Below are 57,671 nucleotides of genomic sequence, written 5' to 3'. Positions count from 1 at the left end.
CAGTTGTTCGGCTTGAGTCACCAGGCTGATAACATCGGTGATGTCGATTAACCCCAGCGGTTGACCAGCCGAGTTAGTCACGGGCAGTTCGCTAATCTTGAACTGAGCCAGCAAGTCGATGGCGACTGACAGTAGCGAACCACTGGTAACGGTACGGAAGCGCGTGGTCATGACTTCAGCGATTGGACGATCCAATTGCTGGTGGCGTCTCTGTTCCAATAGTCGAGCCAAATCGCTATCGGTGAAGATGCCCACCAAACGCTGATGATCATCGACCAACATGACCGCTCCGCTTCGACGACCGGGTTGGCTGACTGTAACGAGTACTTCGCATAAGTTAGTTTGGCAGTTGGCCACACGACAGGTTGGTAGTGGACGCATGACGTCATCAACTGGGGCCAGCTTGCGTCCCAAGCTACCCGCTGGATGATTGCGGGCGAACTGTTCGCGTGTGAAGCCCCGAGCTTGACTGACCGAGAGGGCCAGCGCGTCACCCAGAGCCAACATCGCCGCTGTGCTGGTGCTGGGCGCCAGTCCCAGGGGACATACTTCGCGCAGGGCCCCGAGTGGTAACACATAGTCTGCCGCTTGGGCCAAAGTACTGGAGCGCGAACTGGTGATGGCTACAAGTTTCGCAGCCAGCCCGCGCAGCGTGGGCAGTAGTCGATTGAGTTCATCGGTCTCGCCGCTATAGGAGAGCAGCAACAAGATATCGCTGGCGTCGACGCGTCCCAGGTCACCATGCACGGCTTCGGCTGGATGCAGAAAGATGCTGCGCGTGCCGGTTGAGGCAAAGGTGGCCGAGAGTTTCTGGCCGATCAAACCGGCTTTGCCCATGCCGCTGATAACGACTTGTCCGGGACAGTCGACGATCAGATCGACCACGCTGAGGAATTGATCGTCGAGTGCTTCGGAGACTTGCGCGATCGCGGTGGCCTCGCCTTGCATGATTTGCCGAGCGACTTCCAAACGCTGAGCTTGCTCGGGCGAATGCAGAGTCTGATCGAGTTTCGGAACTTCCATGATCCATCCCACCGGTGGCTCGACGCACTGCGTCGAGGGAGCTTCGGGCTGCGAAGCTGGACTTGAATATGCTAACGTGCGCATCGCTTGTGGATACGCGGTGGGATTCTAGACAGGAATGGCGTTTGGGGGCAATGGAAATGCGCTTCTGGATACCACTTTTGGGGAAGCGGCTTCTACGCCAAGCGTATTTGGCTGGGTATTTCACTCATTGCTGTCCTGGAAGTTGTCGAGGCGACTATAATAAAGGTAGCGGAAGGATTGCCTACTTTTCCTGGGTTCACATGCCAGAGGTGGTTAGTTTTGCTGACGAACCGAATATGACACAATAACGCCCGGTAGATTTTTCCAAGTTGCTTGGCGTGGAGTGAGATTTTGGTTGGTCAGCGTCCGCTAGAGAAGAGCCCTGCAATTCGTGGGGCGACCAGAATTACGCCCTGAACGCTCGTAGATTGCACTTGCGCTGTGGATGGCTGCGAGCTTGCTGGGGGAGCGATAGGCGACTATTGCGGAACCAAATGAGTAGGCTCGTTCAGAACGATCAAATTGAGCTTAACGACCGCCAAGGCGAGTTGGAAGCGCAGTGTGTTACCAACGGCTTGCGGCGAATATCGGCCCCGATGGCAGCTACATCGATCGAGAGCATTCAACACGAAGTTCACGTCTTTGCGCAGCTCGGATCCGGCGTGCCATGTGGTGAGCTGCGCCAAGCGTGGGAGAGCATTCGTGGGTTAGATAGTTGCTATCGATCGCCGTTCTTCAGTTACGACTTTATTGCGGCCGTCAGTCGAGTTGGTCCGAAAGTCGAAGTGGCCATCGCGCGACAAGGCTCGAAGATTCTGGCCATCTTGCCGTTTGTTCGCAAGCGACGCAACGAAGCGACGCCGGTGGGGGCGGGAGTTAATGATGCTCACGGTCTGTTGGCACTGCCGGAGTATCCGCTCAGCTTTCTGCAGTTCTTGAATCGTTGTGGTCTGCGAAGTTTCGCCTTTCACGCTGCCCCACCCCAGTCGCCGGACATCGAGCGCTACGAGATGGGCCGTGGTCCATCGTTCCTGGCTGACTTGACGGTCGACCCGTTGGGTTACGAGCATCACTTGCGGTCGACCAGTACCACCATTGATCGACAAGGACAGAAGAGTCGCAAGTTGGCCAGGCAGGTTGGGCCGCTGCGTTTGGAGTACGATTGCCGCGATCCGAAGTTGATTGAGTATTTGATTCAGTTGAAAGGTGCGCAGTATCATCGAACGCATACTTTCAACATCTTGGCCGTCGATTGGATTCGCCAGCTATTGCTGAACTTGCACAGCATGGAAGCTCCGCATATACGCGGGCTGTTGAGCGTGCTGTATGCCGGTGACGTGCCGGTAGCGTTGCACTATGGCTTGCTCGACCGTGACTGGTTGCATTACTGGTTTCCAGTTTATGACGAACAGTATGCGTATGGTTCACCCGGCACGCAGATGTTTCTGGACATTGCCCGCGAGGCGGCGGCTGGCGGGGTGCGGGCGATTGATATGGGCTACAGCGAGCAGGCTTACAAGTACAAGCTAACCAATGTCGTGACCGAAATGAGTTACGGGTTGGTAGATTCCAGTCGTTGGCGTCGTCATCTCTATCGTCGCCGCTTGCGCTTGCGCGAGCAGGTCAAAGGCTTGTGGTTCAAAGACCACATCAAACCACTGGTGCGTCGCCTGCTGCCCAATTGGGATGGCAACCGGTATCACCAGTAACCAGCCGCTTTGGCGAGCACCCTCCACTGACGTGAGGCTCAATCGTGTATTCTCAGTGTCTCAGCGTTTCAGCGTTTCAATGAAGGAATCTAACCGTCGGCGATCAAGGTAACGTAAGTTATTGGGCATCGCTGGCGATGGCAAAGTACACGCATAGCACATGCATGATCAAGCCGGGAACGATCAGGGCTGCGTAACCTAGTGGGACGAGCACGAACCAGAATAGAGCCCACAGTGCGTAGCCTTTATAGAGCTGACCCAAGCCAGGCACAAAGAGGCTCATCAATCCCGCCAGCAATCCACTGCGTTGTGGCGACTCTTGGACGTAAAAGTACTGCGGATGATGTGACATTGCTCCCATTCCTCTAAAGACGTCAACTGACATGACAACAGTGTTTCGCTGCCAGAGTGACAATCTTGGCAAGTCGATTCACGTTCGAGGATTAGAGGCAAATCATGTGCCTTAACCGTTCCAAGCGCCCAGGGCCAGGGTCACATTCTGGCCGCCGAAGCCGAACGAGTTGTTCAGCGCGACCGACACTTTGGCCTCGCGGGCTTGGTTGGGAATGTAATCCAGATCGCATAACGGGTCTGGATTCTCCAAGTTGATCGTGGGCGGCAAGACGCTATCGCGCATGGCCAGCAGGCAGACGATCATTTCGCTGGCACCGGCGGCGGCGATCAGGTGACCCATCATGCTCTTGGTGCTGGAGACCGGCACCTTGGGAGCTCGCTCACCAAAGACAGCTTTGCAAGCCACGGTCTCGACCTTGTCATTGACGGTAGTGCTCGTACCGTGAGCGTTGACGTAGCCGACTTGATCGGCGTTGACACCGGCATCGTCCAGCGACGCTTGCATGCAACCGATCGCGCCGCGGCCTTCAGGATGGATGTCGGTGATGCGATAGGCATCAGCAGTGCAACCGTAGCCGAGCACTTCGCCGTAGATCTTGGCACCGCGTTTCTTGGCGTGTTCGAGTTCTTCCAGGATCACGACCGATGAGCCTTCGCCCAGGACGAAGCCATCGCGAAGGCGATCGAAGGGCCGCGAGGCTTTAGTAGGATCGGTGTTATTGGTCGAGAGAGCGGTCAGCAGATTAAAACCAGTGAGTCCAAAGGGATGAATCATGCTGTGAGCCCCGCCGGCGATCATGGCATCGACATGGCCGCGACGAATCATCTCAGTCGCTTCACCCACGGCCTGGCTACTGGCTGCGCAGGCGGTGAGGCAATTGATGTTAGGACCTTGAACATCGAACATGGTGGCCAGGTGAGCTGCGGGCATGCTCGGTTCTTGTTCCAGTTCCAGTTCGGGATCGAGAATGGTGAGGCCTTTGCGAATGAAGGCGTCGAGGTTGAAATCGCCTTCTGCGTGAGCGGCGCAAAGCATTTGAGTGAAGTTGAAGAAGTCTTGATTGCCTTCACCGGCGCCGAAGTACACGCCGATACGCCCGCGATCGGTAATTGAGTCGAGGATACCCGAGTCCTGGATGGCTTGATGAGCGGCGCCGGCGGCGAACTTGGCATGGCGGCCGCGTTTGGTCCAGGCTTGCGGATCTTTGACGCAGCTGGACACATCCCAGTTGCGGATTTCGGCGGCAATTTTGGTGGGGTACTGCGAAGCGTCGAAAATGGTGATGAAATCGACACCGCTGCGACCGGCTAGCAGAGCTTCCCAGACGGTTTGGACGTCGTTGCCTAGTGGGTTGATCATTCCCAATCCGGTTACTACTACTCGCCGACGCGCTGTCATGCCTGTTGGTTCCTGTGAAATGTGGTTGTTTAAGCCACGACTTGGCTAATCGATCGGTGTCAGTGGCGAGAGGTTGTAGCTCTTCACCTCTTCGGCTTCGGCATCGAGCATGGCTCGAGGTTCAGGAATTTTATTGCCTTGCTGGTCGACGGCTACATCGAACAGTCGGAGGACGCGGAGCATGCGCATCAGGCCGACCGGTTCAAAGAAAGATGCATCACCATAGCTTTCGTCCAGGATTGCAAAGGTCAATTGCAGTTGGCCTTGCAGCTGGTCGCCGACGTAGGTTTCGCCTTCGACGATCGCCCCGTCGGGTTGGACACTTTCCAGGCGGGCGGTCAGACGCAGTTGGTCGCCTGGTTCGACGATTCGAAAGAACTCGGCGCGACTGACTTTGGCCAGTACGATACGAGCTTCGAAGTTGCTGAGTTGGGAGAGCAGCAAGCCGCCGGTTTGAGCCATGCCTTCAATGATGAGGCTATGTGGGTAGTGCGGCCTGCTGGGCAGATAATCGTCGAGCGGTTCTTCAGCGAACGTGACGTTCTTGATAGCGACCGCTTCGACGCCTGACACAAATCGCTCGAAGCGATCGATCCAAAACCATCTCATTGGTGAATCGGCCTTTGTGGGGCCTTTTGTTGGTTAGAGTTTACTTTCCACGTAACGACACAGGTCGTTGACGGTCAGTAGATTACCGAAGTCCTGGACGCGTGGATTCTGTTCGAATCGGCTCAGGTCTGCCCAAGGCAAACGTTTCTTCAGCTCAGCCAGACCGCCCGCGGTGACTTTGCCGTTCTCGACGTAGGTGGCATTGGTCAGGATGTCGTCCGGGAAGAGTTCTTCGCGAGGAATGCTGATGCCGAAGGCCTTTTCCAGTTTGAAGACGATATCCAGGAAGTCGATCGACTCGGCGCCCAGGTCACCGACCATGGTGGCCTCTGGAGTTACTTCATCGTCTTCAACACCCAAAGCGTCTACCAGGGCTGCCTGAACCTTGGAGAAAACTTCTTCGGAATTTGCCATCTGTGAATCTTTCTGCAAATGTAGTGAGCCAGTAAATCGTGTCCGGCAGATTGTTCAGCCCCGGGTCCGCGTTTGGCTCCAGGGGGGTTAACTAGCCTGGAACAACGGCGCTTTCGAGCTGAGTCTGCAATAGTTTGTCGGTTAATTCGCGCATAAAGTTGTTGGCATACAGGTCAGAGTGTGACTGCTGCTGGCTGCCGTTGATATAGCCGCGTCGCAAAACCAACCGCGCACTGACGGCGGTCGAATCTTGCTTTTTGCCGGAAGCCTTAAGCAGCGTTGTCTGAGAATCGTGTTTTATAATCTCTGCGACCACATTCAGGCTCTGGCCGGGCTGTACGAAGTCTGAAAACTTAACGTTTTTTGCCTCTTGAAGATAGACCAGCCCCATGTTGTACCCATCGGTAGCCCGAACGAGCAAGGCCGATGCCTGAAAGAGGCATTCGAGCATCATGACGCCGGGCATCACGGCAAAACGCGGAAAATGATCTCTGAGATAGTCTTCTCGACCCGACAAATGGCAGACAGCTTCGATTTTAGAACCGGGGTCGAGGACCGAAATATGGTGTATCTGGCGAAACCGCATCCAACTGTCCTCTGTGGCCCCCTACCCGGCAACGAAATTGATTGCACCCTTTGGCAAAACGAATTTCAAAGTCTAGTAGGACTAGGCAGCTTATGCAAGATGCACCGCTCCGTAGAGCGGCTGTCCCCAGCCGCTCGGCACCCTCTGAACATGCATCTTCAAACCTCAGCTCTGTCCGGTCTGTCCCCAAACCAGATCGCCCGCACCGGGGGACAGACCCCGGGCCGGTAGCACGTCTGTCCCCAGCCGCTGGGCAGGTTCCGTAGCTCAGAACCGCTAGCCAACTTGGCGTTACGTCAGTTGCCTACTCCTACTTGGAATCTTTTCGAGTACGAGTAGGAGTACGAGTACGAACAAAAGCCAGCATTAGACCTCATGCATTTTTAACCCATGGTCTGTCCGCTCTGTCCTCGGGCGCGACGGGGACAGACGTTGGGTGTGAGGCGACTTGATTAGAGGGTGCCGAGCGGCTGAGGACAGCCGCTCTACGATCGGGGACAGACCCAGGGCCGACAGCACGTCTGTCCCCAGCGGCTGAGCAGGATCGGTAGCTCAGAACCGCTAGCCAACTTGGCGTTACGTCAGTTGCCTACTCCTACTTGGAATCTTTTCGAGTACGAGTAGGAGTACGAGTACGAACAAAAGCCAGCATTAGACCTCATGCATTTTTAACCCATGGTCTGTCCGCTCTGTCCCCGGGCGCGACGGGGACAGACGTTGGGTGTGAGGCGACTTGATTAGAGGGTGCCGAGCGGCTGAGGACAGCCGCTCTACGATCGGGGACGTCCGCGGCGGGGGACAGACCCTAGGAGGTCAAAGCTGTGCTAGATGTGGAATCGGGAGGTGGGGTGGCGTACAATAGGTAGGTATGAAAACTCCCGCCTTACTCCCCACCTTTGTGTTTGACTTGCGGGGTGCTTTGCTAGCCATAGTTTTTGGGCTGGCTTCCACTTGGCAGGCTCAAGCCGCGGATTCGGTCAACTTCAATCGCGATGTGCGACCAGTCCTCTCCGACAAATGTTTCTTCTGCCATGGACCCGACGCTGGTCACCGGCAAGCCGATCTTCGTTTGGATGATCGGGAACAAGCCCTCGCTTCAGGCGCTTTCGAACCGGGTAAGGCAGCAGACGCTGAACTCATCCGTCGCGTAACTAGTCGCGATCCCGATGTGCAGATGCCGCCGCCTGATTCCAAGCTCGATCCACTCACCGAAAAAGAAATCGAAAAACTCAGCCAGTGGATCGATGCCGGAGCGGAGTACCAACCGCATTGGGCCTTCATGCCCGTTACCGAACCGGCTCTGCCAGCCGCCGTCCCCAATTCGGCTGCTGGTACCAACGAGCCCAACTCCGCTCTCCAGCCGATCGATCGGCTGATTCGAGCTCGATTGGCCGAGAGAGGTTACCACTCCCAACCGACCGCCAACCGCCATACGCTCATTCGACGATTGAGTTTTGATCTAACCGGCCTGCCACCCACTCCCGCCCAGATCGAGGCCTTCGTCGCCGACACTTCTCCCAATGCTTACGAAAAACTGGTCGATGGCTTACTCGCCTCCGAACACTATGGCGAGCGCATGGCAGTCGATTGGCTCGATACAGCCCGCTACGCGGATAGCTATGGATTTCAAGTGGATCGCGAACGCGATGTGTGGCCGTGGCGCGATTGGGTCATCAAATCCCTCAATCAAAACATGCCTTACGATCAGTTCATCACCTGGCAACTGGCCGGCGATCTACTGCCGGGTGCAACCGACGACCAAATCCTGGCCACCGCCTTCAATCGTTTGCATCAACAGGAATCCGAAGGCGGCTCAGTCGAAGAAGAGTATCGCGTCGAGTATGTCAGCGATCGCGTGCAAACATTTGCCACCGCTTTCCTAGGCCTGACCTTCGAGTGCGCTCGTTGCCACGATCATAAATACGATCCGGTGACGCAGCGCGATTACTACGGGCTGTTCGGCATGTTCCATAACATCGACGAAGCCGGCCTGTATTCTTATTTCACTCCGTCGCCACCCACACCTACATTGTGGCTTGCCGACGAATCGACCAAGAAGAATCTGCAAGAGCTCCAGCAGAAATCGTCACAGCTAGCTAGCCAACGCTTGGCCATGCGCGAAACGAAACAAGCTGACTACCAACATTGGCGCAGCCAGCTTCAACAGCTCGATGCCGCCGCGCGCCAGAAACAAATCGAGCAGTCTTTGACCAGCGAACTGGTCGGTCACTTCACCTTCGATACACTCGAAGATGGCAAACTGGCCAATAGCAGCGCAGCCGATAAACCCGCCAAGCTCTCAGGCGACAATAAACTCGCCCCCGGTCACGCCGGCCAAGCGATCCAATTCACAGGCGACGATCCCGTTGATTTGCCTATCGGCAATTTTGGTCGCCATGAACCATTCAGTATTTCGCTGTGGATCAAAACTCCTGATACCAAAGAACGCGCTGTGGTCTTCCATCGATCGCGGGCTTGGACCGATGCGGCCAGTCGCGGTTATGAACTGCTGATCGAAGATGGTCGACTCAAGTGGTCGCTAATCCACTTCTGGCCTGGCAATGCCATCTCGATCAAAGCTCGTAACGCTGTTCCGCTGAACCAATGGCAGCAAGTGACCGTCACCTACGATGGCAGCAGCCAGGCTGCAGGTCTCCAGATCTATGTCGATGGCCAGGCAGCGGATGTCGAAGTCATCAAGGACAAACTGACCAAAGAGATCACCGGTGGTGGCGGTGACAACATCGCCCTGGCCGAACGTTTTCGCGATCGTGGCTTCAAAGACGGCTTAGTCGATGACATGCGCGTCTACAACAAACAGCTCACCGCTCTGGAAGCCTTAGCCTTGTTCGATGCCGCTCAAGCCTCAGAGCTTTTGTCAAGCGACTCTGCGGACCAAGTCGTGCTGCTGGAGTATTACCTAGCCGCCATCAACGACGATGCCCGTCAATTGGACTCGCAGTTGAAAACCGCTCGCAGTCAATATATGACAGTGGCTGACGCGGTCAAAGAGATCATGGTCATGCGAGAAATCGAACAACCCAAACCCGCATACATTCTTGCCCGCGGTGAATACAACCAGCGTCGCGACGAAGTGCCCGCCGACGTGCCACAGTGGCTGCTGCCTTTGCCCGCTGGTGCACCTCAGAATCGCTTGGGCGTGGCCCAGTGGTTGACCGATCCGAAACATCCACTTACCAGTCGCGTGGCCGTCAATCGAGTTTGGCAAGGCTTGTTCGGTCGTGGCTTGGTGAAAACAGCTGAGGACTTCGGTAGTCAAGGCTCACGTCCGCTCTACCCTGAAGTACTCGATTGGCTCGCCTATCGTTTCATCCACAACGGTTGGGATACGAAGGACCTGATCAAGACCATCGTCATGAGTGAGACCTATCGCCAAAACAGCGTGAGCGATGCGAACATGATGGCCGACGATCCAGACAATGAATGGCTGGCACGCGGGCCTCGTTTTCGCTTGCCGGCCGAGATGATTCGCGACAACGCGCTGGCCACAGCTGGGTTGTTGAAACATCGAATCGGTGGTCCACCGGTCAATCCGTACGAGATGAGCGAAGCGTTTAAACCCCTAACACCTTCGGGCGATGACGGCGTGTTTCGTCGCAGTCTGTACACCAATTGGCGCCGCACCGGACCGCCACCAGCCATGTTGGCGTTCGATGCTCCTCGCCGCGCAGTGTGTATCGCCAAACGCGAACGCACCGATTCCCCGCTTCAGGCTCTTATCTTGCTCAACGGTACACAATATGTCGAAGCCGCGCGGGTGTTAGGCGAAGCGTTGCACAAGGAAAGCAGCGGTGATCTCCAGCAGATGATCCAGCTCGCCTCGCTGCGCTGCCTCAGCCGACCAGCCGATGAAAAAGAGATCGCTATCCTGACTCAGCTCTATCAAGAGCAACTGGCTTACTATCAACAGCACACCGATCAGGCTGAAGAGTTGCTGAAAGTGGGCACCACGCCCCGCGATACCACGATCGAAGCACCGCCTGCTGCCGCCGCCACCATTCTGGCGCAAGCCCTGCTCAATCACGATGTGTGCGTCGTGAAAAGATGAGCATGAAGTTTGAAGTTCGAAGTTCGAAGCTTGAAGTGTAAACATGTACCAATTCAACTTGCCGAAACGTCGCAGTTTTTTGACTCAGACTGGCTTGGGACTGGGTGGGCTAGCGCTCTCGAGCATGTTAAACGCCGAACATGCGCGAGCGGAAGATGCGAGCAAGTCACCGCTGGATCGCGGTGTGCTTGGCCAACCGCACTTCACGCCCAAAGCTAAACGCGTGATCTACTTGTTCATGTCGGGCGGTCCATCGCAGCTGGACTTGTTTGATCATAAACCGCTGCTCAATCAAATGAACGGCGAGCAGTTACCCGATTCGGTTCGCGGCAGCCAACGCTTGACCGGTATGTCCGGCAATCAATCGTCGATCCCGCTCGTCGGTTCGCCATTCAAATTCACCAAACATGGACCAGCCGGCGCAGCGATCAGTGAACTACTGCCCTACACCGCGGGGATCGCCGATGATCTGTGCATCGTCAACTCGATGTACACCGAAGCGATTAACCATGGTCCCGGGGTAACGTTCTTGCAGACGGGTACTCAGATCGCGGGCCGGCCTAGCATTGGTGCCTGGCTCAGTTATGGATTGGGTCAAGAGACGGCGGACCTGCCTTCCTTTGTCGTGTTGATCACCAAAGACAAAGGTGGTCAGCCGCTGGGTGCACACTTGTGGGGCAGCGGTTTTCTGCCGACTCGACATCAAGGTGTGCTGTTCCGCGCCGCTAAAGACCCCGTGCTGTATCTCGGCAATCCGCCGGGCGTCAGCCCCGACAGTCGACGCCAATTGCTCGATCGCCTGCGCGACTTGCACCAGCATGAACTGAGCGAAGTGGCGGACACCGAGATTCAGAACCGTATCGAACACTACGAGATGGCATACTCGATGCAACGGAGTGTGCCTGAAGCCACCGACTTCGGCGACGAGTCGGAGCAGACGCTGGCCGAATATGGTCCCGACGTTAAGACGCCCGGATCCTTCGCCGCCAATTGTCTGCTAGCGCGGCGTCTGGCCGAACGCGGTGTACGTTTCATCCAGCTCTATCATCAAGACTGGGACCACCACGGTGGCTTGCCAGGCGCATTGCCGAAACTCTGCAAAGAAACCGATCAACCAGCCGCTGCCCTGGTTAAAGATTTGAAGCGCTGCGGATTGTTAGACGATACGCTGGTGATTTGGGGCGGTGAGTTTGGCCGAACCAATTATTGTCAGGGCAAGATTGCCACCAACTTCGGTCGCGACCATCATCCGCGTTGTTACAGCGTATGGATGGCCGGTGGTGGTGTGCGAGCCGGCTCGGTCTATGGCGAAACGTGTGAGTTCGGATACAACATCGTCCGCGATGGCCTGCATATCCACGATTTGCATGCAACCATGATGCATCTGCTGGGTATCGACCACGAACGCTTAACCTACAAATTCCAAGGTCGACGATATCGCTTGACCGATGTGCATGGCAAGTTGGTGCCAGGCTTGTTAGCGTAAGGCAAGGAGTAAGGAGTAAGGTGTGAGTTTTTAGGGTAGTGTGCCCGCTGGTCGCACTTCACTACCTTCTTGTTTATTGAGAGAGTCACCGAGTTCTCCGCGGATGCGCTGGGCCAAAGCCTTCAGCTGCTCGACTACTTCGGGATTCTGCTCAGCCACGTTGTGCTGTTCGCCGATGTCGCTGTCCAGGTTGTATAGCTCCAAATCGCATGTGAGTTGTTTGTAGGGGCCAGGCCGACCATCTTTGCCGGCTTGGACCAGCGTGCGGTACTCGTGCGGAAAGTGCAACTTCCAAGCTCCGCTGCGCACGGCATGCAGTTCGCGATTCCAATAGTAATAGTAGGCATCATGAGGTGTTGTTTGTTGGTCGTCGCCAGCCAATAGTGGCCAGATATTCAGGCCGTCAATCTTGCGCTCGGGCAATGCAGCTCCGGTCAAGTAAGCCACCGTGGGCAGCACATCAATGGTGGCTGCCAGTTGAGCCGATTCGGTGCTCGGCGGAATCTGGCCAGGCCAGCAGGCGATCGTCGGTTCGCGCACACCGCCTTCCCAAGCAGTCCCCTTCCCTTCGCGCAACGGTCCAGCCGAACCAGCATGATCGCCATACGATAACCATGGTCCGTTGTCGGACGTGAACAGAACGAGCGTCTTGTCTTCCAGTTTGGAGTCGCGCAAAAACTGGCGCACCTGGCCGACGCTCCAATCGATCTCAGCAATCACATCGTGGAACAATCCCTTGCCAGTGGAGCCGGCAAATTTCTCCGAAGCAAAGATGGGCACATGCGGCATGCTGAAAGGCATGTACACCAAAAACGGTTGGTCTTGATGTCGACGCATGAAATCCAACGCATGTTCGGTGCACCATTTGGTCAGATACTGCTGGTCGTCGGCCGTCACATTTGTGTTGACCCTCTGATCATTTTCGATCAGGGGCAACGCTGGAAAATTTTTGGCCGTAGGATGATAGGGCCACATGTCGTTGGAATAAGGCAAGCCGAAGTATTCATCGAAGCCATGATGGAGTGGCAAACCCTGCTCGCGATCTCCCAAATGCCATTTGCCGAAGATAGCCGTACTGTAGCCGCGCGGTTTAACAATTTCTGCAATCGTTTGTTCGTCGGGATTGAGGCAAACCTTGGCCCCTGGCCCCAGCGCACCCAAGATGCCGACCCTCACGTTGTAGCAGCCGGTCATCAGCGAGCAACGCGACGCGCTGCATACGCCTTGCGAAGCATAAAAGCTGGTCAGGCGTCGACCCTGCCGAGCCATCTCATCTAGATTGGGCGTCACCATCGTCTGACCACCAAAGCACTGCAGGTCGGCATAGCCCAAATCGTCAGCAAAGAAGATGACAATATTCGGTTTATCGATCGGCGGCTTGGCGACTTCGCCAGCCCGCGTCAGTGGGCCAACCACGATCCAAAGCAGCGCCGCCAAAATAGGTCGAGGTCCAGTCATGACCAGTCGCTCCGGTGAGACAAAATGCAGGTGGGTCGTATATCATAACCTGAAGTCGTTTAACCCGTAGCCGCAGAGGCGAGGCAAACGAAGGAGTTGATATGGTAGTGGGAAGTCACCTCAATCGTTTAACCCGTAGCCGAAGGCGAGGCAAACGAAGGAGTTGATGTGGTAGTGGGAAGTCACCTCAATCGTTTAACCCGTAGCCGAAGGCGAGGCAAACGAAGGAGTTGATGTGGTAGTGGGAAGTCACCTCAATCGTTTAACCCGTAGCCGAAGGCGAGGCAAACGAAGGAGTTGATGTGGTAGTGGGAAGTCACCTCAATCGTTTACCCGTAGCCGAAGGCGAGGCAAACGAAGGAGTTGATGTGGTAGTGGGAAGTCACCTCAATCGTTTAACCCGTAGCCGAAGGCGAGGGAAACGAAGGAGTTGATGTGGTAGTGGGAAGTCACCTCAATCGTTTACCCGTAGCCGAAGGCGAGGCAAACGAAGGAGTTGATATGGTAGTGGGAAGTCACCTCTTTAAGCAAAAGATGGTTAGGTAAACGCAGGGTTTGGTTAGAGGGTGCGCCTCGCCTGGCGGCTACGGGTTAAACGAAGCCGAAGGCTAGGTGATCGAAGGAGCTGATATGGTAGTGGGAGGTCACCTCTTTAAGCAAAAGATGGTTAGGTAAACGCAGAGATTGGTTAGAGGGTGCGCCACGCCTGGCGGCTACGGGTTAAACGAAGCCGAAGGCTAGGTGATCGAAGGAGTTGATATGGTAGTGGGAAGTCACCTCTTTAAGCAAAAGATGGTTAGGTAAACGCAGGGTTTGGTTAGAGGGTTCACCTCGCCTGGCGGCTACGGGTTAAACGAAGCCGAAGGCTAGGTGATCGAAGGAGCTGATATGGTAGTGGGAGGTCACCTCTTTAAGCAAAAGATGGTTAGGTAAACGCAGATATTGGTTAGAGGGTTCACCTCGCCTGCCGGCTACGGGTTAAACGAAGCCGAAGGCTAGGTGATCGAAGGAGCTGATATGGTAGTGGGAAGTCACCTCTTTAAGCAAAAGATGGTTAGGTAAACGCAGGGTTTGGTTAGAGGGTTCACCTCGCCTGCCGGCTACGGGTTAAACGAAAAAACCTCGCCTGGCGGATACGGGTTAAACGAAGACGCGGGCGCTCAGGTTGTCGCTGAGTTCATCGAAGGGGAATTTTTTGGGAACGCTAGATCAGTTGAATCCTGAACAGCGGGCGGCAGCCATGCATGACCGGTCGCCGCTGCTGATCATCGCTGGTGCGGGGTCCGGCAAGACGACGACCCTGGTCCATCGCGTAGCGTACTTGATCCAGCAAGGCATCGCCCCGAGCCGTATCATGCTGCTGACCTATACGCGTCGGGCCGCCACCATGATGACCGAGCGCACCAAGAAACTAGTGGGCAATGAAGTCGATCTGGCCGGGCTGTGGTCCGGTACCTTTCATGGTACCAGCGTGCGCCTGCTGCGCATCTTCAGTGAAGCCATCGGTCTACCCAAGCATATCACCATCCACGATCGAACCGACTCAGAAGATCTGCTCGATGCCCTGCTAAAGAAAGTGATCGACAAGTACGGCGACAAGACGCTGCCCAAAAAAGGCACCGCTCTTTCGATCCACAGTTACCAGGTCAACAGTCAATGGCCGCTAGAGCGAGTGATCAAAGAACATTACGCCGACTTTGTTTCGCATACCGGCACACTGGAACAACTATTTGCCCAGTACGATAAACAGAAACGCATGCTGGGGATCCTCGACTTCGATGATCTGCTGGTCAACATGCGCGATATGGCTCATCACGAGCAAATTGGCGAGCGTATCCGTGGGCGTTTTGAAGCGATTCTGGTCGACGAGTATCAAGATACCAATGTGCTGCAGTCGCAGATCTTGTCGGGACTGGCGCCCCATGGCAAGGGGCTGACCGTCGTGGGCGATGATGCCCAGTCGATCTATTCCTTTCGCGCAGCCACCATCCGTAACATCCTCGAATTTCCGTTGCAGTATCCCAACTGCAAGGTCGTCAAGCTGGAACAAAATTATCGCAGTACGAAACCGTTGCTGGCCGTATCCAACGCGCTGATCGAGCAAGCCAAAGAGCGTTTTGAGAAGGAACTATGGAGCGCTCGCGAGGCGGGCACCAAACCGCAACTGGTATCTTGCTACAGCGATTCAGAGCAAGCCGAGTTTATCGTCCGGCGCATACTGCGGCACAAGACCGAAGGCATTCCGATCAAGGATCAAGCCGTGCTGTTTCGCGCCGCCCATCATTCGCTGGCGCTGGAAACGGAATTGTTGCGCAACAAGATCAACTACGTAAAGTATGGCGGACTGAAGTTCGTCGAGGCGGCGCACGTCAAAGACTTGCTTGCCTTCTTGCGCCTGGCCGAGAATTCCAAAGACACAGTTGCGGCCTTGCGCTTGCTGATGCTGCTGCCGGGCATCGGGACCAAGCGCGCGGCTTTGGCTATCGAGATGTTGGAAGTGTCGACCGTAGGCATCGAGATTTGGCATCAGATCAAACCGCCTGTCGGTTCGGCTCGCCTGTGGCCACAACTGATGAAGCTGCTAACAGACCTGGTGGCCAATCGACCTGAGGCCCTGTCGGCCCAGCTGGCCTGCGTGCTCAGTTTCTATCAGCCGCTGATGGAAGATCGCTACGATGATGCCGCGACTCGCAAAGCCGACCTGCAACAACTGCTGGCGATGGCTGATCGGTTTGAAACGCGACAGCAGATGTTGGAAGACCTGACGCTCGATCCGCCAACCAGTACCGCCGACCTGCCCGACTTGGAGGCACGCAAATCGAAGAAACCCAAGGAACCCCCGTTGGTCCTTAGTACAATTCATTCGTCCAAAGGTCTCGAATGGCCGGTGGTCTACGTCCTGAGTGCCATGAGTGGTTGCATTCCGCTACCGCGAGCTCTGGCTGCAACCGATGGGTTCGAAGAAGAACGACGTTTGCTGTACGTGGCTATGACTCGGGCCGCGGATCACTTGTATGTGAGCTACAAAGAAGGTTTCGAAGACGAATTTAGCTGGGGGTATCGGCGTAGCTATGGCCAGAGCACCGGCGGTCTGTGCGATTATTTGCAACCCAAACCCATGAAAAAACTCTTTCAGATCCAGTACGCTTCGCATTGGAAAGAAGTTGAGACGATCGGCCCCGCGTAACGCTCAGAGTCAGGCCCTACGATCATCAAGCCAATCGAGTGTACAATATGGGGCCAAATTCGTATTGGGCCAAAATTCGTAGCGGAAGCCGTCAAGGCTTTCGAAACGCGCTTCGGACTTTCGAAGGGAAAAAACTTGCCCCGTTCCGCAACCGAGTTGGCAAAGAATGTACATCGTTTTTATTGACACATATTCCGAGGTTAAAGCCCATGAAACTCACATCGATATTCAGCTTGGCGTGCTGCCTGGTTGGCAGTTTGTCATTGGTGGCCGCTGAGCCATCGAAGGATAGTTGGCCACAGTGGGGTGGTGTGCATCGCGACCATCAAAGCCAGTCCACCGGACTTTTGCAGAGCTGGCCCGAAGGTGGCCCTAAGCTGGCGTGGACGTTTAAAGAAGCGGGTATGGGTTACGCATCGATGTCCGTAACCGAAGGCAAACTCTATTCGCTGGGGGCCACGGTAGGCGACAATGCCAAGAACTTTGCTTTCTGTCTGGATGCTGCCACTGGAAAACAGCTGTGGCGCGAAGAGTTAGCTCCGGCGGTTGACCGAGATGCTTATGCCTCAGGCTGGGGCACCGGTCCACGCAGTACCCCAACGGTGCTGGCCGATCGCGTGATCGTGCTGGATGATGCAGGCAATTGCTGCTCGTTGGATAAGTCGAGCGGCAAGCTGCAGTGGAAAGTGAACTTGATTTCGGACTTGGGCGGCAAGATGCCCAAGTGGGGATTCAGCGAATCACCGCTGGTCGATGGCGATCGCGTAGTCGTGTGCCCAGGCGGCGCGTCGTTCTTGCAAGTGCTCGATCTGAATAGTGGCGAAGTCAAAATGAAGAGCACCGGTTACGATGCCGACCCGCATTATGTGTCGGTGATCAAACACAACGTCGACGGCGTCGATTGCTATACGACCGCCAGCGGACAGGGCCTGGTGAGCTTTGCCGTCGATGATGGCCGCACCCTGTGGACCGACAAGTCCACCGGAGCCTCGACTGCTACGATTCCGACGCCGATCATCCAAGATAACTACGTTTACCACACTGCTGGCTACGGCGTAGGTTGCGTGCTGATGAAGCTGTCTTCTGATGATAAGAAAACCGTCAAAGCCGAAAAGGTTTACGCCAACAAGAACCAAATCAACCACCACGGTGGTGTAGTATTGGTCGATGGCAAAGTCTACGGCATGAAATCGCGGGCCGGTTGGGTGGTCATGGATTTCCTCAAAGGTGATGTCCTGTGGGAAGGTCGTGTAGCAGGCGATTCGGGCGCGTCGGTTGCCTATGCCGATGGCCGAATTTATGTCTACGGCGAAAGCACTGCCACGTGCTACCTAATCGATCCCTCGGTCAACGAGTGGACTCCACGTGGTAAGTTCACCATCCCTGCCAAGAGTTCAATCAACCGCGGCAACGGGCAAGTTTGGTCACATCCAGTGGTAGCCGAAGGCAAGTTGTTTTTGCGCGATCTGGATTTGATCTACGTCTATGACGTAAAGAAGTAAGCCGCAGGCGTTGGCCTCGGTTTTTGAGACGTTTGACATTCACGCGGGCGGTTAGCCTCGGGTTCTAGCACCATATGTCGTGCAACCGCGGCTAACGCCGTCGGCAAAGTTAACCGCGGCTAACGCCGTCGGCTTAGGGATTCGTCCATAATGTCAGATGTAATTTCCGTCGAGCACTTCCGCAAAGAATACGATCGTGTGGTCGCGGCTGACGGTGTCAGTTTTGCGCTGCCGCGAGGTGTGATTGGGGCTTTGATTGGTCCCAATGGTGCGGGCAAGACGACGACGATGCGGGCTTTGTGTGGCATTGTGCGACCCACGGCTGGCCGGCTGCTGGTCGTGGGCTTTGATGTCGAGCGGGAGCCGCTGGAGGTCAAACGTCGCATAGCCTACGTGCCTGACGATCCACCATTGTTTGAATCTTTAACGGTACACGAGCATCTGCAGTTCATCGCTTCGGCCTACAACGTACCTGATGCGTCCGCTCGCACCGCCGCTCTGCTGGAGCAATTGGAACTTACAGGCAAAGTTCATGCGTTGGCTAGCGAACTGTCGCGGGGCATGCGTCAGAAAGTGGCCATCGCCTGTGCTTACTTGCGCAAGCCCGATGTCATCATGCTCGACGAACCTCTAACTGGCCTGGACCCAGTTGCCATTCGACAACTAAAAGTGTCGCTGGTGGAGTTGGCGGCGGAAGGTTCGACCGTGCTACTCAGCAGTCATTTGCTCGCCTTAGTGGAAGATATCTCGCAGTATTTGGTTATCTTGCGCAGCGGCAAATGCCTGTTCTCAGGCACCTTGGCAGATGCTCGGCAGCAGTACGGTATCACCGGTTCGCTCGAGGATGTATTCTTCCGCGCCACGCTCGAGACTCAAAAGTAAGGAACCGTAAAAAAATAAATGACCGGACGTATCGTAACAGGGTAGCTTGATCTCCATCAAACCCTGGTGCCGTTCCTGGGGCGATGCTCACCTTGAATTCCGCGAAGTGTGTTGCCATGCCTGTCATTCAACCCACAAAATTTCTGGCTATTTTATGCTACGTTCCAACCCGTTGTCACAGAACTCATGATGTCAGGTTGATTCAACCAAATCAGTGACAGGTGAATTCGTCGTTCTTCGCGCATTGTGAGTCCGGTCATTTATTTTTTTTCGGTTCCTAAGGTTACGAGCAGCGAATGCATCCAGCGTTGTGGTTACTTCTATGGTTGGATATTCGCAGCGGTTTGCGCAGCCTGGTGCGTGGCAAACGCTGGATTCGCAAAATGGGCATGGTGCTCATGCTGCTGCTATTCATTGGCTTTATTGCCTTTGGCCAATATGCAAACGTGCAGATGGCCAGGGATCGAGCGCCGGGCGCGGGCGAAGATCCGCTGATCGCCACTCAGAGTTTGCGCTTTGGCGCAGCGATGCCTTTTTGGGCGCTGATTTACTTGCTGGCAACCTGGCTGACCGCCGCGGCTGATCGTGGACTCGTCATGCGCCCGGCCGAGATTCATTTCTTAGTATCTGGTCCATTTAGTACGCGCGACATCCTGACGCTGAACCTGGTGCGGCTGGCTTATCGTTCGCTGTTCAGTTCATTGATTCTGTCGGCGGTCGCTTTCGCTTACATGCCGAACGTGCTGTCGGGCTTTGTGGGTATATGGATGGTGCTGTGCGTATCGTTGCTGGTAGGCATGATCGCCTCTTTGGCTGCCCGCAATGCCTTACCCAGGTATGTGAAAGTCGGCCGAGCCTTGCTGAGTGTCGTGGCCTTGGGGACGTTGATCGTGATGGTCATTCAATCGGTGCGCGGCATCGAAGCGCGTGGCGGAACACTGGATTTCAGTCGTGTTGCGGCGGAAGCTTCGACGACGCAACTTGGTCGCGTGCTCTTGCCGCCGGTGGCTTGGATGTTTGCGCCGCTGCAGCAACGAGAATTCTGGCCCACAGTGCCGCTGCAGCTACTGGCTCGGCTGCCGATTCTGGCGCTATTAGTTGCCGCGGTCTATGCGCTGGGTGGAGGTTTTGGTGAAGCCGCCACTGAACGCACCGATCGCGCCATCGCGCGCCGCCAATCCGCTCTGCGCAGTGGTACAGTTGTCCAAGGCGGTTGGTTGGGGCGCATTTCGGTTCCCAGAATCGGTCGACTGGGTGGTATCGGTAGCGTTGCCTGGTTGGAACTGACAATTTCTCTACGGTTGCTGCCGCGGTTCATTTTGTACACGCTGTCGATAGTGACGTTGATATTGGTGATCCCACTATTCATCAACGGACAGCGCATGGAAGGCTCGGCAGGCTTGATGTGGTTGGCTGGACTGACCACTTATGCTGATTTTCTGCTGCTGTTGCAATTGCCGGTAGGGTTTCTGGGGCCAACGTCGCATCGCCTGGTATTCAAGCAATTGCCCTTGCCGGCGTGGCGAATCGTGTTGGGTATGCTGGCCGGGCCGCTGTTGCCGGTCTTGGTTACGCACATCTTAACCGTGGCCATGTTTCTGATTCTGCTGCGCGAGCGTTGGCTGGATGTAGTCATGGTCAGCCTGGTCTTGATTCCGACTGCCTTTGTTTTGGCATCGACGATTAACTTGTTGGGATTGTGGGGAGTGATCAAACCACGCGCCTTGCAACAACGCGACGCGTTAGCGGCTGGTCGAGCCATGCTGAGCGTGTGGCTATTCACCTTTATGGCAGTCCCTCCAGCGATCTTGGCAGGCTTGGGGGCGCTGGTGGGTGGACTGGTCAGCGATACGCTGGCCGGCTATCTGGCGGGTGCGGCCATCGGTTTGATCATTGCCAGTGCGATTCTGGTAGTCCTACTAGCCATCTTCTTTGAGCGCTGGTACCCAGAGAGTGGCACTGCAGAAGAAGAGCAAGAGCTGAATCGATAGAAAACCTTGAGCCGTTTTTTGGGGAAGGACACAGGCGAAGAGCCCATGCCACAGCGGATATTAGTTACTGGCGCTACAGGATTGCTGGGAAATTGCATTGTTCGCGAGCTGTTGGCGCGCGGACTCGCCGTGCGCGTGTTGGCGCGAGCCGGAAAAGACGCCTCTGGACGTCCTGAACTGGCAGGTCTGAAGGTGGAAGTAGTCACTGGCGAACTGAACGATCTGGACATCTTGGACCAGGCGGTAACCGGTTGCGATGCGGTTATCCACTCGGCGGCCTCGATCCACATCGGTTATCATCGCCGCGCGGAATCCCAGCGCACCAATGTCGATGGATCTCGAGCGGTGGCGCAGATCTGCCAGCGTTACGGAGTGCGACTGGTGTACGTTTCGACGGTCGATACGCTGCCGGCAGCTGTGGCCGCCGATCAACCGTTGGATGAGACAGCTGCCGAACGCGGTGCAGGTTGCCCGAAAACCGCTTGCACTTATGTGCTTACTAAACAAGCCGCCGAACAAGAGATCATTGCGGCAGAGAGTCGCGGTTTGGATGTGGTCATTGTGCATCCCGGATTCATGCTCGGGCCCTATGACTGGAAACCATCTAGTGGTGCATTGATATTGGCGGTCAAGAAAGCGCCGGTGGTTGTATCGCCGCGCGGAACGGCCAGCGTATGTGATGCGCGCGATGTAGCGGCTGCGATTGTGAACGGTTTAACGCTCGGCGAACGCGGCCAGCACTATATTCTGGCTGGCGAAAACCTGCCATATCCTCAGCTGTGCAGCCAAATCGTACAAGTGATTGGCCAATCAAAACGCGTGTTTCGCATGGGCCCGGTGATTCCTGCGGCGGCTTGCATGGCCGACTTCTGGTATCGACTCTCGGGTGCAGAGGAGCGACTGTTCAACGGCGCTGCCATCGCGATGGGTGGGCTGCATCACGCCTACAGTTCCGCCAAAGCTGAGCGCCAGTTGCAGTATGTGCGCCGGCCTATTGATCAAACCTTGCGCGATGCATGGACATGGATTGCAGCGCATCACCTCTAGCGCCTGCGATGAATCATGGTGGGCCACCGGCGATTGATAATGCATGGTCCAACTCAAGCACGTTATGGCTACAAGGATCAGTACACAGCGCTACCAATTCGAGCGTTGTCGTCGCCAATGTGGTCTTGATCGTCTAAGCGCGTCACAAAAAAATTTCAAAAAAAATTTGCAACGACGCAGATTCTCCACTCGATTCCATTTCACCATACCTCTATATTCAGCGTCCATGGAATGCTCGCGCGAGCATAGGTTTCGACGGAGTCTCTAGATCGTGAAAGGTATTACGATGGCAAAGAAAGCCGCAGCAAAGAAGGCCAAGGCCGCACCAGCGAAGAGTGCTAAGAAGAAAGCCGCTAAGAAGAAGAAATAGCTTCTAGCTATTGATGACGCGGCGAGTGGTAGTGTGGCTCACCACTCGCCGCAACTCTTTGATCGATTCCAGTCTGATTAACATCTAATCGATCGACTTATGCCCGCCACACATTCTTGTTGAATTTAGTATGGCCATTAGTGCATAACACATCTCCGGCTCACATACGGTCGTCATACTGTTCCCACCCCTCCGAACTGGCCGACAATTCCAAGCCCAGGCGATCCCATCTTTTTGCCCGTATCACGGAGGCAGAAAGATGTGTGGGCAGAAAGATGTTGACGCCTGGATGTGATTGATCGAACAAAATGAAGTATTCGATTCGCGATATCGCCATGGCGATCACGGTCGAAATTTTTGTTCAGAAGAGTGACCAAAGGCTCAAATTTTTCTGCCCAATCATTTTTCTGCCGCTTACTTCAGGCTTTCATAGGCAGCGGCGATTAGGTGGCAGGCTCGATCGATTTCGTCTTCGGTCGTGTTCCAGCCGAAGCTGATGCGCAGGGTTCGGGCTGCCTGGTCGGCGGAGAGGCCGATCGAGGCGTAGGTTGAGCAGATGTTGCCGCCGCTGCGCCGATAGGATCCGGTGGGCTGTGGCATCAAGCAGATTTCGGGCAAACGCTGTTCGAGCATCGAGGTCGAAACATTGGGCAATTGCAGGCTGAGCGTATGCGGCACGCGCGCAGCCCGCGCTCCATGCACCGGCAAGTGTTCACACAAGAGTTGCTCTAACTGCAGATGAAAGCGATCTCGCAATTCGCTTAGTCGGTCGCTGGCCAGTTCCATGCCTTGAGCCACCAGGCGCGCGGCCTGTCCCAAGCCTACCACGTGCGATACGTTTTCAGTCCCAGGCCGCAAGCCAGCTTCGTTGCCTTCGCCAAAGAGAATCGGTTCGATCGTCACGCCCATGCGAACGTACAAGGCGCCGATGCCTTTCGGTGCATAGAACTTGTGCCCACTTAAACTGAGCAAGTCGACGCCTAGTTCGGATACGTTAACCGGAATCTTGCCGACGGACTGGGCCGCATCGACATGCAGCAAAGCTCGATTCTCCTGACACAGTTCAGCCACTTGAGCAATCGGCTGAATCGTACCCAAGAGATGGCTGGCATGAATGAGACTGACCAGGCGCGTGTTGTCGCGCATGGCATCCTCCAGCTCATCCAGCCGAATAAGTCCTTGGGGATCGCTGCCGATAAAGGTAACTTGCCAGCCCCGTGTCTCCAGTTCCTCTGCGCAGCGCAGGACGCAGGCATGTTCCAAACTGGACGTAATCAGATGCGGAACCAGGTTGGGCTCTTGCTGCGCTACTGCCCGGGCCGCGCCCATCAGCGCCAAGTTGATGCTCTCGGTGCCACCACTGGTAAAGACGAGTTCCGCCGGATGAGAACCGATTAGTGAAGCCAGATGTGACCGTGAATCCTCCAACGCTTCCTGCATGGCGCGGCCCTGCCAATGCGAGTTTGATGGATGAGCATAAAATTCGCTCAAAAACGGCAACATCGCATCGCGGACACTCCCGGCGATCGGCGTACTGGTGTTGTAGTCGAGGTATATCGTGCGCATTTATCTATCTAAATCCAAGTGCGGTCGGAACGCACGCCCTGCCCAGACAAAATAACCAAGATAGTAGCTGAGTAGTACTAGTCGTACAGGCGGCGTTTTGGGCACGTGGATGTGTCCACGTGCTGAGGCCGCCTGTCTAGGTTGGACTTGTGGTTAGAAGTGCAACGCTTGACGGGTGCTGAGCGGCTGGGGACAGCCGCTCTACACGGGGGCTACGATGTCAGTGCCAGGCCAAACAAGCGCTGGGCGTTGGCGGTGGTTTGCTGGGCGAGCGTAGCGGGGGAGACGCCGCGGACCTCGGCCAGGCAGCGGAGCGTATGGACGACCAAGGCAGGGTGATTGGGTCGCTGGCCACGCAGTGGATGCGGCGTCAGATACGGGCAATCGGTTTCAACCAGAATGCGATCGTCAGGAATCGTTTTGGCGATTTCACGCAAATCCGCAGCGTTCTTGTACGTCACCATTCCCGCAAACGAAATGTACAAGCCCAACTCCAAACAACCTTCGGCCACGGCGGCCGGTCCTGTAAAGGAATGCATCACGGCGCGAAAGGCTCCCCCCTGCTCTGCATGACCGCGCAATATATTCAGGGTCTCCTCGGCACAGTCGCGCGTGTGAATGATCAAGGGGCGATCGACGCGGCGGGAAAGCTCGACATGCTGAGCCAGATTGGTAACTTGCATCTCCCAAGGCGAATCGTCCCAGTGACGATCCAGGCCCGTCTCACCAATCGCTACCACCAACGGATTGTCCGCTAGCCTGCTGATCGCTTCAAAGTCACCGCTGTTGGCGGCAGCGCAGTAGTTGGGATGAATGCCGACACTGGCGCGGACACTCGGGTGGCGCTGCGCCAGTGCGATACAAGCTCGAGAGCTCTCCAAGTTGGTAGCCACCGCTATCATCCCACCCACATCGGCTTCGGCCGCTTCACTTAAGACGTGGTCCAACTGCTGCAGCAAAGATGGATCGGTCAGGTGGGCATGAGTATCAATGATCAACGGAGTAGGCTCCTAAAGAACCGTGGATTCATAGGGTAGCCACCGTCGCCAGACGGTGGACTAGGCTGGCAGCGAAATCCACCGCCTGGCAGCGGTGGCTACCTCCATCACGAGTAGAAGAATCGGGTCAAGTGGTAGAACACGGGGGCAGCGAAGCAGAAGGTGTCGATGCGATCGAGCACACCGGCGTGGCCCATGACCAGCGTGCCATAGTCGTTGACGCCGCGATCACGCTTGATGGCGCTCATGGTCAAGCCACCAAACATGCTCATGACGGCGATGACCATCGACATGCAAGCCGCTTCCCAGATCTGAAAGGGCGTAACCCAGTACAGCAGTGCGCCCATTAAACCTGTCGACAGAGTACCGCCCAAAAATCCTTCCCACGTGCGACTGCTGCTGATGTCTTTCGCAATCAGTTTTTTGCCCGCAATCTGGCCCCAGGTCCATTGGAAGACTTCTGATAACTGCGACATGAGCACAAAAAAGAACAGCAGACCCGCATTGCGATTCCAGGGCTGGCCGGCACTATCGATCAGCGGCAGATACAGCAGAGCTGGCGCGTAGCTGAGCGAATAAACGCAGATCAACAATCCAGCTTGGATCTGCGCGGTGCGTTCCAGGAAGCGTTTACTGTCACCGGCGATGGCGATGATCGAAGGAATGAACAGCGAGGCGTAAACTGGGATCATGATGCTATAGATGCCATACAGATCCATGGCCGTTTCGCGGAACGGATGTTGGACCTGTCCCACAGCGATGAGAATGTACTGCAGCGGAGTAAAGAGAACCAAAGCCAGAAACAGCGCACGATGATCGCTGCGGCGCGTGGGTGTCATCGTGATGAATTCACGCATGGCCCAAAACGATACCAGGCCGAACATGATGACCGTGCCAGCTCGATGAGCCAACAGTCCGAAGACCATAATGGCCGTCATGAGCCACCAGGCGTTCAGCCGCTGTCGAAAACGCCTGACCAGCGCCGGATTGATCGACGCACTGGGTTGCCGCCGCAGCCAACGTCCTACCAGCGACGCAATGGCTAGCGTTACCAGTACAGTCCCTAAAAGAAAATTGGTTTGAAAGTCGGTCATGGTTCACCGATCTTTCAAAGCACGAACCGACTCGCGAGCCCTGTTCAAGAAGTCGTTCTTCTGTTCGCCGCTTTCGAGCCAGATCGGCGGGCCGATGGTGATGCTGCTCAGCAGCGGCACCGGTAGGAACTCACCTCGCGGCAGAATACGATTCATGTTGTCCATGTAGACCGGGACCAACTCCAGATCAGGACGCTTCTTGGCCAGGTAGTACAGGCCACTTTTGAACTGCCCCATCTCGCCTTCATCGGCTCGACTGCCCTCAGGGAAAACGATTAGCGAATAAGTATTGCCGATCTCTTTGATCATCAGTTCGACCGGACTTTGGTGGACTTTGATCTCTTTGCGATCGATCAGCAGCGCATTGAAAGAACTAGCCAAGAACCTGCGCCAACGCGTCTGAGCCCAATAGTCTTGAGCAGCCACCGGGCGCGTCAACCGCCGCAGTTCGCGGGGTAAAGCTGACCATAAAACCACCGCGTCCAAGTGGCTGGTGTGGTTGGCGAAGTAAACTCGCTGGCAGACGTCCGGCTGGCAATCAATCCAGCGAACCGTAAAACCGCTGAAAAACCTGGCCAACAGCGTGATCGATTGGCCGGTTATCCGCTGGGCTGTGGTGAGCTGGTGACGTGGTTCGTCCGGACCGCCCGCTGGTCTATCGAAGGGATGCTGAGCCACCGCAGCCACGTTGAGTCCTGAATTGCAAGAGGAATACGGCCAATCACTACTGGGATATCGTATTCAAACCTGCCAAAGGAAGATAGTCTCCTTTTCGCGAAGGCCAACCTCGTGCTGGTTAACAGGTTCTTGTTTGAAACGCAAAGTCCGCACAGGGTCACAGAACAACGTGGCTTACTGGCCCAGGTCTTTGGGGTCAAATTGCTCTTTGTTTTGGTAGCGCTGTAAGACGCGCTTGGCAAAGCCTTTGTCCTCTTCGGGCAAGAGTTGCAGGACCTTTTCTTGCCAACCAATGGCTTTTTCGAATTGGCCATCAGCTGCCAGGGCGGCACCCAGGGCCAGCAGGTCATTGACGTTTTGATAATTGGTCAGCTCGCAGGCTGCTTCCGCCAGCTTGATCGCCGCTTTGGCATCGCGGAGCGATTGGTCCTGGCTGAGCACAAGTAGCCAGGCTTTATTCTGCAGAGCCAGGCCATACTTGGGGACCAGTTCGAGAGCTTTATTGTAGTCCTCGAGCGCCTCTTTCCATTTACCCAATTGTTGATAGTTGTAACCGCGATTGTTATAAGCCGAGGCCATTTGCGGGGCTTCGGCGATGACGCGCGAAAAGTTATCGATGGCCCCGGCATGTTGGCCGAGTTGGAAATAGATGAAGCCGCGGCCCATCCAGGCTGAGACATCTTTGGGATTCAATTCGATGGCTTTGGTGTAATCGGCCAGCGCATCTTCCAAGCGATCGGCCGCTTTGAGGGCGATCGCTCGCTGCTGCAGCAGAATCGGATTCTTTTCGTCCAACTTGATGGCGCTGGTGTAATCATCGACCGCCTTGGCGCCTTGTCCAAGTGCCATATAAGCGGCGGCACGGTTGATCAGCGACGAAGTATCTTTGGGGTCCTTCTCGAGGGCAGCAGTGAAATCGGCTACCGCTTCTTGATGATGGCCCGTGGCCGCTTGGAAGATACCACGACTGGCGTATGCATGGGATTCTTTGTATCCCAGTTCGATGGCCTGGTTGTAGTCGGCCAATGCCTTGTCGTGTTGCCCCAGAGCCCAATGGGCGCTGGCCCGCATCGTGTACAGACGACCTTCCTGGTCGTTTTCTTTGATCAGTTCGTCATAGATGTCGATCGACTCGGCGAGCTTGACCGCATTGGCTTTATCGACTGCGCCTTTGTGGCCATTGAAGGTGCGAATGACATAGGCATCTTCGCGTTCCGAGAGAACGGTCAGCAAGTCCCCCTTCTCGATCGTATCGATGATCTTGTCGCCTAAGGTCAACTTCATCTCGACGCGCGCGACCAGTGGTTCCGTGATCGGTGGCGGAGCAGCAGGCTCTTGCGCGCATACATACAATTGGCATGTCGCGGTGAGCGCAAGGAAGTTGATCAAACAGAAGCAAATAGATCGAGCGATATTGGTTAGCAACATTCGGCAATCGAACATCAAACAAGTGGTTTAAGGTTTTGCAGTGGCTGAGGCGGGACTGCGTTGGCTGATCAAGTCATCCAGCTCGGCTTGTAAGCGCGGCAGAATCTCTTCGTAGGTAAAGGCTCCTATAGCCTGACCGCCACGTTTAAGATTCACACGCGTCGGACCACACCACAGACCCAAATCAGCTTCGTCGGTTTCGCCTGGACCGTTCACGCGACAGCCCATTACAGCTATGGTAATTGCGTAGTCCTGAGCGTAGCGGGTCATTTCCTTCACTTTTTGAGCCAGTTCCACGAATTCTTCGTTTTCGACGCGTGAACAGCTCGGACACGAGATGATATTGAGCGCATTTGGGTTCAAGGCAACCACGCTGCGCAGCCGACCCGCATAGATATCATCGATGATCGAACGGCCCGCGGCGATCTCTTCGGGCTTACGCGGGTTAGGCACCGTCAGCGAGACGCGAATGGTATCGCCAATGCCTCGGCCGATCAGCTGCTCGAACGCAATGCGCGTTTTGACAATGCCATCCGGCGGCAGCCCCGCTTCGGTCACGCCCAAATGGAGTGGCACATCGGGCCGAAGCGCCGCAAAACGCTGGTTGATCTCAACCACTTTGGTGGGATCGCTGTCTTTCAGCGAAACCACGTAGCGCTCGAACCCCAGCTCATCGAGCAGTTGGCAATGTTCGGTAGCGCTTTCGATCATCGGAGTAATCGTATCGTGAGCGTCGAACTTGCTCTTCTTGTCAGGGTCCACGCTCCCACAGTTCACGCCGACGCGCAGAGCGCAATCGTGGTCGCGAGCGACCTGCGCCAGGAACTGAACTTTCTCCTGCCAAGGTTTGTTCTTTTCGTGATGGTACAAATGACCGGGGTTATAGCGAATCTTGTTGACGTTTGGAGCAACCTTGAGTGCCAGACGATAGTTCTCTTGCAGGTCGACCGACAAGTTGGCGGTGGTCTGCCGACGAATCTCGGCCAGGGCCTGGGCATCTTGATCGCTGTCGACCGCAATCCGCACTACATCGGCGCCCGCGGCAGCCAAAGCGTTGACTTGTTCCACCGTCGCATCAATGTTACGCGTATGAGTGGCCGTCATACTTTGGACAGCGATAGGATGTTGCGACCCGATCGAAATCGTACCCACGCGGACCGATCGCGTGGGATTGCGTTGGATATTCATTAGTAGGCACTGCCTGACGGATAGGTGACGATGGTTTGTAAGTTGATTATAGTCGCGTTTGACGTAGCGCCGTAGAGCGGTGTGTTACGTAGGGAACTGACGGCAGTATTCGTAGAGGGCCATGGTGGTCGCGGTGACGACGTTGTGACTGGCGGGCTGGCCGTAGACGGGGATTTCGATGACATCGTCCAACAGGTCCAGGACCTCCTGGCTGAGTCCCTCGCGCTCAGCGCCGATGATGAGGGCGGTCTCTCTGGCGTATCGATACTCATACAGGCACTGCGAGTGAGTCGTTTGTTCCAGCCCGACCAGCCTGAGACCGCTTTCGCGCAGTTTGATCAGCACCGGCGGCAGGCTGCGATGAGTTTCCAGGCGAACGTAATCGGCGGCATCGCGAGCAATTTCGCGATCGACCTTGCCGCTACCGCAGTGAATCAGTTTTTGAACCCCACAATTCCCTGCCAACCGAATCATGCGCGAAAGATTAACACTACTGCGAAGTGGCGCGGATACCAAAACCAAGGGTCGAGGTGCGGCGAGAGTTTGTGGTGGTTTATGGCGAATATGCTCGAATTTCGGCATTACGATTCCTTGGGCACACCCAGGCTGTGCGTAACTGCTATGGGTCGCTCGAGAAAACAAACTTAACTTGGCAGTGGCAGGATCAGGTTCATCAGTCTCTCGGCACTCATACAACCTTCTTCGGCCAGTTGAGTTCGAATGGCGCGGACAAAGCCGGTTGGATGCCAGTGTTCGGCATGCCATTCGACGGCTAGTGCCAACAAATTGAGTTGTTGGCTGCGGGCAGCGTCCAGCACAGCTTGCCACTGCGGTCGACTGGGCACGCGACCTTCGGCTGCTTCGACGGTCAATTGTAAGGCGCGGGCGTAAATCAAGAAGGTGGGTTCGCGCAACTTCAGCAACCTGGCGATCTGCTTGCGCGCATCTTTTAAATAGATGGCAGCTTGAGTGGCGTCGCTTTGGGCACACGCCAGGTCGCACACGACCCGCAGATAACGCATCAACCATTCGTGATAGGCGATCGACATGATTCGACTGGCCTCTAAACAGGGCCAGCGCTGCATCAGCCGGGCGCGAGCCCCCGTAAAATCGCCTTCGTAGAGCAACTGGCGTACTTGTGAAACCCACAGCATCACTTGTGGCATCTCGAATACTTCGTCGCTCAGCACGGCGCTGGCCTTGGCTAGTGAATCGCGACCGGCCTCGATGTCATCGCGCACCAGGTCGGCCAGGTGAGCTGCATTGACATGCATCCAGTAGGTCCACATCGTATCGGTCCGCTGGACGGCATCCTGGCGGTAGGAATCGGTGCGTTGGCATAGCTCGCGTAGTTGCCCCGAGTACCACAAATGCGCCAGTGAGATCCACGATACAAATCCGGTTTCCCACGTATCGGTTGCATAATGTGCGGCGTATAAATGTTCGGCTCGCTGCGAATATCGGAGGGCTGTCGAAAATCGTCCTTGCATGCTGTACCACATGAACATGCACGCATGGACCCGCGCGCGGGAATTTTGACTGCCGCTCTGCCGGGCCAATCGCCGTGCCAATCGAATCCAGCTGACCGCTCGACGCCTGGGCATTGTCGAGCGTGAAAAGAGCATGAGAGCCCAACGCATGGTCGCCAAAGCTCGATCGAAGCTAGTGCCACGTTCTAACGACAAGTGAAACATGCGTGTGATCAAGCGTCGACCAAGTTCGCCATCGAGGAACTGCAGTGGGCCACTGATACGGTTGAGGCACTGTTGGATTTCGGTGAAGGGAGTGGCATCGGCTTTAAAGGTAGCTTGCGTGGGCATCATCCTGGCCTTTTCATTCAGGCGCCAACGCGCGAAACCTCGGCGCAGCCATGATGAACCATCGGCCAAGACATCCAGTTGCCGCAAGACGGTGCGCAGGCTTTCTAGTCCAGCCGCCAGGCGACCGGCCCGAATCCACTGTTCGCCGGCCAGACATTGCATCAACGTCTTATCATCTTCGGCCGATAGTGCCAGTTGCTCATATGCGTGAGCGGCTGCTAGTGAGTTACCGTGTCCAGCCAGGCAATCCGCCTTCAAGCGGAGCGCCGAACGCACTTCGCCTTCGGTGCGTTGGGCTTGAGGATGAAACGCCCGCTCGAGCATCCAGAGAGCTTCGGCGTAAGAGAGGCGGCGCGCCGCTGCGCGAGCGCCTTCCATGTAGCAGGCGGCCGCTTCGCGAAACTGTCGCGCTTCCGAGTAATGGTGAGCAATGCGTCGCCAAGGTGGTGGCACCTCGCTGGATAACATGCGCGCCAGTCGATAATGGCGGCGTTGCAAGCGATCTTCCATCATCGCTTGTAGCACGACTTCGCGAAATCTTTCGTGCGATATTTCCACTTCGGAATCCAGTGTTGTTCCGCTAAAACGAATCCAGCCTTGGCCACTGAGATGATTTAGTTCTGACAGCAACTGGCCGGGCATGACGCGCGTGACGGTCTGCAATTGATGAATGCCCAAGGGCTGGGTTGAGACCGCTAGAAACTGCAGTACCTTTTCTGTAGCCGGTGGCAACATCGAAAAGCGATTATGCAGGACTCCAGAGTTCTTCTGCGTACCCGACAACCAAGTTTCGTCGCTCAAGCGATGTCGGACGATGTAGTTGACGTAGGAACGCAGGAGCTCTTGTAAGAGGAATGGACTGCCACCTGAACGTTTGAGAATGTCAGCGGAAACTTCATCCGTTAACCGAATGCGCAACCGGCCCGACCAACACTCTAAAAGTCGGACGCACTGCTCGCGCGACAGCGGCGGTATCTCGTATACGGTTCCCGATTTAGGCAGGTCGGTTTCTGGTTCGATCAACTTTTCCAAGAATGGCGAATCCACCTCTGAACCTTGATCGACCAGAATGATGAGGCCGCGAAATTCATCTGGACTGCGTAGCAGTAACGAGAGAATGCGACCGCTTTCACTATCGGCCCAGTGGGCATCATCGATGGAGATCACCAGTGGTCGACGTTGACTGAGGCCTTTTAACCAGCCTAGTAGTGCGTGCAGACCGGCTGCTCGGCGCGCCACCCCTTCCATCGAATCGCCGGTGCGAGTTTGAGCCGGCCAAACGCTATCGCCACCCAGTCGTTCCATTTGCGGAAAGGTGTAGACGATCTCCTCGCCACCGCCCTTGGCCAAATCGTGCCACAATTCTTTAGGCTGCATGGCCAAACAAGTGACCAGTTCTTGCACCAACAAATTCAGCGCTCGCAGGGGCGTGTGGTCTTGGCTGTGGCAGCGAATACTCAACCGCAAAACATTTTTGCTGACCGTGACCGTATCGGTATGCGCCAAGCGAACTGCGGGATCGCTGGCCAAGATCGACTTCAGCCAGCGGTTGAGCAACGTGGTTTTGCCCATACCGGATTCGCCACGAATCAACCGTAGAGCCGCCTGGCCAGAGCGAGCCGCTGCCAGCCCTTCGTCCAGCAGTTTTAAGCCGCTTTCACGACCGACAAAGTCGGTTTCACTGACGACGAAAGGAATTGGCTGACCGACATCGCTCCCCAAACGACGAATAATCTCTGCGGCTCCCGGCCGCTCGACCGGTTCGGTGCGCAACATTTCCAAGCAGAGACTGGCCAGCTCTTTTGGGCAGGCGGCCAGTTGTTCATGGCTGGCGGAATAATCCAGTTCAAAGCGTTTACCCGATTCGATCGCGGCATGCATATCGATGCGCACGGGCGGAAAGGCGCCGGTCATCGTTTCATACATCATGACCCCGAAGCTGTACCAGTCGCTGGCAAAGCCCGGTTCTTTTCCATGCAAGGATTCAGGCGAAAGATAATGCAAGGTTCCCACGACTTGCTGGCCATCGAGCGGTTTTGAGGCAGTCGTCTGATCCTCTTGAATGCGACTGGCCAGTCCCAAGTCCAGCAGCACTGCGCGACCGCGACCGGTGATCATCAAGTTGGAACTCTTGATGTCACGATGGATGACTTCGTGATCATGCAAGAAGGCCACAGCCAGGGCGGCTTGACTGAGTACGCGCCGCAACTGGCCCCAGCGATCCGGGCCACTGATACCACTGAACCAATCGCGAATGGCTTTGCCTTCGACGACTTCCATCGAAAAGTAACGCGTGTCCGCTTCGCTGAACGTATCGTAGAGTTTGACGACGTTGGGATGATTGAGTGTCGAGAGCCAGGTGAACTCTTCGATAAAGCGATAGATGCTCCATGAATCGGCGCGGTTGATAATTTTCACCGCTACATGGGCAGCGCTGCGCAGATCGACCGCGTTATACACGGTCCCCATGCCGCCTTGGCCGATGACATCGGTCAGCAGGAAGTACCCTAAACTGCAGGGCAATTGCGAAAACGAAATCTTCTTTTGGCTACTACCTTCCGCGACGGTCGTGTCGTTCTGATTGGATTCGGAGGGCTCTTGGTTAGTGCCACCGAGGCGATAGAGTTTTTCTTCCATTACCTGCATCATGCTGCCTACGCGTTCTTTTTCGTTGGGGCAGAGATCCAAGTAGGAATCGTAGTTGGGGGTCTTGGGGTCGAAGCGGAGACGCAAGGCAAATTCGAGCATAACGAGTTGGATCAGCAGTTCGCGATGCGACTTCAGTTGCGGAAAGCGATGCAGAAAGAGCATGACGCGCGGCTCGACGCGTTCGTCTTCGTCGATCGGCTCGACTTCCAAATGCTCGAGCAGGTTGGGCGGTTGGTAGGCATACTCCAATTCGACGGCCAGCAGTCGAGCTAGCAAAGCGACTTCGTCGTCGGGTGCAACCTGTTCGAGAAAGGTCGCATAAGCCTGCGGTTGATAACCATTCCATTGTTTGCGGAACTCCTGCTCTAGTTCGGCCAATTGAGCATTGAGCATGGGAGTGGTTTGCAAGGAGAGTTAAAGTTCTTACCGCAGGGGCAGCGCGGGCTATGGGTGTCATGATAAGCTGCCGAGAATTGATCTAGCAAGCTTTTCGGCAAATCTCTAGGATTCGCAAAATTCGGACTGGACGCAGCCCGTTGGGCCAGCGATGAGAGTGTCAAGGAGGATAGTCGTGCAGACCATTAAAACGGCAGTTGTAGTCGTTCTTTTGTTGGGCGTATGCTATGGCGCGTACGTAGCCATGAACGCACCCGAACCGACCTTGCCTCCGGATTTGGAAGCTTGGAACGAGAATGAGATGGGTTTGAGCGTGGATACGGGCTCGCTAGTCGATGTCCCGCAGCTCTCGCCCTCGCCGCCTCCGGCGGACCTGGCCCCGTTGGCTCCGCCGGCGATCACGGCTCCGCCGACCGCCTCACTGACGCTACCGCCGCCAGCAGGCTCGCAGGCACCCCCACTGGCCAGCCCACCATCGCTGAGTCTGGATTCGCCGCCTCTACCTGGCTTTCCAGGTGATCTGCAATCGAAAAAGGAAGAGAGTCTGGGTAGCAAGCTGCTGCCGGATTCCGGTGCCACAGCGGATCTGCCTGAGGGCACGTCAATTCCGCTACTGGGTGCCGATGATTCTACCAAGACTCCCGAAGTGAATTTGGTGAATGATCCCAGCAGTGACTTAGGGTTACCACCGATGCCAAACTTGCCGAGTTTCGATCCACCGGCCGCGCCATCTGGGGACTCCTTCGTAAGTGTGCCTGGGCAAACCAATTCGTTGCCGCCAAGTAACGTCGGTGGCGATGCACAGCTTTCTAAGCCGCATGATCCCAAGGCCAGCAAGACAGCTTTGCCGTATGCTGTCGCTCACAAGCAGGCGCTGGAATTGACGCAAGAGAATAAGCTGAAAGCGGCGCTCGAACTGATGAGCCCTTACTTCGATCACATTACGCTCGAAGAGTCTGAGCACCGCGACCTGCGCGAGCTGTTGGACGCTCTGGCTGCAGAAGTGATTTACTCCAAGCGACATTTGATCGAAAATCGATTCGTGGTCAGTCCGGGTGAATCCCTGGAATCGATCGCCACCAAGTTTCGCGTCTCGCCCGAGACCTTGGCCAGCATCAATCGCCTCGACAGTACGCGCGTCGTACTGCCGGGTACCGAGCTGAAAGTTTTTAACGGTCCGTTCCGTGCAGAAGTCGATCTCTCACGCGGCGAACTAGTGATGTTCCTGGGTGATCTCTATGCTGGTATCTTTCCGGTCACCTTCGGCGACACGCCCAAGCCGGAGCTAGGTGAGTTCACGATTGTGGAGAAGCTGCGCGACAAGTCCTACATCACCGGCCAATCGTACCTCATCCCGCATTCGGATCCGCGCAATCCGTATGGTGGCTTCTGGATGCATCTGGGCAAAGACATCTGCATCCACGGCTCAGCCGAAGTTATCGATCCTACTTTGAAAGACGCCGGCTGCATCAGCCTGGCTCCGCTGGACGCACGTGAAGTGTATGCCTTGTTAGGCCAAGGTAGTACGGTAGTGATCAAAGAGTAGAACGCGTCGCGTAGAGCGGCTGTCCCCAGCCGCTCAGCACCCGGCAAGTCGTCAACCTGTAACACTAGTCACTCGTTCACTCGGTCGCATGGTCGGAAGATGCTTTGGTTAGAGGGTTCTGGTCGTAGAGCGGCTGTCCCCAGCCGCTCAGCACCCGGCAAGTCGTCAACCTGTAACACTAGTCACTCGTTCACTCGGTCGCTTGGTCGGAAGATGCTTTGGTTAGAGGGTTCTGGTCGTAGAGCGGCTGTCCCCAGCCGCTCAGCACCTGGCAAGTCGTCAACCTGTAACACTAGTCACTCGTTCACTCGGTCGCATGGTCGGAAGATGCTTTGGTTAGAGGGTTCTGGTCGTAGAGCGGCTGTCCCCAGCCGCTCAGCACCCGGCAAGTCGTCAACCTGTAACACTAGTCACTCGTTCACTCGGTCGCATGGTCGGAAGGAACTTTGGTTAGAGGGTTCTGAGCAGCTGAGGACAGCTGCTCTACGCTCAGCACCCGGCAAGTCGTCAACCTGTAACACTGGTCGCTTGGTCGGAAGATGCTTTGGTTAGAGGGTTCTGAGCAGCTGAGGACAGCTGCTCTACAATTGGTCGGAAGGAACTTTGGTTAGAGGGTTCTGAGCAGCTGAGGACAGCTGCGCTACGGAACCAATCGCACGCCGAGGCCGGGTTGCTCGGGCAGGTGGCAGTGGCCTTGGTGCCACTGCAGACCAGTGGCGATATCTTTGGCCAGGAGCAGTGCTCCGTCAAGATCGGCAAAATCGAGCAGCGGTAGTAGATGCACGCCTGCGGCGATGCCGATGCTTGATTCGGTCATGCATCCGACCATGACCTTCAGACCATTCTGCTTGGCGCGGGCGATCATACGCCGGGCGGGAGTCAGGCCGCCGCATTTGACTAACTTGATATTGATCGCATCAAAACAATCAAGGCAGCGATCAACATCGCTTTCAACCTGACAACTCTCGTCGGCCATCAGCAGCACTGGCGACTTTCCTTTGAGCGGCCGCATTTCGGCGTACGCCTCCGCAGGCAGCGGCTGCTCGACCAGTTCGACATTCAAAGTCGCTAGTTCGTCGGCCAAGCCCAGCACCTGGTTAGCTTGCCAAGAACAATTGGCATCGACGCGAAAGGTCGCCGACGTGTGCTCACGCAAGAAGCGGACATTGCTTAGACCGTTGTGGTCGAGTTTGATTTTGTAGATGGGCCAACCCGGCATGGCTTGCAGCTTGCGCAGCATGACCTCGGGAGTATCAATGCCAATGGTGTAGCAAGTCGGCGGACAGGGAGCATCTGCATCAAAGCCCCATAAGCGATACAGCGGCAGGTTGTGCTGCTGGGCAAACAAGTCCCAAACCGCGCAGTCCAGGGCGCACTGGGCAAAGCGATTCTCGCTCAAGATTGGATCCAGTTCGCGCCACAGTTCAGCTGGATTCTCTAACTTGAAATCGGCTAAACGTGGGGCTACTTCATGGAGCAAACGAGTCATATTCTCCAGGCTTGCGCCGTAATAATCGTTTGTCGTTGCCTCACCGAAACCAACCAGTCCATCGGCATGCAGTTCGACGATCATGGTCGGCTGAACGGTGGTCGTGCTGCGCGCAATGGTGAAGGGATCGCGCAGCGGCAAGTCGAACGATTTGATCTTGAGTTGCATAAGTGCCTTTCCGTGGAGAATGCAGAGCGCGGAGTGCGAACATCGCAAAAGTTTACATACCGAACTTGCGCCATGCGCCTTCGCGACGGAACAGATCAACCGCTTCGACTAAACGCTCAGGGCCTTCGCGCAGCACATCGACCACGGGCAGTTGCATTTCGTCTTCGAGTTCTTTGCCCAGTCGAGTGGCTTGATCGGCTTGAATGCGGCGACCGTTCATGGCAATGCCCAGCGTCACGCAGGGTTGATGGATACTGGCCATGGTTTCGAATAGTTCTCGCATGCGCATCAGGTTCGGGATCGGCACATGGTCGATACCGCCGACCGTAGTGCGGCCAGCTTCGAATGTCATGATTAACGCATGGGGCAAGCAGCCATGTAGCAGGCTCAAGGTGACACCCGAATACGATGGATGTACCAGGCTGCCCTGGCCTTCAACCAGCAGCACTTCGTGATGTTGATTTTCCAAAACCAGATGTTCAGCAGCACCGGCCACAAAGTCAGCCACGATGCAGTCCAGTGGCAAGCCACCACCGGAGACCATGATGCCGGTTTGGCCGGTGGCGACGAAGTGTGCATCGACGCCGCGTGCTTTCAAGCCATGGGTTAGTTCCAAGCTCACTACCATTTTGCCCACGCTGCAGTCATGACCGACGGTATGCACGCGAAGGCAATTGGGATTGAGTTCTTGTCGACGCGCGATTTGACGAAAGTTGTTTTTACGCACATCGATAATGCGCGTCCCGCGCTTGGTCGCCGCCGCGGCTAACTCTGGATCGTCGCTCAGGAAATCATGCAAACCGCTGAGGATATCCATGCCTCGGTCGATAGCCTCAAATAAGACTTTGCGCCAAGCTTCCGGAATGCGGCCGCCAGGAGGCGCGATGCCCATGACCAGCGTGCGCGCATCGGCCGCTTCATCCAAGCGAGCAATCATCGGCGTTTCGCCACCAGCATCGAGGAACTCGCGTGCTTTGCGGCCCGCGTTATCAGGGTCGAAGACAGCCACGCATTCGTCAGGGCAATAGCGCAGCAAGCCAGCGGCGGTCTTGGCCGTCCGCGGATTGGAGTATCCCCAAGTCAACAGGACCATCTTGCGATTCATCGTTGGTTCCATTCTCGCTGTGTCTGTTTGTGCCCTAATCCCGAATTGGACGTGTCGATGTGCTTAGCAGTAACTAAGCATAGAGGGCGGTGACGAAGGCCGTAGCATAATTGCGGCAATGCGAAATGCTAATGAGCAGTTCACCGATTCCACGCTGCAAACATATTTCGCGCGCCTGACCGCCGATGATAATCGTCGGTTTGCCGCCCACTGCATTGACCACTTCGATGTCGGTCCAGTGAATACCGCGCGACCAACCGGTGCCGATGGCTTTGAGAGCCGCTTCTTTAGCCGCCCACCGACCCGCGTAGTGCTGTGTGGCGGCTTTGCGCGCAGAGCAATAGGCGATTTCTTGTTGGGTATAGACACGCGTCAAGAACAGTTCACCGTGTTTTTCAATCATCTGGGCAATGCGAACGCACTCGGTTATATCGGTGCCAATGCCATAGATCGTGCCAGTCACATGGCGCGATGTGCTCATGCTGTATTGCGACTTTAACAGGCTAGGTGGTGTATTCGGAATTAAACCGTACGTAATCCAGCGTCAGATCGCTGGTCCAGTGGCGACATGCGCCGGGCCCGTCGCCTACGATTAACAATATATGGGTTAGATGATTATCGCGTATCAACTGACTGGCCGTCTTGGCATCAAAGCCGACCGGTTCACCGCACTGAAACAATAGCAGTCCATTGACATGCAATTCCAATCTGCTGATATCGATCGGTACTCCGCTATAACCGGTGGCCGACACGATGCGTCCCCAATTCGGATCGCAACCAAATACGGCCGACTTAACGAGATTGCTGCAGGCGACCGTGTGAGCAATCTTGCGCGCGTCGTGATCCGATTGCGCTCCACGGACATCGACTTCGATTAAGTGTGTCGCACCTTCACCATCGGCAGGTATTTGCTTGGCCAGTTCGATGCACATGGCTTCCAGGTTCTCAGCGAATTCAGCTTCGGCCGTTCCGCTGAGTACTTCGCCGCCGGCCTCCCCATTGGCCAGCAGCAACATAGTGTCGTTGGTGCTGGTGTGGCCTTCCACACTGATGTTGTTGAATGATTTGTCGGCGGCGCGTTTGAGCAAGACTTGTAGTTGTTCGGCCGCCAACGGAGCATCCGTCAACACGCAGCACAGCATAGTGGCCATATTCGGTCCAATCATGCCGGCGCCTTTGGCCATCCCGGCGATATGAATCTGGCGGCCCTGAGTTTCCATTTGACGCGACGTAACTTTGCGGCCATTGTCCGTTGTGAGAATGCCCTCGGCCGCGTTCAGAAAGCCTGTCTCGGTTGCGGCCAATTGTGAGGCAGCGGCTTGAATGCCCTTTTCAACTTTGTCCATGGGCAGAAAGCGACCGATGACGCCGGTGCTCATCACCAACACTTGATCGGCCCGCACCGGTGTGCTGCCCGCGATGGCGGTGGCCGCCATTTCGCACATACGCTGGGCATCCTCCATCCCTCGCACACCTGTGCAAGCATTGGCATTGCCACTATTGACCACAATGGCTCGTGCATCGCGCATGGGCGTCCGACCGCGGCAGAGCACTACGGGAGCAGCCACGACTTGGTTTTGGGTATACACCCCCGCTGCGCTGGCTGGGGAATCCGAAACAATAAGAGTTAAGTCTTTGGCACCAGCTCGACTTTTGATAGCACAAGCTGCCGAAGCAAAACGAAAACCGGCAGGAAGGCGATGCGACACAGCTAATTCCAACTCCAATGCGAGCAATTTGAGGGGCGAACGCACCACAAAACATAGTGCCGCCATCCCCGAAGCGAAAGCCCCGATTCTCCTAAGCCGAGGGCATTAGCCCCGGTTTTTGAACGTTCAACATAATTGATGCCGTTTCCCCCGTCTAAACGTGGGCCGCTTTTGAACGACGCAGGCGGAGCCTGCAAGGCAGCGAGTTACCAGGCAGAGCCCGGTAACCAGGCCGACTGCCCGAAACAATTGGCATAACACAGTGTTAAAACTAGAGCCCGCCAGCTGGTTGCTATGGGACGGAAGACCACGTTCTTAAGTGGTTGTCAGGATTCGGCTTAGGGCTTGACTTACCAGACGAAATTGCCGATAGAAACTTGCTAGGAAATTCCGTGGAAGGCAACAAATACTGTTGCATTTGTTACGAAAAAGTAGGAAAACATCCTGCATGAGCCATGCTGTGGCGATCCTAAGTTCCCTTAGGCTAGTGCCAATGGCTCGCGCCACGGACGACGACGAATAACTCCCCCCTACCTAAACCTCGATGCTTCGAGCAGGGAGAACTAGAGAATGTCAGCCGATTGGTATTTCATCAAAACGGGCTTCTTCGGAGGCCATAAAGCGGTTGGGCCGATATCCGAAACCCAGATGCTGGAGCGCATTGGCAAAGGTGAGCTGCAACCCAACACCATGGTGTCCAGCACCTCCAAGACGCATGGACACTGGGTGCCCATGCGCGAAATCCGTCCAGCCTACAAGCATTATCTGGAGACTCACCCCAAGAGCCACGCTTCCTGAGGTCTTCTTCCAGTAGCGGAAGCCGTCAAGGCTTTCGAAGTTGATTTTTTGTGTCGCGTTTCGTGTCGTTGTTTACGGCGACACGCCAAACGCTAGCAGGCTGGGCTAGACAGGCAGACTCTAAATGCTTGCCGCCATCGCGTGTGCCGGCGGCAAGCTTCGGGGGCTCTGGCACTACTGCTGCAATTTCAGATTCTTGAACTGCACGACCATTGGTTTGCCCACGTGAATTTGCAGGGCCAAGACGCCCTTGGTCGCAGCTTTCTCAGGTTGGTTGTCGATTGTTTCACTCATCAAGGTGTCGTTGATGTAGTGGCTCAATTTGTTGCCCTTGGCGACCACGCGATAGTGATTCCAAACATCGGCCTTGATGACCTTCTTTAGATCATCATCTTTGGCAATTTCTTCTTCGCTGATCTTGCCATCGGGGCCAATGGTGGAGCGTTGGCCGCGTTTGCAGACAATACCGCGACCGCGTTCTTCGTAGTTGATACCGGCATAGGTCAAGGTGGCATCGATGTCCGCTTGATAACCACCGACGATGAACTTATCAGCGTCCACGACTTTGCTGCGATATTGGATGCCGGAGTTGGCATTTTCTCCAGTGATCTTGTAGTCCAGGTTCAGTTCAAAGTCGGCAACTTCGCCTTCCCAAATGAGAAACGAATTGGCGGTCAATGGGTTTTCTGGCGTGGTTGTGCCGGTGATTGCCCCGTCTTTGACAGACCAAAGTTCGGAGTTGCCCTTCCAGCCGGTCAGATCTTTACCATTGAAGAGTTCTTTGGCATCTTGTGCGCAGCACCAGGAAAGGCTGGTTAGCGTAACGCAGAGTAGTGCAAAACTTCGTAGCAACATGGGTGGGTCTCGGTGTGAGTGGGGATGGGTGATGGTTGGGGACTCAACAATCTTAACTAGCTGCCAGTCCGCTGTCGACAAAGTAGTCGATACCGATGTTTTCAGGAGCCATATGAGGGCCCTACCAACGGTCCTCGAGTCCTGTTTGTGCCCTCATCCCGAATTAGACGTGTCCATGTGCTTATAATGATCGCCAATGAACTCACTTAAAATCGAAAAACGGGCAATCTCGCCAGCCCCTCGCCGTCGTCGGTTGGCTGTGGTCATCGTGCTCTGCCTGTGGGCATGGGCCGCCATGGTTATGCTAGCCGGCTGGGGGCCCTGGATCGAATTGGCGTCGCACTTTGTGCTGCATGGCTTGATGGCTAGCGGGCTGGTCATGTTGCGATTGGCGTGGAGTCGGTATTGGAAGCTGCTGGGCTGGACGATTCCGCCGGCCGCGTATTTTCTGATATTGTTTCAGCCTTGGACTCTGTGGTTAGCGCCCGGCGCATCGCCTGACAAGTTGCAGCGATCGTTGCAGGTCATGTCTTGGAACGTGTTGTGTGTCAATGAACATTTGGAAGAGATCGAGCAAGTAATCGTCGGTCATCCGGTCGACGTGCTCGTGTTGATCGAGGTGCGTCCGAATCTCTTCGAGCAAATTCCGGCTATCCGTCAGCAGTACAAGCACTGCCTATCGTTTCCATCGTGGAGCGGCAATGGCATAGCGGTGCTGAGCAATCGCGACGACGTGGATTTGGACAGGCTCGAACTAGCCGGATCGGTCATGCCTTCGATTGAAGTGACGGTGGCGCAAGATCAATTGAAGTTGATCGCCATGCATACCTGGTCTCCAGTGCCGCCATCGCGTTCCCTGTCACGCGATCAGCAGCTGGCAGCCCTCAAGCTGTGGACGCGTCAGCAAACCAGTCCGGTATGCGTCGCGGGTGACTTGAACATTACTCCGTGGGCACCCGCTTTTGCGCGCATGATCGATGCAGGCTTTGTCGATTCGCGCACTACTGGGCTGGGCAACCTGGCCAGTTGGCCCAGTTGGCTTGGACCCATCGGCATTCCGATCGACCACGCGCTCTGCTACGGCCAGTGCGCGATCACCAATCGGCGGCTAGGGCCAGTCGTCTGGGGCTCGGATCATCGCCCCATCTTGTTTGAAGTTGCGTACTAGTAGAGCAGCTGTCCTCAGCTGCTCGGAACCCTCTAACCAGAGTTTCTTCCGACTAAGCGACTAGTGTTACAGGTTGCCGACTTGCCGGGTGCGAGCGGCTGGGGACAGCCGCTCTACGTTGCGGCGATTAGAGACCAGCTGAGTTGAAGTACTCGGGCTCCTGGCCGGGTTTCCATTTGATGTTGCAGCCGATGCTGGGGCGTTGTGGTTGAGGGATCGCTTGTTCGCCCAGCAGTGCTTCCAGAGCGGCGCGCAGGTCTTGGCCGGTCGGCTGAGCACCTTGCTTGGGTCGTGTTTCATCCATCTGACCTCGGTACACCAACTTGAACTCCGAGTCGAATAGATAGAAGTCCGGCGTACAGGCAGCGCGGTAGCTCTGCGCTACCGACTGCGACTCGTCGTACAGATACGGAAAGTTGTAGCCCTGCGCGGCGGCTTCTTCTTTCATCTTGGCGGGGGCATCATCGGGATGTGCGGTGATGTCATTGCTGCTGATGCCGACCACAGCGATGCCTCGAGCTTGATACTCGTCAGCGATGCGGGCGAGTTCCGGCGCCACATGCTTCACGTAGGGACAGTGATTGCACATAAAGACCACCAGCAATCCTGGACGGCCACGGAAATCATCGCGGGCAACGAGCTGGCCATCGAAATCAGGCAAACGAAAATCGGGTGCAGTAGTGCCTAAGGGCAACATCACGCTGGCAGTGCGGACCATGGTCTATCTCCTGATAGTAGTTGGGCTCGTTTAACAATAATTAGCCTAGCCGATTTGAAGCGAGGGCTACAGGGGTTTGAAAGTAGGGTCGTCATTCACTCACACACGTGAGTCATCAATCATCGTTGACGCGCGTTCACACGCATCTATATTCACCAGCGGGGACCCAACCACCACATAGAGAACCCCAAGAACGACCCCCTTCTAGTCCTGTCCCCAAAGCACGTTCGTTATTTCTTCTTGGATGTTCTTGAAAGGTCGTTTTATGAAAGGGGCTCGTGTTGGGTTTACGTTGGTTGAGCTGTTGGTTGTCAACTTCAATGTGTGTTCTAGCCAGTCTTCGCCCTTCGGCCTGCCGGTGATGGGTTTGGATACAGTCAACGATGGGCTCTACAACAAACGCTTAGCGCCGATTTCAAGTTGTGGGATCTGGTGGTTGCGCTTATTGGCTCGACTTTCCAATTTCGAGCTGCCAAACGGTTAGAGAGTCGGGGCCTCCACTGATACAAGTTTGACATTTGTGTCAGTGGAGGCCGAGAACACAGGCTGGAAGCCTATGCCACATGACTTTACTGGCTCGTCTTTTCTTTCTCTTTGCGTTCCAGTTCCCTGATTACCTTCTTGACCTTGGCGACCTTGGGGCGGGTATAGGTCATGCAGTAAGCATCGCCTGGGTGCCTGCGATAATAATCTTGATGATATTCTTCGGCTAAGAAAAAAGCGGTGTAGGGTTCCAGCAGCGTAACAACCTTGCCGCGAAACGCTTTGGCTTTATCCAGCCGTTGGATCAGCTCTTCGGCTTGAGCTTTTTGTTCGTCGTCATGATAGAAGATGACCGATCTATACTGAGTACCGTAGTCGGGTCCCTGCTTGTTCCGCGTGGTGGGATCATGCGTTTTGAGAAAGATTTCGAGCAGTTGTAAGTAGCTGATTTTGGCGGGGTCATAGGCGATCTGGCAAACCTCGGCGTGTCCGGTCAGGCCTGTTTTGACCATTTCATAAGTGGGCTTGCCGACTGTGCCGCCGGCGTAGCCGGACACGACGTTGGTTACGCCCGGGACATTTTCAAAGACAGCCTCGACGCACCAGAAGCAGCCGCCGCCGAAGGTCGCTACGCCTAACTGAGCGGAGGGTTGGTCGGTGGAAACGCCGTCGGAAACTTTAACCTGATCCGACGGTGCCGCACCACTGGTGGCCACCGAATCCTGTGCTACGCTTGGAGTCACAGTGGCGGGCAATGGTACAAGGCAAACATTGACGACAAGGGATCGAACGAAAAGCTGTTCGATGGGCGACCGCATTTTCATAGTTTCAATACCCCCTAGTATCTGGTATGTTGGCGGCGAAGGATTGGCCCACGGATTGCCTAAGCTGTCGCAGCTTTGCCTGTCGGGTTGGCAGGCGGCAATACCATTCAGTAATTATACCAGTCGGAGACATGTATGAAGCTGGGAATTCTTTCGTGCAGTCCGCAATGCTATAGCACGCGGCGGCTGAAAGAAGCAGCCTTAGAACGCGGCCACAAGGTTCGCGTTCTCAATACGTTGAAATTTGCCATCGATCTAAATCCTGGCAATCCAGATCTGTATTATTACAACAAGCCCCTGAGTCGCTACGATGCGATCCTGCCCAGGATCGGTGCTTCGATCACTTACTTCGGTACGGCGGTCGTGCGTCAATTTGAGCAGGTGGATGTCTTCTCGCCCAATTCATCGCACGCAATTTCCAATTCGCGTGACAAGCTGCGGTCGATGCAGATTCTCAGTCGACATCAAATTGGTATTCCCCCCACCACGTTTGTCCGGGATCGGGCTGACGTGGTGCCCGCCATCGAGCGTGTGGGTGGGGCGCCCGTGGTAATCAAACTACTGGAAGGTACGCAAGGCGTGGGTGTGATCTTGGCTGAATCGGTCAAGGTCGCCGAGGCAATTATTGAAACGCTACAAAGCACTCGGCAAAACGTGCTGGTACAAAAATTCATCGCTGAAAGTCGCGGTCGCGACATCCGCGCTTTCGTAGTTGGCGATCAAGTAGTGGCAGCCATGCGCCGCGTGGCTCAAGGCCAGGAATTTCGTAGTAATGTGCATCGCGGTGGCAAGACGGAAACCGTGTGGCTGGATGATGCATATCGCGAAACCGCCGTGAGGGCTGCACAGATCATGGGCCTGCGCATCGCAGGTGTAGATCTGCTGGAATCGCAAGATGGACCGCAGGTCATGGAAGTCAACAGTTCGCCCGGCCTAGAGGGCATCGAGTCGGCTACGGGGTTGGATGTCGCTGGAGCCTGCATTGACTTCTTAGCAGCTCAAGTCAATTTTCCCGAACTCGATATCCGTCAACGCTTGACGGTCAGTCGCGGTTATGGAGTGGCAGAATTGTCGGTGCCCGAAGGCTCCGAGTATGTGGGCAAGACGATTCACGATGCCGGCCTGCGCGAAAAGGACATCAACGTGTTGACGCTGCATCGCGACACTACCGTCATTCCCAATCCCAATCCAACGCGAACGCTGGAAGCCGGTGACCGACTATTGTGCTTCGGTAAACTCGAATCGATGCGCGATATGATTTCCGATCGTACCAAACGAGCTCGCCAATTGCGGATACGCAAACTCAAGAGCGGTGAGACCAAGCGAGCCGTGGATGCCCCGCAAGATGTGCCTGCGGCTCACGCTCCCGTACCCAACGTCGGATCAAAAACATAGTCTCCTTTTGCTCCGCAAAAGGCACTTGCGGCACTTGCGGCATTTGCGAATCAGAGAGTCTCTATTTGCTTCGTTAGAGAAGCCGTTGCCTTTCGCGGAGCGAAAGGAGACAAAAATGCAGGCCGATGCAATGCATCGGCCTGCGTCAAAGTCTTTAGAAGGGAGATTCAGGAGCAACCAAACCTTTGGGCAGTTCTTTGCCCTTGGCGTCTTTGGTCACATTGGTTGGCGGTGGCGCTGTAGGCGCATTGGTTGGCTTGTCGCCACAACCGACCAGGCAGGGCCCTGCCAGCAAAACAACGATCAGCAAACGTGCGAGCATTCTTGATATCTCTTTCAGGAAGTGATTAGTCCAAGCCGTCGATCGTTAGTCCGTCCGCTTTGCCGCCCAAACGCAACCAAACTTCGGCGTCCATCGAGCGAGTCAGCGATTTGACAGCACCGTCACCCATGGTGAACTGAATGATGTCGCCAGCGTGACGGCTGCTGAATTTGATGTCTTCAAAGCGAGGACGAACGTATGCTGCAGGGATCGTGGTTGTGGTCGCAATCGGACGACTGTTGAAGTGCGTGCCGATGGGGCCCATCAACCAAGTAAACGAGTGGTGACGACCAGCACCAGTGTTGCCGTCGTTGAACCCACCAGTGACTTCACCGAACAGGAACGTATTGGACAAACCGTCACTGCAGGAACCAAAGGTGTACTGCTTCTGCATGCCGAACAGTCCGATGTAGTTGTCGACTTCAGCCGCACCGATGCCGGTCAGGCTGAGCGAAGCGCCCGTGTTGGGCAAACGACCAGCACAACCCAGGTAATTCGTGCAATAGTGGTGTGATGAAATTGGGTCACCTGGAATGTCGTTCATGTGAAAACCACCATAGGACGGACCGGCCGGTGTGCGCACCATCCACAAGCTGAATACGTCCGAACCCAGGAATCGGGCATCATCGGCCGAATCTGATGGGCAATAGAACGTTGCAATGCGCGTGGCAGTGGCGAGGTTGATGTCGGCAAAGTTCCAATACGGACTGCGACGTGGCACGATCGTGGTCGGCCAGGTAGCGCCATATTGGAAGTCTTTGGCATCCATGGCCAGGTTCTGCCCGAACGCCTGGTAGACGTTCGTTTGTTCCATGAATGGCAACAGATAACCTAACTGACCCACAAACGTCACGTGGTCTGGCCGCGTACCAACGTCAGCCCAGACATCGGTCGAGAAGATCTGACCGGGAGGCAGCTTCTTGTAAGCGCTCTCGAAATTGTGCGTTGCCAGTCCCAACTGCTTGAGATTGTTCTGGCACTGCGTACGACGCGCAGCTTCGCGGGCTGCCTGAACGGCCGGCAATAATAAGCCAACCAAAATACCAATAATGGCGATAACCACTAGCAGCTCAACCAGGGTGAAACCCTTGCGAGCTGTCGACCATGTCGACTTCATCTTAGAACTCCCAACTCTAGGAACGAACAAACAAAACAATTCACGCTCCTCCGTGAGGAAATATTAGGGTTGGATATCAGTGAACTAGTGATCAGCAACTACGTCAAATTAAAGATCCGATCAGAAAATGCAGTCAAGTTAGCTGCGTGTTAACTGAATTTCGGATATGTAGATTCAGTTAGCGTTTCTAGCTTGCGAAAACACTCCACATGAGATTCTTGGCGATCTCATAGTGATATCTATTGGGTGGGTGTGTCGCCGGTAGATTCGCGAGAATTCGCTCTTTAGAGGGCGTGTGTTGCGAGAAAGTTAGCTCAAAAGAGAGAGCGTAGCCATCGCTGCCAGGCGGTGGACGTGCTGGATTTTGCCAGGCCTTTATCAAACAGATGCGATCAGCGAATGCTCGTCTCGTCGGCCAGCCTTTACTGTTCGGCATGGCGGCGACTGGCTCGCTCGTCCATCGCTTGGCAGCGGTGGCTACAGCTACAACCGCTTGGCAGCGGTGGTTACAGCTACCCCCAAAAAAAGAAGGCACGGCTAACGCAGTGGTTGGCCGTGCCTTCAAGAGATTTTAAGGAAGTTAACCTTAGTTGCTTAGAACGGAGACTCCGGTGCAACCAGGCCCTTGGGCAGTTCTTTACCCTTGGCGTCTTTGGTCACGTTGGTCGGTGGCGGCGCGGTAGGCGCATTGGTCGGCTTATCGCCGCACCCAACCAATACCGGACAAACCAGAAAAACAACAATCATCAAACGTGCGAGCATGCTCTCGACTTTCTTCCTAAGAAAACTTATTCCAGGCCTTCAACGGTCAGACCATCGGCGCGGCCGCCCAAACGCAACCAAACTTCGGCGTCCATCGAGCGAGTCAGCGATTTGACAGAACCGTCACCCAAGGTGAACTGAATGATGTCGCCAGCGTGACGGCTGCTGAACTTGAAGTCTTCGTAGCGTGGACGAACATAAGCTGGAGGAATCGTGGTGGTAGTGGCAACCGGACGAGCATTGAAGTGAACGCCGATGGGGCCCATCAACCAAGTGTGCGAATGGTGACGACCAGCGCCAGTGTTGCCGTCGTTGAAACCACCGGTGACTTCACCGAACAGAATCGTGTTCGATAGACCGTCGCTGCAATTGCCGAAGGTGTATTGCTTCTGCATGCCGAACAAGCCGAGGTAGTTGTCGACTTCAGCTGCACCGATACCGGTCAAGCCGAGCGAAGCACCCGTGTTTGGCAGACGACCCACGCAACCCAAGTAGTTGGTGCACCAGTGACGCGACAGGATCGGGTCACCAGGAATGTCGTTCATGTGGAAACCACCGTAGGTCGGACCAGCAGGCGTACGGACCATCCACAAGTGGAAAGTCGATGCACCCAACATACGTGCATCATCGGCAGAGTCCGATGGGCAGTAGAAGGTGGCAATACGAGCTGGCGTGGCGATCGTATTGATGTCGGTGAAGTTCCAATAAGGGCTGCGACGTGGCACAATCGTGGTTGGCCAAGTTGCACCGTACTGGAAGTCCTTGGCGTCCATAGCCAGGTTTTGACCGAACGGTTGATAAACTTGAGTCTGCTCCATGAAGGGCAGCAAGTAAACCAACTGGCCCAAGAACGTTACGTGGTCAGGACGTGTTCCCACGTCAGCCCACACATCCGTCGAGAAAATCTGCCCTGGAGGCAGCTTCTTGTAGGCACTTTCGAAATTGTGCGTTGCAAGTCCCAATTGCTTGAGATTGTTTTGGCATTGCGTACGACGAGCGGCTTCACGAGCTGCTTGAACGGCTGGCAGCAACAAGCCAACCAGAATACCAATAATGGCGATTACCACGAGAAGCTCAACTAAGGTAAAACCTTGTCGAGCAGCAAACCGAGCCGACTTCATCATCGGAACTCCCAAATGAAAGAAAACGAACGAACCAAAAAAAACTGTTCGAACCTTATGAGGGCTATGAGTCAGGGGTACGTACTAGTGAAGCGTCACGAAGCATTAAGGTCAAGTTAATTGCCCATCGAAATTTACAAAAACTTTAGAACAAGCCCGCGTTCGGACCGTCTAATGGCCCCAGAATCACCATAAAGGCAACGATATCACCCTTTCTGCTGAGTGTTGTGGTGTTCTGTCGCAGGCGAGGTTTTTCGAGCAACATTTTGGGAAGTCGCTCAGCCGTGGGCCTCAGCCCGGTTTTTGAAGTGCTGCGCATTGCCAGTGCCATCCGAAAACCGAGGCTAACGCCTACGGCTTAGTGAACAACTCGCGCCAAGCCCAGGCGTAGAGGTTGCGGCTATCGGCGTAGCGTGAGGCAGAGGCGGCTGAACCGAGTACGACGACGATTAACTCTCGGTCTCGATAGCTACCGACAGATACCAGGCAAGCTCCAGCAGCGTCGGTCGTGCCCGTCTTGACCCCGCGATAGCCTTCTATGGGCAAGAGTTGATTGGTGTTCTCCCACTTGATGTTGCGAACGTACCCATCGCTACCAGTTACCTTGCAGCCAAACTGCCTGGTCGTTGTCACCTGTTGAAAGAGCGGCAGTTGTCGGGCAGCAAGCGTGAGTTTGACCAGATCATTGCAAGTCGATTTGTGTGCCTCTGCCGTCAGGCCGTGAGGATTGACAAAACGTGTACCCAGCATGCCTAATCGCTCAGCCATAATATTCATAGCCTTGATGAAGGCAGCGTAGTTCTCTGCGCTCGAGGCAATCGGCGGAGATACCGCAGCTGCCTCTGACGCGGCCAGTTCAAACTCTTGATTCTCGGGATTGATGACTGGTGGTGGTAGCTGGATCGCATCGGGCGTGAGTGACTCGGTGGTCGCGTCGGTTGGAAGTCCGCCAGTTACCTGCAATGGGTCCGTTACTTGTAAAGGATCCGTTTCCTGCAATTGAACAGTCGCTTCTAATGGAGCCAGCACGCGCGAACCGAAGTGTTCAGCCAAGGCGACACTGGCATCGTTACCCGATGGCAGCAAGAGGCCATACAGCAGATCACCAACTCGCACCCGCTCGCCTGCGCGCACCGCCGCCGTAGAACCAATTGTCGTGTCGGCACGTTTGGAAAAAACGAGGCGCTCGTCTAACGCGGACGGATGCTCACGACAATACTGCATGACCAGAAACGCGGTCATGACCTTGGTGGTGCTGGCGATGTCGAGGCTCTGATCATGGTTATGTCCCCATAGAGTTTGGCCGCTGGTGGCATCGGCGATTGTCCAGGCTTTGCAAGTAACAGCCGGTATTCCAAATGGATCATCGGCGGCTACTTTCTCCAGTTGTTGTGAGTTGACGATTTGTGGTTCTTCGACTGGTTCATCTTCCAGTTGCAGCGGTCCTAAAGCTTTCCACGTGGCCTCGGTTACTTGACCCGTCACTTCGAGTCCTTTGGCGGCTTGAAACTGTTTGACGGCGGCTTCGGTAGCTGGTCCGAAATCGCCATCTAGGCTGAGTTTTTCAGTGATTTCTGCTTGGGCGTTCAGCGTGCGCTGCAGTGCCTCAACCATCTCGCCGCTGGCGCCCATGGCTAGCGGCGAAGTGACGCTACTGTCTGGAATAGGCGTGGTGCTGGGTTGAGCTTTACCCTCGAAATAATCAAACGAGGCCTTTGCGATTTGGGCACATAGGCGATCACCTGCATTCTCAGGTGACCAGCTGATGTCGGCATTGTTTTCGGTCAATACACATAGCGCATAAGGACCACTGCTAGTCTCAATGATCCCAGCATCGGTGCGCACCTTGTCCACCGATCCAGTCTTATGACGAACTTTGGTATTGGGTGGTAAAAGAGCGGGAAACTTTTGTTTGTCTTCGCAGGCTGCCAGATGCTCCAACATGTCTTTGGACGCGGTAGGCGAGACAACGGTGCCAGCATGCATACGGGCTAACAGGTCGACCATGTTATTGGCCGTTGTGCTACCCAAGCCATACCGTTGGCTGCGCGGCAGATCGATCGAGGTATCGCGTCGATAGACTTTTGAATGGAGCCGTGTTTCGGTGTAACCCAGTCGAGCCATATGTTCGTTAACCGACTCGATGCCGATCTTGTCAACGATCATGTTGGTGGCGGTGTTGTCCGAGACGGCGATCATCAATCGCACGGCATCACGAATGGAGAAACGTGTGCCCGGCGAGAAATGCGTGCTTAAGATGCCTGAGCCCGGGACGAGATCATCGTTACGCAGGTCGAGTTGTCTAAAGAGCGCCGTCTTGTTTTCGACTGCTTGCTTGTACAGTTCAACCATGATCGGCAACTTGATCAGACTGGCTGTTGCTTGAGGTCGATCACCATTGATGTGATAGGCTTCACCGGTGACCAGATGGCGCACTGATACAGCTACATCACCTTGGTGCGCGTTCACCAGCGGGTCGATGATGGCGTTCAATTGCGAGGCAGGCTCGGGCGTCGGAAGAGCTGTATCAGCCGGATCGCCACCGGCAAAGATCTGCGGATCCTGAGCAGCAGTTGGCACGCTTGAGAAACAAGAAGCGACACTGAGGGCTAGACACAAAAAGCGATTCATCATCATTGGAGATTCGAGGGAAATCACGGACAAGTTTAAAGACAGCGAACCCACTCGCATAGCTGCAAGAAGCTGTGGATGCGCGGCCAGGAAGTTTCGGGCCTACGTGGTTTCCGCACTTCCACACAGGAGCAGGCAGGTCTTTCAGGCTAACACAGGGGAATGCGCGCCCAAAACCGGGACTGAACCTCGGGTAGGTTCAGCCACAAACGCTTTCGCGCTTGGACCTATTGTACTTGCGTGACTTGCTTAGAGGCCGAATTTCCTGAGTCAGCAATGCTGCGGCGCATTTGCGTGTCGGCTTCCACGTTTTTGAGCCGGTAGTAATCCATGATCTGCAGCTTTTGCGAGGCAAAAGCTTCGGCCATCGCCTTGGGTACTTCGGCCTCTGCTTCGACCAGCTTGGCGCGGCTCTCTTCGATCCTCGCGTTCATTTCTTGTTCGGCAGCTACCGCCGCCGCTCGACGGCTTTCCGCCTTGGCACGAGAGACGCGCATATCGGCCTCCGCACGGTCGGCTTGCAACCGAGCACCGATATTCTCGCCGACATCGATATCAGCAATATCGATCGATACGATTTCGAACGCAGTCTGAGCATCGAGTCGTTTGGCAAGCACCGCCTTGGAGATAACGTCGGGATTCTCTAACACTACCTTGTGATCAGTGGCGGATCCGATGGCACTAACAATACCTTCACCCACTCGAGCGATAATAGTTTCCTCCCCTGCTCCGCCGATCAACTGGTGAAGATTGGCACGAACCGTTACTCTCACTTTGACCTTCAGCTGAATACCGTCTTTGGCTACTGCATCCAGAGATTGGCGCGCCGAGCCACGCGGTGGGCAGTCGATGACTTTGGGATATACGCTGGTTTGTACGGCTTCCAAAACATCGCGACCAGCCAAGTCGATCGCTGTCGCTTCGCGGAACGACAAGGTGATCGTCTTGGATTTTCGGGCCGCAATCAACGCGCGAATAACTTGCGGAACATTGCCGCCGGCCAGGTAGTGGGCTTCCAGCAATTGACTGGTCAGCTCGTCTTCGCCCAGTCCAGCCTGCACGGCCATGATCTTGCTACGCACGATGGTCTTGGGATCCACGCGGCGCAACCACATCCCAAACAAATCCCATAGTCCGATCCGTGCTCCCGTGGTGACCGCTTGAATCCACAACCAGAAAAACTTGGCCAGCATGGCGAACAGCAAAATGATGCCCAGGATGATGATCAGCGCAAAGACGATCATCAACACGGCTCGTGCATCACCATCAGCTGCCAATAGAAACCAATTCATGGTCAAACTCGCTTGTGGTTCTTCGGAAGTTGTCTACCGACAAAGTCTACAGGCCGCCGTTGCGGCTATCTAGTAGGCGGAAGCTGCATAACCCCCCCGTAGCCGAAGTCGCCAGACTTTGGATGCATCAAACACAATTCATCCAATCTCTGGCGAGATCGGCTACGGAGATCGGCGAACCATCCAATCTCTGGCGAGATCGGCTACGGGGATCGACAACTATTTCAGTTTCTCTTCTAGCGCGGCCAAGATGATCTTGCTCCAGCGTGCATAGCCGTCGCGATTCTGGTGCAATTGATCCTCGACGAACAGCTTGGGGAGCGGCTGGCCTTGGTCATCCAGATACTGATCGGCGGTGCTGATAAAGTGCAACTGGTCGTCGCGATTGCAGGCGGCTTTTAATTGTTCGTTGACGCGTTTGATCTTGTCCCAGGCTGCCCAACGTTTGGGTGTGGGCGTGATCTCGATCAAAAAGATCGGTGCCTGAGGATTCTGGTGGCGAATGGTATCCACTACATGTTCGAACAACTTCACGACTTCTGCTGGAGGGATGTCTTCTTTACCGCCAGTGACGTCGTTGGCGACAAAGATGACCGCCGCTCGAAAGCGATGGGGTTTGACAATTTGAGGAGCGAGCACCGCCAGGTCCGAGAACTTGGCTCCGCCGTAGCCTCGCGAGATAACCGGCCAAGGCTGCAAATCGGTGGCAATATCTTTCCACAATCGAATGCTCGAACTGCCCAGGAACAGAATCGCATGGTCTGGGTCCGTTTCCGTGGCATCGAGCATCGCCATGCGTTGCATTTCGTCGGCCCACTTTTGCGTGGCTGCCGCCCGGTATTTTTCGACTAAGTCCTGAGCTGGGTCGCGGGCCGGGTCATCAGCCAGGCATGCTGAGCTGCAGCAGGTAAGCGCGATTAACAGCATGTGCCCTAGTGAAGACATGTTGATTGTCCTAGATAGTTGATGCGTCATCTTCTTCATCCAAAACATTACACTAATTGGACAGCGCCACTTTTAACGCCAGGTAGCCACCGTCGCCAGACGGTGGACACACAACAAACTGCCAGCCGGTCCGGAGGGCGTATGCCGCCAGTTCGACAGACTATAGCGACTAGCATGCCGCACTTGGAGGTGATGATTACCGATGATGGTAGTCGGACGCTCAGAGATCTGCGACTGAACGAGACCTATCATAGCGGTTGTGGTGCGCTGTCGGAGTGTTTGTATGTTTACTTGCGGAACAGCGGTGTCGAATCGAAATTGGCTCAGCGGCCGCCACGACTAGTACGGGTCTTGGAACTGGGCTTTGGCACTGGGATGGGATGGCTGCTGACTGCAGTTGCGGCCGAAGCCTACTGCGGCCAGTTGCAATACGTAAGTCTGGAAAATGCGCTGTTACCGTGCGATATATTGCAGCAACTCGATAGTGCGGCCGCAATCGACGCAGCGGTCGCTAGTAGCTGGTTACCAGCCACATTCACCGCAGCGCGTGAGCTGCAAACTGAGTTTTTGCAGACGCTTGGGGATGGAATCGAACAACCTAGAAGTCAATTTAACCTGGCCCAGTCCAACACGCTCTGGCTGTACCAAGGCGACGCCATCAAAACGTTAGATCAAGTGGAGGGCCTGTTTGATGCCATCTACTTCGACGCCTTCAGTCCAGGGACCAATCCCGAACTGTGGCAAGCTTCGATCTTTAAAAAGTTGTCAGAGTTGCTGTGCCCCGATGGACTGTTGGTCAGTTACTGCGTCAGCGGAGCCGTGCGTCGAACGCTAGCAGAGGCCGGTTTTGTAGTCCGCCGTTTGCCAGGACCGCCCGGTGGCAAGCGTGAAGTCTTGGTGGCCGGACTTTGAAATCAGGACTTTGAAATCTGGAAATACAAATAGAGGCTTGCGAAGCCTGAATTAGCAATCACGACTTTAGAGTCAGTAATGACCTACAAAAAACGGCAAGCCATCTTTCGACGGCTTGCCGGTAGGTACTTCAGTTGTCACACCAACCAGTCCACGGCCTGTGGCTTATTCAGCTTGGTCGACCGGTTGATCTTGCTGAGACTTGTTGTGCTCAGTCGGTGCTTTGGCTTGTTGAGCTTCTTGGCCTAGCAGGAACAGGAGGTCTCCGCCGTAGCCGCTGGACTGATTGTAGATGTAATCAGCGTCCAGCGCCTTTTCGATGCGATGGGATGCTTCGGAAAGGTGAGCTTCGGTGTACGGATCCATGTGCTTGCTGTTGGTCTTGAGCGACTGATCGATCTTCTCTTTCAGGTCGCGCAATTGCTTGACCGACAGATTCGAGATTGCCTTGTAAGCGGCGGAACTGCCGTTATTGGGCAAGGTCAAATCGATCATGCGTTCCATGTGCTCACGCTGCAGGTTGCGGCGCAACGAACTGATCATCGGCTTGCGAGCACTGAAGTCACTTTCAGGCTTGGCATCCAACTCCGTCCAAATCTCATCGCGAATCGCATTGAGCAGTTCGGGTAGAGTCAGCATGTCTTGATCGAGCGGGACACGGAATTCGTTGTCGTACACTCGACGCAGGGTCGTAGCGTTCATCAACGATGTTAACGTGGACGCTTGGGTCGACAGAATTTGATCATGAACGGGCCAGGTCGGGTCGCCGCCAAAGCCGCCGGCACCTTGTCCCATGAAATCGCGAGTCAAACGTTGCAGCAACTCGGGCGAAAGTGCATACGCGCTATCGCGGAAGCTGGATTCGAGCACGTACTTCAGCGCGGCTCGCTGCTTGTCAGCTGGCACAACCACAATCGGTGGACGCGCGTTGGGGTCACCCTTCTTGTCGCGGTGAACAAACGCACCACCAATCCAATTGGCCATCATGCTGACGTTCTTGGCTTGCAAGTTCAGTGTCAGTTCGTAACCTTGACGAGCTTTCTTCCACGCATCGCCGTCTTTCATGTAGTCGGTCAACAAACGTTTGCGGAAGCGTTCGACCAGTTCCATTTGATCTTTGGCATACGCCAAGGGATCGGCACCGAAGTCGTAACGACGCGCCAGCGGATCTGGGCCGGTCGTATCTTCGTCGGTGGCAAAAGGCAGTTCAGCCTCGGCGCAGCGACCCAGGATTTCCTTGGGATCTTTGAAAGTGTAACCGTATTCGATCGCCCAGAAGTCGTATGGACCCAGCTTGAGCATACCGAAGTCACCTTGCACTTCGCCTTCTTTCAGTCGCAGATTGATCGGTAGATAATCCATGACCGATGCCGCAAACGACTTCTTGCCCGCTACTTTTTCGCTGTTGATTTCCTTCAGCTCATAAATGCTGCTGGCTTTGAAATTGTGACGCAGACCGAGCGTGTGGCCAACTTCGTGGGCCACCAGGTCGGCCAGCAGTGGACCTACGAATGACTCAGGCATGCCGTCCAGCAGTGCTTCATCTTTCTTGCTGTCCTTCTTAGGCTCGTCCTTCTTGGCTTCGTCTTTCTTAGCTTCTTCTTTTTTAGGTTCGTCCTTTTTCTCTTCGTCTTTCTTCTCGTCAGACTTAGGCTCGCCTTCCTTCTTGTCGCCTTCTTCCTTCTTGGCTTCTTCCTTCTTCTTCTCGTCGTCTTTCTTCTCGCCGTCTTGATCCATTTCGAAAAACTCTGGAGCCATCGCCATGTACAATCGCATGGTAGCCATATCCAGAGCTAAGCCATCAGCGGCCATGCACATGCCGTTGACCTGGCTGGTGCGACCGACCAGGCCGTCCAGTGGATCGTCGCCGAGCATTTGCGTCTTCCACTTCTCGCTCATTTGACCCGCGTATGGCTGCGAGGCTTGTGAGCGAATCTTGGCGGCGATGTGTTCGCGTTGGCTAGGTGGTGCAAAGCGTACGCGTGGGTCCCACGTTGGATGCTGAGCCAACCAGGCCAAGGTTTCGTTGCTCATGCCTTCCATGGTCACCACTGGCATAAAGTCAGCAAATTGCTTGTCGAAATGGCGAATCCAGCCGTCGGTCAGCACGATGTCGGCATCCAGGATTTGTCCTGTTTCAGGATGCACACGGCTAGGTCCAATGGCGGTACTGACGTTGTTATTGAGCCAACGAATGAAGTTGTAGCGCACATCTTCTGGATCTTTGTCCATGTGTTCGTTGGTCGACTTGTCTTGATATTCAACCACGATGGCATCCGAGATACCAACCTTCTCGAAAGCTTCGTTCCAGAACTCGATACCCTTCTTGACCCAGCGTCGATAACGCACGGGAGTTGTATGTTCGATATAGAATTTGATGGGCT

General features: G+C 55.3%; 45 protein-coding genes (2 of these 45 cut by a window edge). 14 read left to right on the top strand and 31 right to left on the bottom strand.

Translation table 11 applies throughout. The features are described 5' to 3' along the window. Positions 1-1,023 carry the 5' portion of a KpsF/GutQ family sugar-phosphate isomerase gene (locus tag SH573x_RS31225; protein ID WP_479352155.1) on the bottom strand. 111 nt of this gene lie to the left of the window's left edge, so 1,023 of the gene's 1,134 nt are visible here — the first part of the coding sequence; it begins with the start codon at positions 1,021-1,023; the stop codon falls past the left edge of the window. Between the two features lie 518 nt (positions 1,024-1,541). On the opposite strand from SH573x_RS31225, the gene SH573x_RS31220 reads away from it, so the two are divergent. Continuing rightward, positions 1,542-2,756 (top strand): GNAT family N-acetyltransferase, encoded by a 1,215-nt coding sequence (locus SH573x_RS31220; protein WP_479352154.1) that lies wholly within the window; start codon positions 1,542-1,544, stop codon positions 2,754-2,756. A gap of 118 nt (positions 2,757-2,874) precedes the next feature. On the opposite strand, the gene SH573x_RS31215 is transcribed toward SH573x_RS31220, so the two are convergent. From SH573x_RS31215 to SH573x_RS31195, 5 genes are all read right to left on the bottom strand, one after another. Next, positions 2,875-3,108: a DUF5683 domain-containing protein gene (locus SH573x_RS31215; RefSeq protein ID WP_479352153.1), complete on the bottom strand. Its 234-nt coding sequence runs from the start codon at positions 3,106-3,108 to the stop codon at positions 2,875-2,877. 111 nt (positions 3,109-3,219) lie between these two features. Further along, entirely contained in the window at positions 3,220-4,509 is a 1,290-nt protein-coding gene (locus SH573x_RS31210) for a beta-ketoacyl-[acyl-carrier-protein] synthase family protein (RefSeq protein WP_479352152.1), read from the bottom strand. A 45-nt stretch (positions 4,510-4,554) separates the two neighbouring features. Continuing rightward, positions 4,555-5,118 carry a 3-hydroxyacyl-ACP dehydratase FabZ family protein gene (locus SH573x_RS31205; RefSeq protein WP_479352151.1) on the bottom strand — a complete coding sequence of 188 codons (564 nt, stop codon included), beginning with the start codon at positions 5,116-5,118 and terminating at the stop codon, positions 4,555-4,557. 33 nt (positions 5,119-5,151) lie between these two features. Further along, positions 5,152-5,532: an acyl carrier protein gene (locus tag SH573x_RS31200; protein WP_479352150.1), complete on the bottom strand. Its 381-nt coding sequence runs from the start codon at positions 5,530-5,532 to the stop codon at positions 5,152-5,154. 91 nt (positions 5,533-5,623) lie between these two features. After that, entirely contained in the window at positions 5,624-6,118 is a 495-nt protein-coding gene (locus SH573x_RS31195) for an ApeI family dehydratase (protein WP_479352149.1), read from the bottom strand. An 868-nt stretch (positions 6,119-6,986) separates the two neighbouring features. Here SH573x_RS31195 and SH573x_RS31190 point away from each other — a divergent pair. Then, the gene (locus SH573x_RS31190) at positions 6,987-10,187 is read left to right on the top strand and encodes a DUF1553 domain-containing protein (protein WP_479352148.1); all 3,201 of its coding nucleotides are present in this window, start codon (positions 6,987-6,989) and stop codon (positions 10,185-10,187) included. Between the two features lie 43 nt (positions 10,188-10,230). Next, positions 10,231-11,673 carry a DUF1501 domain-containing protein gene (locus SH573x_RS31185; RefSeq protein WP_479352147.1) on the top strand — a complete coding sequence of 481 codons (1,443 nt, stop codon included), beginning with the start codon at positions 10,231-10,233 and terminating at the stop codon, positions 11,671-11,673. Positions 11,674-11,703: 30 nt separating this feature from the next. On the opposite strand, the gene SH573x_RS31180 is transcribed toward SH573x_RS31185, so the two are convergent. Continuing rightward, entirely contained in the window at positions 11,704-13,131 is a 1,428-nt protein-coding gene (locus tag SH573x_RS31180; RefSeq protein WP_479352146.1) for a sulfatase family protein, read from the bottom strand. A 1,195-nt stretch (positions 13,132-14,326) separates the two neighbouring features. Here SH573x_RS31180 and SH573x_RS31175 point away from each other — a divergent pair. From SH573x_RS31175 to SH573x_RS31155, 5 genes are all read left to right on the top strand, one after another. Then, the gene (locus tag SH573x_RS31175) at positions 14,327-16,318 is read left to right on the top strand and encodes an ATP-dependent helicase (RefSeq protein WP_479352145.1); all 1,992 of its coding nucleotides are present in this window, start codon (positions 14,327-14,329) and stop codon (positions 16,316-16,318) included. A 209-nt stretch (positions 16,319-16,527) separates the two neighbouring features. Continuing rightward, entirely contained in the window at positions 16,528-17,820 is a 1,293-nt protein-coding gene (locus tag SH573x_RS31170; RefSeq protein ID WP_479352144.1) for an outer membrane protein assembly factor BamB family protein, read from the top strand. A 150-nt stretch (positions 17,821-17,970) separates the two neighbouring features. Beyond that, positions 17,971-18,702 (top strand): ABC transporter ATP-binding protein, encoded by a 732-nt coding sequence (locus tag SH573x_RS31165; RefSeq protein WP_479352143.1) that lies wholly within the window; start codon positions 17,971-17,973, stop codon positions 18,700-18,702. A 296-nt stretch (positions 18,703-18,998) separates the two neighbouring features. Then, positions 18,999-20,693, top strand: a complete 1,695-nt coding sequence (locus SH573x_RS31160; protein WP_479352142.1) for a putative ABC exporter domain-containing protein — start codon at positions 18,999-19,001, stop codon at positions 20,691-20,693. 45 nt (positions 20,694-20,738) lie between these two features. After that, positions 20,739-21,740: an NAD-dependent epimerase/dehydratase family protein gene (locus tag SH573x_RS31155; protein WP_479352141.1), complete on the top strand. Its 1,002-nt coding sequence runs from the start codon at positions 20,739-20,741 to the stop codon at positions 21,738-21,740. A 530-nt stretch (positions 21,741-22,270) separates the two neighbouring features. Here the strand turns inward: SH573x_RS31155 and SH573x_RS31150 are convergent. The 9 genes from SH573x_RS31150 to SH573x_RS31110 all read right to left on the bottom strand — a co-directional run bounded on the left by SH573x_RS31150 (position 22,271) and on the right by SH573x_RS31110 (position 33,924). Beyond that, complete coding sequence (locus SH573x_RS31150; RefSeq protein ID WP_479352140.1) at positions 22,271-22,447, bottom strand: hypothetical protein; 177 nt, start codon at positions 22,445-22,447, stop codon at positions 22,271-22,273. Between the two features lie 77 nt (positions 22,448-22,524). Next, positions 22,525-23,676 carry a cysteine desulfurase family protein gene (locus tag SH573x_RS31145; protein WP_479352139.1) on the bottom strand — a complete coding sequence of 384 codons (1,152 nt, stop codon included), beginning with the start codon at positions 23,674-23,676 and terminating at the stop codon, positions 22,525-22,527. A gap of 212 nt (positions 23,677-23,888) precedes the next feature. After that, entirely contained in the window at positions 23,889-24,674 is a 786-nt protein-coding gene (locus tag SH573x_RS31140) for a TatD family hydrolase (protein WP_479352138.1), read from the bottom strand. A 107-nt stretch (positions 24,675-24,781) separates the two neighbouring features. Continuing rightward, the gene (locus tag SH573x_RS31135; protein WP_479352137.1) at positions 24,782-25,768 is read right to left on the bottom strand and encodes a phosphatidate cytidylyltransferase; all 987 of its coding nucleotides are present in this window, start codon (positions 25,766-25,768) and stop codon (positions 24,782-24,784) included. 3 nt (positions 25,769-25,771) lie between these two features. Then, positions 25,772-26,371 (bottom strand): lysophospholipid acyltransferase family protein, encoded by a 600-nt coding sequence (locus SH573x_RS31130; RefSeq protein ID WP_479356834.1) that lies wholly within the window; start codon positions 26,369-26,371, stop codon positions 25,772-25,774. 249 nt (positions 26,372-26,620) lie between these two features. Further along, the gene (locus SH573x_RS31125; protein WP_479352136.1) at positions 26,621-27,874 is read right to left on the bottom strand and encodes a tetratricopeptide repeat protein; all 1,254 of its coding nucleotides are present in this window, start codon (positions 27,872-27,874) and stop codon (positions 26,621-26,623) included. 27 nt (positions 27,875-27,901) lie between these two features. Next, positions 27,902-29,062, bottom strand: a complete 1,161-nt coding sequence (gene ispG, locus SH573x_RS31120) for a (E)-4-hydroxy-3-methylbut-2-enyl-diphosphate synthase (protein ID WP_479352135.1) — start codon at positions 29,060-29,062, stop codon at positions 27,902-27,904. Between the two features lie 84 nt (positions 29,063-29,146). Next, on the bottom strand, positions 29,147-29,644 hold the full coding sequence (locus SH573x_RS31115; protein WP_479352134.1) for a TrmH family RNA methyltransferase: 498 nt from the start codon (positions 29,642-29,644) through the stop codon (positions 29,147-29,149). 62 nt (positions 29,645-29,706) lie between these two features. After that, on the bottom strand, positions 29,707-33,924 hold the full coding sequence (locus SH573x_RS31110) for a serine/threonine-protein kinase (RefSeq protein ID WP_479352133.1): 4,218 nt from the start codon (positions 33,922-33,924) through the stop codon (positions 29,707-29,709). A gap of 178 nt (positions 33,925-34,102) precedes the next feature. Here SH573x_RS31110 and SH573x_RS31105 point away from each other — a divergent pair, with 178 nt between their 5' ends. Then, entirely contained in the window at positions 34,103-35,473 is a 1,371-nt protein-coding gene (locus tag SH573x_RS31105; protein ID WP_479352132.1) for a LysM peptidoglycan-binding domain-containing protein, read from the top strand. A gap of 640 nt (positions 35,474-36,113) precedes the next feature. Here the strand turns inward: SH573x_RS31105 and SH573x_RS31100 are convergent. The 4 genes from SH573x_RS31100 to argJ all read right to left on the bottom strand — a co-directional run bounded on the left by SH573x_RS31100 (position 36,114) and on the right by argJ (position 39,944). Continuing rightward, positions 36,114-37,130, bottom strand: coding sequence for a dipeptide epimerase (locus tag SH573x_RS31100; protein ID WP_479352131.1), 1,017 nt, complete (start codon positions 37,128-37,130; stop codon positions 36,114-36,116). A 52-nt stretch (positions 37,131-37,182) separates the two neighbouring features. Then, positions 37,183-38,235, bottom strand: a complete 1,053-nt coding sequence (locus SH573x_RS31095) for an N-acetyltransferase DgcN family protein (protein WP_479352130.1) — start codon at positions 38,233-38,235, stop codon at positions 37,183-37,185. Between the two features lie 73 nt (positions 38,236-38,308). Then, positions 38,309-38,716, bottom strand: coding sequence for a holo-ACP synthase (acpS, locus tag SH573x_RS31090; RefSeq protein ID WP_479352129.1), 408 nt, complete (start codon positions 38,714-38,716; stop codon positions 38,309-38,311). Between the two features lie 22 nt (positions 38,717-38,738). After that, complete coding sequence (gene argJ / locus SH573x_RS31085) at positions 38,739-39,944, bottom strand: bifunctional glutamate N-acetyltransferase/amino-acid acetyltransferase ArgJ (RefSeq protein WP_479352128.1); 1,206 nt, start codon at positions 39,942-39,944, stop codon at positions 38,739-38,741. A 570-nt stretch (positions 39,945-40,514) separates the two neighbouring features. On the opposite strand from argJ, the gene SH573x_RS31080 reads away from it, so the two are divergent. Further along, on the top strand, positions 40,515-40,742 hold the full coding sequence (locus SH573x_RS31080; RefSeq protein ID WP_479352127.1) for a GYF domain-containing protein: 228 nt from the start codon (positions 40,515-40,517) through the stop codon (positions 40,740-40,742). Positions 40,743-40,916: 174 nt separating this feature from the next. Here SH573x_RS31080 and SH573x_RS31075 read toward each other — a convergent pair whose 3' ends face one another. Beyond that, positions 40,917-41,597, bottom strand: coding sequence for a 3-keto-disaccharide hydrolase (locus SH573x_RS31075; RefSeq protein ID WP_479352126.1), 681 nt, complete (start codon positions 41,595-41,597; stop codon positions 40,917-40,919). Between the two features lie 196 nt (positions 41,598-41,793). On the opposite strand from SH573x_RS31075, the gene SH573x_RS31070 reads away from it, so the two are divergent. Beyond that, entirely contained in the window at positions 41,794-42,765 is a 972-nt protein-coding gene (locus SH573x_RS31070; RefSeq protein WP_479352125.1) for an endonuclease/exonuclease/phosphatase family protein, read from the top strand. A 127-nt stretch (positions 42,766-42,892) separates the two neighbouring features. Here SH573x_RS31070 and SH573x_RS31065 read toward each other — a convergent pair whose 3' ends face one another. Then, on the bottom strand, positions 42,893-43,483 hold the full coding sequence (locus tag SH573x_RS31065) for a thioredoxin family protein (protein WP_479352124.1): 591 nt from the start codon (positions 43,481-43,483) through the stop codon (positions 42,893-42,895). A gap of 265 nt (positions 43,484-43,748) precedes the next feature. On the opposite strand from SH573x_RS31065, the gene SH573x_RS31060 reads away from it, so the two are divergent. Further along, on the top strand, positions 43,749-43,967 hold the full coding sequence (locus SH573x_RS31060; protein ID WP_479352123.1) for a hypothetical protein: 219 nt from the start codon (positions 43,749-43,751) through the stop codon (positions 43,965-43,967). An 85-nt stretch (positions 43,968-44,052) separates the two neighbouring features. Here SH573x_RS31060 and msrA read toward each other — a convergent pair whose 3' ends face one another. Further along, positions 44,053-44,790 (bottom strand): peptide-methionine (S)-S-oxide reductase MsrA, encoded by a 738-nt coding sequence (gene msrA / locus SH573x_RS31055; RefSeq protein ID WP_479352122.1) that lies wholly within the window; start codon positions 44,788-44,790, stop codon positions 44,053-44,055. Between the two features lie 135 nt (positions 44,791-44,925). Between msrA and SH573x_RS31050 the strand changes: the two genes are divergently transcribed. Further along, positions 44,926-46,185, top strand: a complete 1,260-nt coding sequence (locus tag SH573x_RS31050) for a RimK family alpha-L-glutamate ligase (protein WP_479352121.1) — start codon at positions 44,926-44,928, stop codon at positions 46,183-46,185. 154 nt (positions 46,186-46,339) lie between these two features. Here the strand turns inward: SH573x_RS31050 and SH573x_RS31045 are convergent, their stop codons facing one another. The 7 genes from SH573x_RS31045 to SH573x_RS31015 all read right to left on the bottom strand — a co-directional run bounded on the left by SH573x_RS31045 (position 46,340) and on the right by SH573x_RS31015 (position 54,375). Beyond that, complete coding sequence (locus tag SH573x_RS31045) at positions 46,340-46,507, bottom strand: hypothetical protein (protein ID WP_479352120.1); 168 nt, start codon at positions 46,505-46,507, stop codon at positions 46,340-46,342. A 25-nt stretch (positions 46,508-46,532) separates the two neighbouring features. Then, on the bottom strand, positions 46,533-47,624 hold the full coding sequence (locus SH573x_RS31040) for a DUF1559 family PulG-like putative transporter (RefSeq protein ID WP_479352119.1): 1,092 nt from the start codon (positions 47,622-47,624) through the stop codon (positions 46,533-46,535). Positions 47,625-48,218: 594 nt separating this feature from the next. After that, positions 48,219-48,386, bottom strand: coding sequence for a hypothetical protein (locus tag SH573x_RS31035; protein ID WP_479352118.1), 168 nt, complete (start codon positions 48,384-48,386; stop codon positions 48,219-48,221). A 26-nt stretch (positions 48,387-48,412) separates the two neighbouring features. Then, positions 48,413-49,510: a DUF1559 family PulG-like putative transporter gene (locus SH573x_RS31030; RefSeq protein ID WP_479352117.1), complete on the bottom strand. Its 1,098-nt coding sequence runs from the start codon at positions 49,508-49,510 to the stop codon at positions 48,413-48,415. 348 nt (positions 49,511-49,858) lie between these two features. After that, the gene (locus tag SH573x_RS31025) at positions 49,859-52,144 is read right to left on the bottom strand and encodes a serine hydrolase (RefSeq protein ID WP_479352116.1); all 2,286 of its coding nucleotides are present in this window, start codon (positions 52,142-52,144) and stop codon (positions 49,859-49,861) included. A gap of 221 nt (positions 52,145-52,365) precedes the next feature. Beyond that, the gene (gene floA, locus SH573x_RS31020) at positions 52,366-53,430 is read right to left on the bottom strand and encodes a flotillin-like protein FloA (protein WP_479352115.1); all 1,065 of its coding nucleotides are present in this window, start codon (positions 53,428-53,430) and stop codon (positions 52,366-52,368) included. Positions 53,431-53,649: 219 nt separating this feature from the next. Next, positions 53,650-54,375, bottom strand: coding sequence for a GDSL-type esterase/lipase family protein (locus SH573x_RS31015; protein WP_479352114.1), 726 nt, complete (start codon positions 54,373-54,375; stop codon positions 53,650-53,652). Positions 54,376-54,549: 174 nt separating this feature from the next. Between SH573x_RS31015 and mnmC2 the strand changes: the two genes are divergently transcribed. Continuing rightward, positions 54,550-55,287 (top strand): tRNA (5-methylaminomethyl-2-thiouridine)(34)-methyltransferase MnmC2, encoded by a 738-nt coding sequence (gene mnmC2 / locus SH573x_RS31010; RefSeq protein WP_479352113.1) that lies wholly within the window; start codon positions 54,550-54,552, stop codon positions 55,285-55,287. Positions 55,288-55,452: 165 nt separating this feature from the next. On the opposite strand, the gene SH573x_RS31005 is transcribed toward mnmC2, so the two are convergent. Then, positions 55,453-57,671: the 3' portion of a zinc-dependent metalloprotease gene (locus tag SH573x_RS31005; RefSeq protein ID WP_479352112.1), read on the bottom strand. It continues 829 nt past the right edge of the window; 2,219 of the gene's 3,048 nt are visible here — the last part of the coding sequence; its start codon lies beyond the right edge, outside the window; its stop codon occupies positions 55,453-55,455.

It is taken from the genome of Rania fehmarnensis (assembly GCF_056494185.1).
This window is presented reverse-complemented; position numbering and strand designations above follow the sequence as displayed.

Coding starts and splice junctions, on each gene's coding strand:
- SH573x_RS31220 (WP_479352154.1), top strand. CDS start 1,542: ATGAGTAGGCTCGTTCAGAACGATCAAATTGAGCTTAACGACCGCCAA.
- SH573x_RS31215 (WP_479352153.1), bottom strand. CDS start 3,108: ATGTCACATCATCCGCAGTACTTTTACGTCCAAGAGTCGCCACAACGC.
- SH573x_RS31210 (WP_479352152.1), bottom strand. CDS start 4,509: ATGACAGCGCGTCGGCGAGTAGTAGTAACCGGATTGGGAATGATCAAC.
- SH573x_RS31205 (WP_479352151.1), bottom strand. CDS start 5,118: ATGAGATGGTTTTGGATCGATCGCTTCGAGCGATTTGTGTCAGGCGTC.
- SH573x_RS31200 (WP_479352150.1), bottom strand. CDS start 5,532: ATGGCAAATTCCGAAGAAGTTTTCTCCAAGGTTCAGGCAGCCCTGGTA.
- SH573x_RS31195 (WP_479352149.1), bottom strand. CDS start 6,118: ATGCGGTTTCGCCAGATACACCATATTTCGGTCCTCGACCCCGGTTCT.
- SH573x_RS31190 (WP_479352148.1), top strand. CDS start 6,987: ATGAAAACTCCCGCCTTACTCCCCACCTTTGTGTTTGACTTGCGGGGT.
- SH573x_RS31185 (WP_479352147.1), top strand. CDS start 10,231: ATGTACCAATTCAACTTGCCGAAACGTCGCAGTTTTTTGACTCAGACT.
- SH573x_RS31180 (WP_479352146.1), bottom strand. CDS start 13,131: ATGACTGGACCTCGACCTATTTTGGCGGCGCTGCTTTGGATCGTGGTT.
- SH573x_RS31170 (WP_479352144.1), top strand. CDS start 16,528: ATGAAACTCACATCGATATTCAGCTTGGCGTGCTGCCTGGTTGGCAGT.
- SH573x_RS31165 (WP_479352143.1), top strand. CDS start 17,971: ATGTCAGATGTAATTTCCGTCGAGCACTTCCGCAAAGAATACGATCGT.
- SH573x_RS31160 (WP_479352142.1), top strand. CDS start 18,999: ATGCATCCAGCGTTGTGGTTACTTCTATGGTTGGATATTCGCAGCGGT.
- SH573x_RS31155 (WP_479352141.1), top strand. CDS start 20,739: ATGCCACAGCGGATATTAGTTACTGGCGCTACAGGATTGCTGGGAAAT.
- SH573x_RS31150 (WP_479352140.1), bottom strand. CDS start 22,447: ATGGCGATATCGCGAATCGAATACTTCATTTTGTTCGATCAATCACAT.
- SH573x_RS31145 (WP_479352139.1), bottom strand. CDS start 23,676: ATGCGCACGATATACCTCGACTACAACACCAGTACGCCGATCGCCGGG.
- SH573x_RS31135 (WP_479352137.1), bottom strand. CDS start 25,768: ATGACCGACTTTCAAACCAATTTTCTTTTAGGGACTGTACTGGTAACG.
- SH573x_RS31125 (WP_479352136.1), bottom strand. CDS start 27,874: ATGTTGCTAACCAATATCGCTCGATCTATTTGCTTCTGTTTGATCAAC.
- ispG (WP_479352135.1), bottom strand. CDS start 29,062: ATGAATATCCAACGCAATCCCACGCGATCGGTCCGCGTGGGTACGATT.
- SH573x_RS31115 (WP_479352134.1), bottom strand. CDS start 29,644: ATGCCGAAATTCGAGCATATTCGCCATAAACCACCACAAACTCTCGCC.
- SH573x_RS31110 (WP_479352133.1), bottom strand. CDS start 33,924: ATGCTCAATGCTCAATTGGCCGAACTAGAGCAGGAGTTCCGCAAACAA.
- SH573x_RS31100 (WP_479352131.1), bottom strand. CDS start 37,130: ATGCAACTCAAGATCAAATCGTTCGACTTGCCGCTGCGCGATCCCTTC.
- SH573x_RS31095 (WP_479352130.1), bottom strand. CDS start 38,235: ATGAATCGCAAGATGGTCCTGTTGACTTGGGGATACTCCAATCCGCGG.
- acpS (WP_479352129.1), bottom strand. CDS start 38,716: ATGAGCACATCGCGCCATGTGACTGGCACGATCTATGGCATTGGCACC.
- SH573x_RS31080 (WP_479352127.1), top strand. CDS start 40,515: ATGTCAGCCGATTGGTATTTCATCAAAACGGGCTTCTTCGGAGGCCAT.
- SH573x_RS31075 (WP_479352126.1), bottom strand. CDS start 41,597: ATGTTGCTACGAAGTTTTGCACTACTCTGCGTTACGCTAACCAGCCTT.
- SH573x_RS31070 (WP_479352125.1), top strand. CDS start 41,794: ATGAACTCACTTAAAATCGAAAAACGGGCAATCTCGCCAGCCCCTCGC.
- SH573x_RS31065 (WP_479352124.1), bottom strand. CDS start 43,483: ATGGTCCGCACTGCCAGCGTGATGTTGCCCTTAGGCACTACTGCACCC.
- SH573x_RS31060 (WP_479352123.1), top strand. CDS start 43,749: ATGAAAGGGGCTCGTGTTGGGTTTACGTTGGTTGAGCTGTTGGTTGTC.
- msrA (WP_479352122.1), bottom strand. CDS start 44,790: ATGAAAATGCGGTCGCCCATCGAACAGCTTTTCGTTCGATCCCTTGTC.
- SH573x_RS31050 (WP_479352121.1), top strand. CDS start 44,926: ATGAAGCTGGGAATTCTTTCGTGCAGTCCGCAATGCTATAGCACGCGG.
- SH573x_RS31045 (WP_479352120.1), bottom strand. CDS start 46,507: ATGCTCGCACGTTTGCTGATCGTTGTTTTGCTGGCAGGGCCCTGCCTG.
- SH573x_RS31040 (WP_479352119.1), bottom strand. CDS start 47,624: ATGAAGTCGACATGGTCGACAGCTCGCAAGGGTTTCACCCTGGTTGAG.
- SH573x_RS31035 (WP_479352118.1), bottom strand. CDS start 48,386: ATGCTCGCACGTTTGATGATTGTTGTTTTTCTGGTTTGTCCGGTATTG.
- SH573x_RS31030 (WP_479352117.1), bottom strand. CDS start 49,510: ATGATGAAGTCGGCTCGGTTTGCTGCTCGACAAGGTTTTACCTTAGTT.
- SH573x_RS31025 (WP_479352116.1), bottom strand. CDS start 52,144: ATGATGATGAATCGCTTTTTGTGTCTAGCCCTCAGTGTCGCTTCTTGT.
- floA (WP_479352115.1), bottom strand. CDS start 53,430: ATGAATTGGTTTCTATTGGCAGCTGATGGTGATGCACGAGCCGTGTTG.
- SH573x_RS31015 (WP_479352114.1), bottom strand. CDS start 54,375: ATGTCTTCACTAGGGCACATGCTGTTAATCGCGCTTACCTGCTGCAGC.
- mnmC2 (WP_479352113.1), top strand. CDS start 54,550: ATGCCGCACTTGGAGGTGATGATTACCGATGATGGTAGTCGGACGCTC.